We start from the raw sequence: 57,448 nt of genomic DNA, 5'->3' as shown, positions 1-57,448 counted from the left end.
CTCGACACCGTAGGCCGTGTTGACGGAGACCTCGGTGGCGACCTCGTGCTCGGTGCCCTTGCGGATGGTGCCGCCGTTGCCCGTGTACGGACCCTCGGTGCCCTCGCGGACGACGACGAAGTCGATCTCCGGCTGGCCGGCGAGCGGCGTGGCGACACCGGGCAGGAGCTTCGACGGACGCAGGTTCACGTGGTGGTCGAAGGCGAAGCGGAGCTTGAGCAGGAAGCCGCGCTCCAGCACTCCGGAGGGCACCGACGGGTCGCCGATCGCACCGAGCAGGATGGCGTCGTGCGCCTTGAGGGCGTCGAGGTCGGCGTCGGTGAGGGTCTCCCCGGTGGCGTGGTAGCGCCGGGCGCCGAAGTCGAACTCCCTGGTCTCCAGCTTCACATCCTGCGGAAGGACGGCGGAGAGGACCTTGAGACCTTCGGCCACGACCTCCTGGCCGATGCCGTCACCCGGGATCACTGCGAGATTGAGGCTGCGAGACATGACCGCACCCTACCCCTCGTCCCACGGGATGACATGCGGCGTCCGGCATGCGGACACCGCATGCGCGGATCCGGGCCCGGCCCCTGCTCAGTGGCCGGTGGAGCCGCCGTTGTCCCGGCGGTCGAGGGAGCGCTGGAGGGCGGCGGCCGCGTTCTTGCGGTCGGAGTCGCTCGTACGGGAGGCGTGGCGGACTCGGCGGCGGACGGTCGTCTCGGCCATGGGGGATCGACTCCTTCGACACAGATGGCACGGATGCACGGATGCGGAGTGCGGAAAGGGACTTCGAGACGCCGGAAGGGGCGGGGAGCCGTGGGCCGCAGGGGTTGCCTGCACGGGGCCCGGCTCACGACCGCCATTCGCTTGATCGAGCGAGACGTTCGGCTCCTACAAAACTAGGGGAGCCGGGAGCGTCTGTCTGCACAATTACTCGGACTTCCTACTATCTGAGACGGCGAATCGAGACGCACGGCGCCGACCTGGGGTTTCACCGGCCCGCACGCCGGTCGGACAGGTGTGCGCCGACGGCCGGTCCGCCGTGTCGACCACACGGCTGATCCTTGGGCGCGGCGTGTGGCGCCGGGCGTCGGACGGGGAACGGGTGCGGGCATGACCGACACGGCCAAGGCACTTCTCGAGGGCGGCCCGCAGGACCTGCCCGAGCGGATCGTCCCCGTCCCGCCCACCGGCGACGACGTGAAGATCGAGCTGCGCAACGGCTACGAGCACTTCCGGCGCGCCGACCGCGACGCGGACACCCCGGAGGGCCGGCTGCCGGTGTACGAGTGGTGGGAGCGGACGGAGATGCCCGGCTAGCCCGGCCCGTCCACCGGCGCCGGACAGCCCGACGGGCCAGGTCGGAGGACCTGGCCCGTCGGGCGTTCGCGTGCGGGTGTCAGCCCATGTGCGGGTAGGTGTAGTCGGTCGGCGCGACCAGCGTCTCCTTGATGGCGCGGGTCAGGGTCCAGCGCATCAGGTTCTGCGGGGCACCGGCCTTGTCGTTGGTGCCCGAGGCACGGCCGCCGCCGAAGGGCTGCTGGCCGACGACGGCACCGGTCGACTTGTCGTTGATGTAGAAGTTGCCGGCCGCGTAGCGCAGCTTCTCCATCGTGTACGCCGCCGCCGCGCGGTCGTTGGAGATGACCGATCCGGTGAGGGCGTAGTCGGAGACGGACTCCATCTGGGTCAGCATCTCGTCGTACTTGTCGTCCTCGTAGACGTGCACGGCGAGGATCGGGCCGAAGTACTCGGTGCGGAAGACCTCGTTCTCCGGGTCGGAGCACTCGATGACGGTCGGGCGGACGAAGTAGCCGACCGAGTCGTCGTAGGAGCCGCCGGCGACGATGGTGCAGGCGTCGTCCGCCTTGGCGCGGTCGATGGCGGCCTTGTTCTTGGCGAAGGACCGCTCGTCGATGACGGCGCCGATGAAGTTCGACAGGTCGGTGACGTCACCCATGGTCAGGTAGTCGACCTCGGCGGCGAACTCCTCCTTGAACCCGTCGTTCCAGATGGACGCCGGGATGTAGGCGCGGGAGGTGGCGCTGCACTTCTGGCCCTGGTACTCGAAGGCGCCGCGGGTCAGGGCGGTCTTGAGCACCGCGCGGTCGGCCGACGGGTGGGCGACCAGGAAGTCCTTGCCGCCGGTCTCGCCGACCAGGCGCGGGTAGGTGCGGTACTTCTCGATGTTGTTGCCGACCGTCTTCCACAGGTGCTGGAAGGTCTTGGTCGAGCCGGTGAAGTGGATGCCGGCGAGGTCCCGGTGGTTCAGGGCGACCTCGGAGACCTCCAGGCCGTCGCCGGTGACCAGGTTGATGACGCCCTTGGGCAGACCGGCCTCCTCCAGCAGCTCCATGAGCAGCACGGCGGCGTGGGTCTGCGTCGGGGACGGCTTCCAGACCACCACGTTGCCCATCAGGGCCGGGGCGGTGGGCAGGTTGGCCGCGATGGCGCTGAAGTTGAAGGGCGTGATCGCGTAGACGAAGCCCTCCAGCGGGCGGTGGTCCATGCGGTTCCACACGCCCGGCGAGTTGGCCGGGGGCTGCTCGGCCAGGATGTTCCGCGCGTAGTGGACGTTGAAGCGCCAGAAGTCGACAAGCTCGCAGGGGCTGTCGATCTCGGCCTGCTGGGCGGTCTTGGACTGGCCGAGCATGGTGGAGGCGGCGATGGTCTCGCGCCACGGGCCGGACAGCAGCTCGGCGGCGCGCAGGATGATCGCCGCGCGGTCGTCGAAGGACATGGCGCGCCATGCCGGGGCGGCGGCCAGGGCGGCGTCGACCGCGTCCTGGGCGTCCTGCCGGGTGGCGTTCGCGTACGTGCCCAGGCGGGCCTTGTGGTTGTGCGGCTGCACGACGTCGAAGCGGTCGCCGCCGCCCATCCGCTTGACCCCGCCGATGGTGCAGGGCAGGTCGATCGGGTTGTCGGCCAGCTCCCTGAGCTTGGCCTCCAGCCGGGCGCGCTCGGGCGAGCCGGGGGCGTAGCCGTGCACCGGCTCGTTGACGGGGGTGGGGACCTGGGTCACAGCGTCCATGGGTTCCGGGACTCCTTGACTTGAGCGGTTTCGAGCTGTGGCGCGGGCTCGGCCTGTGGTACTCAGCCCTTGCTGACCATCGAGCGGACGAAGAAGCGCAGGTTCGCCGGCTTCTCCGCCAGACGGCGCATGAAGTAGCCGTACCAGTCGGTGCCGTACGCGGTGTAGACACGCATGCGGTGGCCCTCGGCGGCCAGTCGCAGGTGCTCGTCGCTCCGGATGCCGTACAGCATCTGGAACTCGTACTCGTCGAGCTTGCGGCCGGCGGAGCGGGCCAGCTCCTGGGCGATGGAGATCAGGCGGGGGTCGTGGGACCCGATCATCGGGTAGCCCTCGCCCTCCATCAGGGTGCGCAGGATGCGGACGTACGCCTTGTCGATCTCGTGCTTCTGCTGGTAGGCGACTTCGGCGGGCTCCTTGTAGGCGCCCTTCACCAACCGTACGCGACTGCCGCTGTCGGCGAGGCGGCGCGCGTCGGCCTCGGTGCGGAAGAGGTAGGCCTGGATGACGCAGCCGGTCTGCGGGACGTCCTTGCGGAGCTCCTCGTGGATGGCGAACATCGAGTCGAGGGTGGTGTGGTCCTCGGCGTCCAGGGTGACCGTGGTGCCGATCTCGGCGGCGGCCTCGACGACCGGGCGGACGTTCTTCAGGGCCAGCTCGTGGCCGCCGTCCAGCGCCTGGCCGAACATCGACAGCTTCACCGACATCTCGGCGCGGGTGCCGAGGTCCAGCGGCTTGAGCCGGTCGATCAGCTCCAGGTAGGCGTCCCGGGCGGCCTCGGCCTGCGCGGGGTTGGTGATGTCCTCGCCGACGACGTCCATCGTCAGCTCCAGGCCGTTGCCGGTGAGGTCCTGGATGATCGGCACGATCTCGTCGACCGTCTCACCGGGGATGAACCGGTCGACGACCGGCTTGGTCACCGGCGCGGCCGAGACCAGACGTCGCATCCTGTCGCTGCGCGACGCGGCGAGAATCACGGGACCCAGCACGGGGCACCTCCACTTACCAAGCAACACAAGGCCGTTACCCGACGATTCGGGAACGGCACGGAGAACCACCGTGAAATCTAAGGACCTCCCCGATCGTCGGCCATCGACAGCTGTCACGCATCCGTGCCACGGATCTCAGACAGATGTATGAAGGACGCGCGCAAATGCGGCAGAATGCCCAGCGTGACGTCGGATTCCAGAGGTCCCGCGGCTTCCCGGGGCGACTACCAGGAGCTGGTCGACGAGGTCTCCGAGCTGCTGGGCGCGCCGGCGACCCTGGAGAACCGCGACTTCGAGCTGATCGCCTTCGGCGCCTACGACAGCGAGGGGGAACTGGACCCCTCCGCCCTGGACCCGGTGCGCACCCGCTCGATCCTCACCCGCCGTTCGACGGCGGCCGTGCGGGCGTGGTTCGAGGGCTTCGGCATCACGCGGGCCACCGGCCCGGTCCGTATTCCGCCGACCCCGGAGGCGGGGGTGTACCGGGGGCGGACCTGCCTGCCCGTGCGGCACCGGGGCGTCGTCCTCGGGTACGTCTGGCTCCTGGACACCGATCCGGGTCCGACGGAGCGGCAGCTCGCGGCGGCCATGGAGGTGACGGCCCGGATCGGCGCGCTGCTCGCGGACGAGGCGCAGCACGGCGCCGACCTCAGCCGGGAGCTGCGGGCGGTCCTGACCGCCGAGCGCGACTGGCAGCGGGACATGGCCGTGACGGAACTGCGCACCGCCCTCGGCGCCCGCGCCGACACCCCGCACACGGTGGTGTGCGTGGCCCCCTGGCCGTCCGCCGACCCCGACGACGCGCCCTCGGTGCGCACGGTGCCGGGGGCGACGGCCCTGTGCACGGTGCCGTGGGCCGGCGCCACCGGGACGGCCCGGTCGCTGGCGCTGCTGGTCCGGCTGCGCTCGACGGACGTGCTGACCCCGGCGACGTCGGCGGCGGGGCGGCTGCTGGAGCGGGCGCGCGGCATGGCGGGGACCGGACCGGCCGCGGGGGTCGCGGCGGGGGTCGCCGCCCCGCGCGCCGGGCTGGGCGAGCTGGCGCAGGCCTGGTGGGAGGCGTCGGCGGCGGCCCGTGCGGCGCTGGCCGAGACCCGGTTCGGGCCGGTCGCCGAGTGGGCGTCCATCGGCCCGTTCCGGCTGCTCGCCGCGCTGCCCCCGCGGTCCGCGCACGACCCCGCCGTCCGGGCCCTGCTCTCCCCCGCCCACCGCGAGCTGGCCCGCACCGCCGAGGTGTACCTCGACCGCGCGGGCCAGGCCGGCCGTACCGCCGCCGAGCTGGGCATCCACCGGCAGACGCTGTACTACCGGCTCTCCCGCGTCGAGCAGCTCACGGGACTGGACCTGGACGACGGGGAGGACCGGCTGCTGCTGCACATGGCGCTCAAGGCCGGCCGGCTGTAGCGGCCTCGATCACCCGACGGAGGCCCTCGGTGAGGCGCCCGGCCTCCGGCGCGCCCTTCGGATCGAAGGTCCACTGCGCGATGAGACCGGTCATCAGGGTCACGTAGAACGTGCCGAGGGTGTCCGCCGTCTCGTCCGACACGTCCTCCTCACGGCCGCCCATGAGCAGGGGGACGAGACCGCGCCCGGCCTCCCGCTGGGCGCGCGCCAGGTGCTCGCGCACCTCGGGCATCCGGTCGCCCATGACCAGGACCTCCATGCTGAGGCGCCAGAGGGAACCGGGCTCCCGCATGGTTCCGATGATGTTGGACCACACCTCCTGGAACCGCTCGACCGAGCCGGGTTCGGTGCCGCTCAGGGCCGTCCCGTCGCCCACGAAGGCGTCCCCCACCCCCTCGACCAGGGCGACGTAGGCCTGCGCGAGCAGTGCGTCCTTCGAGCCGTAGTGGTAGCCGATGGACGCCAGGTTGGTCCCCGACTCCTTGACGATGTCCCGCGCGGTCGTGCGCGCGAACCCCTTCTCGAGCAGGCAGCGCTTGGCGCCCTCGAGCAGATCCTCACGGTGTCCCATGGCGCCACCCTACCCGCCTGTCCATACGTACGTCTTAAACGGATGTTCTAGACATGCGTTTAATACATGCGTACAGTCGCCTCCATGACAACGAACCCGCCCCGCGCCGGCCGCCGCGAGTGGACCGCGCTCACCGTGCTGATGCTTCCGCTGCTGCTGGTCTCGATGGACGTCTCCGTCCTCTACTTCGCGATCCCGGAGATCAGCGCGGACCTGGAGCCGAGCGGCACCCAGCAGCTCTGGATCTTCGACATCTACGGCTTCGTGCTGGCCGGCCTGCTGATGACGATGGGCTCGCTGGGCGACCGCATCGGCCGCCGCAGGCTGCTCCTCCTCGGCGCCGTGGCCTTCGGCGCCGCCTCCCTGCTCGCGGCCTACGCGCACACCGCCGAGACGCTGATCGCGGCCCGCGCGGTGCTCGGCATCGGCGGCGCCACCCTGATGCCGTCGACGATGGCCCTGGTCCGCACGATGTTCACCGACCCCGCCCAGCGGGCGAAGGCGATCGGGCTGTGGTCCGGTGTGATGACGGCCGGGATCGCGCTCGGCTCGGTGATGAGCGGCGTCCTCGTCGAGCACTTCTGGTGGGGCTCGGTCTTCCTGGTCAACCTGCCCGCCATGGCACTGCTGCTGGTCCTCGGCCCGGTGCTGCTGCCCGAGTCGAAGAACCCCTCCCCCGGCCGCTTCGACCTGCTGAGCGTGCCGCTGTCGATGGCGGCGGTCCTGCCCGTGATCTACGGCCTGAAGGAACTGCCCTCCGAGGGCTGGAACGTCCGCTACGTCGTCTCGATCACGGTCGGCCTGCTGTTCGCGGCGCTGTTCGTGCGGCGCCAGCGCACCGCGGCCTCGCCGATGGTCTCGCCCGCCCTCTTCCGCGGACACGGTTTCACCCCGGCGCTCGTCCTCAACACGGTGTCGGCCTTCGGGATGATGGGCTCGGCGTACTTCACCACCCAGTACCTCCAGTCGGTCCTGGACAAGAGCGCGCTGGAGGCCGCCCTGTGGAGCCTGCTGCCGTCGGTGCTCATCGGCGCCGCCGCACCGGTCGCCGCCCAGCTGGTCCAGCGTGGTGTCGAACGCGCCTACGTCGTGACGGCCGGCTTCGGCATCGCCGCCGGCGGCTACGGACTGCTGGCCCTGGCCGGCACGGACTCGCTGTGGCTGGTGCTGGGCGCGTGCGGCGTCCTCGCCGCCGGCATCGTCGTCGTGATGTCCCAGCTCACCGACCTGGCCCTCGGCTCGGCCCCGGTCGAGAAGGCGGGGGCGGCCTCCTCGCTGCTGGAGACCGGCACCGAGTTCGGTGGCGCCCTCGGCATGGCCGTCCTCGGCTCGATCGGCACGGCCCTCTACCGCGGCGGCATCCCGGCCGACGCCCCCGCCCCGGCCCGGGAGACCCTGGGCGGCGCGCTGGCGGTCGCCGCCGAACTGCCGGGGCGCGCGGGAGACGCCCTGGCGACGGCGGCGCGCGAGGCGTTCACCGACGGCATGCGGGGCGCCGCGGTGGCGGCGGCGCTGCTGCTCCTCGGGGCGGCGGGACTGGCCGCCAGGGGGCTGCGGGGCATCAGGGTGCGGCCGGAAGCGGCCACGGAAAACGCCGGACAGACCGACACACTCAGTCCGTCCGGCGTTTGAGAAAAGCGGGGGTCCCGGGGGCGGCGGCCCCCGGGACGGTCACCTCAGACGAGGTTGACGGACCTGGCCGACGCGGCCCCGATCTCGGCGGAGACCTCCGCCAGGACCCCGGTGGGCACCGTGTCGTCGACGGTCAGCACCGCGAGGGCCTCGCCGCCGACGGTCGCGCGGGCGACCTGCATGCCGGCGATGTTGAGGCCCGCCTCGCCGATGATCCGGCCGACGGTGCCGACGACGCCCGGACGGTCCTCGTAGCGCAGCACCACCATGTGGTCGGCGAGGGCGAGGTCGACGTCGTACTCGCCGATGGCGACGATCTTCTGCACGTGCTTCGGGCCGGCCAGCGTGCCGGAGACCGAGACCTCCTGGCCGTCGGCGAGGGTGCCGCGCACGGTGACGACGTTGCGGTGGTCGGCCGACTCGGAGCTGGTGGTCAGGCGGACCTCGACACCGCGCTCCTGGGCGAACAGCGGGGCGTTGACGTAGGACACGGTCTCGTCGACGACGTCCTCGAAGACACCCTTGAGGGCGGAGAGCTCCAGCACCTTCACGTCGTGCTGGGTGATCTCGCCGTAGACCTCGACGTCGAGGCGGACGGCGACCTCGCCGGCCAGCGCGGTGAAGATGCGGCCGAGGCGCTCGGCGAGCGGCAGACCCGGCTTGACGTCCTCGGCGATGACACCGCCCTGGACGTTCACCGCGTCGGGGACCAGCTCACCGGCGAGGGCGAGGCGGACGGACTTGGCGACGGCGATGCCGGCCTTCTCCTGGGCCTCGTCGGTGGAGGCGCCGAGGTGCGGGGTGCAGACCACCTGGTCGAACTCGAACAGCGGCGAGTCGGTGCACGGCTCCTTGGCGTACACGTCCAGGCCGGCGCCGGCGACGCGGCCCTCCTTCAGCGCCGAGTACAGCGCCTCCTCGTCGACGATGCCGCCGCGCGCGGCGTTGACGATGCGGACGCTCGGCTTGACCTTGCGCAGGGCCTCGTCGCCGATCAGGCCGAGGGTCTCGGGGGTCTTGGGCAGGTGGACGGTGATGAAGTCGGAGACCTCGAGCAGCTCGTCCAGCGACAGCACCTTGACGCCCATCTGCGCGGCCCGCGCGGGCTGCACGTAGGGGTCGTAGGCGACGACCTTCATGCCGAAGGCCGACATGCGCTGCGCGACGAGGGCGCCGATGCGGCCGAGGCCGACGACGCCGAGGGTCTTCTCGGCGAGTTCGACACCGGTGTACTTGCTGCGCTTCCACTCGCCGTTCTTCAGCGCGGCGTTGGCCTGCGGGATGTTGCGGGCCGTGGCGACGAGCAGACCGCAGGCCAGCTCGGCGGCGGTCACGATGTTGGAGGTCGGGGCGTTCACGACCATCACGCCGGCCTTGGTGGCGGCGGAGACGTCCACGTTGTCCAGGCCGACGCCGGCGCGGGCGACGACCTTCAGCTTCTTGGCGGCGGCGATGGCCTCGGCGTCGACCTTGGTCGCGGAGCGGACCAGGATCGCGTCCACGTCGGCGATGGCGGGGAGCAGTTCGGCCCGGTCCGCACCGTTGCAGTGGCGGATCTCGAAGTCGGGGCCAAGCGCGTCCACGGTCGCGGGCGACAGCTCTTCAGCGATGAGTACGACAGGTTTCGAGCTCACGTGAGTCCTCACAAGTCCAATGCGGACGGCCGTCCCGACGGCCGCAGGCGGTGGAGGGTTGAGTGGCCGCGTGGAAGACGCACGACGCTGTGAGCCTGACGCGTATGTAGGCAGCAGTCTAGTGGCGTGGCGGGGGTCGTCCTGCGCCTCTGCGGAAGGATCACCCGTCCGTGGCTGGACGGGATGGACAACGCCGAGCCTACGACGTCGCCCCGGGCTCGCCGAGGGGCCGGAGCGGTGTGCTCCGGCCCCCGGCCGTGAGGCTTACGCCTCCTCGTCGACCCAGCTCATGAGCTTGCGCAGCTCCTTGCCGGTGGTCTCCAGCAGGTGCTCGGAGTCCTGCTGCTTGTACTCGTTGTACTTCTTCAGACCGCCGTGGTACTCGTCCATCCAGTTCTTGGCGAAGGTGCCGTCCTGGATCTCGGCGAGGACCTTCTTCATCTCGGCCTTGGTGGCGTCGGTGATGATCCGCGGGCCGGTGACGTAGTCGCCCCACTCGGCGGTCTCGGAGATCGACCAGCGCATCTTCTCCAGGCCGCCCTCGTACATGAGGTCCACGATCAGCTTCAGCTCGTGCAGGCACTCGAAGTAGGCGATCTCCGGCTGGTAGCCGGCCTCGGTCAGCGTCTCGAAGCCCGCCTTGACCAGGGCCGCGGTGCCACCGCAGAGGACGGCCTGCTCACCGAACAGGTCGGTCTCGGTCTCCTCGGTGAAGGTCGTCTTGATGACGCCGGCGCGGGTGCCGCCGATGCCCTTCGCGTACGACAGGGCCAGCGCGAAGGCGTTGCCGGTCGCGTCCTGCTCGACGGCCGCGATGCAGGGGACGCCGCGGCCCTCCTCGTACTGACGGCGCACCAGGTGGCCCGGGCCCTTCGGGGCGACCATGCAGACGTCCACGCCGGCCGGGGGCTTGATGAAGCCGTAGCGGATGTTGAGGCCGTGACCGAAGAACAGCGCGTCGCCGTCCTTCAGGTTGTCCTTGATGTGCTCCTCGTAGACCTGGGCCTGGATGGGGTCCGGGACGAGGATCATGATGACGTCGGCCTCGGCGGCGGCCTCGGACGGGCTCACCACGCGCAGGCCCTGCTCCTCGGCCTTGGCCTTGGACTTGGAGCCCTCGTGCAGACCGACGCGCACGTCGACGCCGGAGTCGCGCAGCGACAGGGCGTGGGCGTGGCCCTGGCTGCCGTAACCGATGACCGCGACCTTGCGGCCCTGGATGATGGACAGGTCGGCGTCGGCGTCGTAGAACAGCTCGGCCACTGGGTTCTCTCCTTGTGTGCAGGTGTTGCGTCCCACCGTATGCCGGTGAGGGGAAGGGAAGTCTCGGGGTCTCGGAATGCGGGCGGCCGGGCCTGGCGCCGGCCGCCCGCTTCCGTCGTTATGCGGACCGGTCGAGTGCGCGCAGCGAGCGGTCCGTGATCGAACGGGCGCCGCGGCCGATCGCGATCGTGCCGGACTGGACGAGTTCCTTGATGCCGTACGGTTCCAGCATCTTGAGCATGGCGGACAGCTTGTCGCTGCTGCCGGTGGCCTCGATGGTGACGGCCTCCGGGGAGACGTCGACCGTCTTGGCGCGGAAGAGCTGGACGATCTCGACGATCTGGGAGCGCGTCTCGTTGTCGGAGCGCACCTTCACCAGAACGAGTTCGCGCTGCACGGCCTGGGTGGGCTCCAGCTCGACGATCTTGAGGACGTTGACCAGCTTGTTGAGCTGCTTGGTGACCTGCTCCAGCGGGAACTCCTCGACGCTCACCACGATGGTGATGCGGGAGATGTCGGGGTGTTCGGTGACACCGACGGCGAGCGAGTCGATGTTGAAGCCGCGGCGGGAGAAGAGGGCGGCGATCCGGGCGAGGATGCCGGGCGTGTTCTCCACCAGGACGGAGAGCGTGTGCTTGGACATGATCTGCTTCCTTTACGGCTCTCAGTCGTCTTCGTTGTCGCCGAAGTCGGGGCGGACGTCGCGGGCGGCCATGATCTCGTCGTTGGAGGTGCCGGCGGCGACCATCGGCCAGACCATCGCGTCCTCGTGGACGATGAAGTCGACGACGACGGGACGGTCGTTGACGGAGTTCGCCTCCTCGATGACCTTGTCGAGGTCGGCGGGGTCCTCGCAGCGGATGGCGTAGCAGCCCATGGCCTCCGACAGCTTGACGAAGTCGGGGACGCGGGTGCCGCGGGCGTCGGGGTTGACGTCCTCGGGGCCGGAGTGCAGCACCGTGTTGGAGTACCGCTGGTTGTAGAACAGGGTCTGCCACTGGCGGACCATCCCGAGGGCGCCGTTGTTGATGACGGCGACCTTGATCGGGATGTTGTTCAGGGCGCAGGTGGTCAGTTCCTGGTTGGTCATCTGGAAGCAGCCGTCGCCGTCGATCGCCCAGACGACGCGGTCGGGCCGGCCGGCCTTGGCGCCCATGGCGGCCGGGACGGCGTAGCCCATGGTCCCGGCGCCGCCCGAGTTCAGCCAGGTGGCGGGCTGCTCGTACTGGACGAAGTGCGCGGCCCACATCTGGTGCTGGCCGACGCCGGCCGCGAAGATCGTGCCCTCGGGCGCGAGCTGACCGATGCGCTCGATGACCGCCTGCGGGGAGAGCGAGCCGTCCCCGGGCTGGTCGTAGCCGAGGGGGTAGGTGTCGCGCCAGCGGCTGAGGTCCTTCCACCAGGCGGTGTAGTCGCCCCGGTTGCCCTCGCTGTGCTCCTTCTGGACGGCCTGGACCAGGTCGGCGATGACCTCGCGGGCGTCGCCGACGATCGGCACGTCGGCCTCGCGGTTCTTGCCGATCTCGGCGGGGTCGATGTCGGCGTGGACGATCTTGGCGTGCGGGGCGAAGCTGTCCAGCTTGCCGGTGACGCGGTCGTCGAAGCGGGCTCCGAGGGCGACGATCAGGTCGGCCTTCTGCAGCGCGGTGACGGCGGTGACCGCACCGTGCATGCCCGGCATTCCCACGTGCAGCGGGTGACTGTCGGGGAACGCGCCGAGCGCCATCAGGGTGGTGGTGACGGGCGCTCCGGTGAGTTCGGCGAGGACCTTCAGCTCCGCGGTGGCCTGTGCCTTGAGGACACCGCCGCCGACGTAGAGCACGGGGCGCTTCGCGGCGCTGATCAGCTTGGCCGCCTCGCGGATCTGCTTGGCGTGCGGCTTGGTGACCGGGCGGTAGCCGGGCAGGTCCAGGGCCGGCGGCCAGGAGAAGGTCGTCTGCGACTGCAGCACGTCCTTCGGGATGTCGACGAGGACCGGGCCGGGGCGGCCGGTCGAGGCGATGTGGAACGCCTCCGCGATCGTCTTCGGGATGTCCTCGGCCCTGGTGACCAGGAAGCTGTGCTTGGTGATCGGCATCGTGATGCCGACGATGTCCGCCTCCTGGAAGGCGTCCGTGCCGATCGCCTTGGTGACGACCTGGCCGGTGATCGCGACCAGCGGCACCGAGTCCATGTTCGCGTCGGCGATCGGTGTCACCAGGTTGGTGGCGCCGGGACCCGAGGTCGCCATGCAGACACCGACCTTCCCGGTGGCCTGCGCGTACCCCGTGGCCGCGTGGCCCGCACCCTGCTCGTGACGGACGAGCACGTGGCGCACCCGGCTGGAGTCCATCATCGGGTCGTACGCCGGGAGGATCGTGCCCCCGGGAATGCCGAACACGGTGTCGACCCCGACCTCCTCAAGCGAGCGAATGAGGGACTTCGCACCCGTGACGTGCTCGGGGGCGGACTGTCCTCCGGATCGGGGCCGCGGCTGCGGGTGATGGGCCCCGGTGGCCTGCTCGGTCATCGGCATTCTCTTCTCGATGCTGAGGGTTTTTGCGAGGATTGGGCGATCTGCGGCTGCTGCTCGGCAGGTGCCTGTGCAACAAAAAACCCCTCGTGCCATAAGGCAAGCGAGGGGAGCGCGCCGGGTGTGGGTCGCGGGGAGTCCGGGTCGGTCCGGACGTCACCTGCTTCAGCCGACGCGCTTTCCAAGTACGAGAATTCGGGTGCGCATGGCACTGACCCTCTCCCCGGCACGCACCCACTGTCAAGTGGGTGGGACGGGCGTCTCAGCATGTGAGCGGAGGGCCGTACCACCTCCCAGGGCGACCGGCAGTGCGGAGCCGACGGCGCCGGTGAACACCCCCGCGCCGCCGCCCGCGTACACCGGTTCGGCCGGACCGTGCGGCACCGCGTAGTGGCCGGTTCCCAGCGCTCTACGCAACCGGTGCTCGTCCAGCGGCCCGGAGAAGGCCATGCCCTGACCGTGCGTGCAGCCCATCGCCCGCAGGGCGACGATCTGCTCGGGCACGTCCACCCCGTCGGCCACGGAGGTGAGTCCGAGGTCGCCGGCGATGCGCAGCAGCCCACTGGTGATCTTGTGCAGCCGGGCGGACTCGACGACGCCCTCGACCAGGCTGCGGTCCAGCTTGAGGACGTCGACGGGGAGCCGCCGCAGGGCGGTGATCGCCGCGTGGCCGCTGCCGAAACCGTCGAGGGTGATCCGGACGCCGACCCGCCGCAGGGCGTTCAGCCTGCGCTCCAGCTCGTCCAGGCCGACCCGCGGGTCGGTGTCGGACAGCTCGATCATCAGGGAGCCCGGCGGCAGCCCGTGCCGGGTCAGCAGGGCCTCGACGGAGCCCAGCGGCATGGAGCGGTCGAGCAGCCGGCGGGCGCCTATGCGCACGGTCACCGGCACGGACAGGCCGGCCGCCGCCCGCTCCGCGGCCTGCTCGACGGCCCTCTGGAGCACCCAGCGGTCCAGCTCGGCCGTCCTGTCGCCGTCCTCGGTCACCCGCTGGAACTCGGCGGGGGTGAACAGCACGCCCTGGGACGAGCGCCAGCGCGCCTGGGCGCAGACGGACGCGATCCGGCCGTCCGTCAGCGACACCACCGGCTGGTGCAGCAGCGCGAACTCGCCGTCGTGCAGCGCGGCCCGCAGCCGTCCGGCCAGCTCGGCCTTGCGTACCACGTCCTGCTGCATCTGCGGTCTGTACAGCTCGACGCGTCCCTTGCCGCCGGCCTTGGCGCGGTACATGGCGAGGTCGGCGTTGCGCAGCAGTTCACCGGCGCCCAGGCCCGGCTCGGCGAAGGCGACGCCGATGGAGGCGTTGACGCGGACATCGTTGCCGTCGATGAGGTAGGGCTGCGAGAGGGTGACTCTGAGGCGGTCGGCGAGCTCCAGGATGTGGCCCTCGCGCGCGGTGCGGTCGCGGGTGCCGTCCCCGGCGATCAGGGCGGCGAACTCGTCGCCGCCCAGCCGGGACGCGGTGTCCCCCTTGCGGACGGCCTCCTGGAGTCTGCGCGCGGCTTGGACGAGGAGTTCGTCGCCGGCCTGGTGCCCGATGGTGTCGTTGACCGCCTTGAAGCCGTCGAGGTCGATGAAGAGCACCGCCGTACCGCGCAGGGCGGCGCCCCGGTCGGAGACGCGGCGGCCGGACAGGGCCTGCTGGACGCGCCGGGTGAACAGGGCGCGGTTGGGCAGGTCGGTGAGCGGGTCGTGCTCGGCGTTGTGCTGGAGCTGCGCCTGGAGACGCACTCTCTCGGTGACGTCCCGGCTGTTGAAGATGAGGCCGCCGTGGTGCCGGTTGACGGTCGACTCGACGTTGAGCCAGCCGCCGTCCCCGGACCGGAAGCGGCACTCGATGCGCGTGGTCGGCTCACCGACCGGGTCGGCGGCGAGGAAGCGGCGCACCTCGTGCACCACGCAGCCGAGGTCCTCCGGGTGGATGAGCCCCGCCAGTTCGCTGCCGACGAGGTCCTCCGCCGGACGGCCGTAGACCCCGGCGGCGGCCGGGGAGACGTAGCGGAGGATGCCGTTGGGCGCGGCGATCATGATGACGTCGCTGGAGCCCTGCACCAGGGAACGGAAGTGATTCTCCTTCTGGGCCAGTTCCTGGGTGAGGGTGATGTTGTCCAGCAGCATGATGCCCTGGCGCACGACCAGCGCGAGCACCACCGTGCCGCAGGTCAGGAGCACCACCCGGTCGACGCTGCGGCCGTTGAGGACGTTGTAGAGGATGCCGAGGGTGCAGACCGCGGCGGCGAGGTAGGGCGTGAGCGCGGCCAGCGACCCGGCGATGGGCCGGGCGGCCGGATAGCGGCTGTGCTCCTCGCCCGGTGCCGGCGGGGGCTGGGGGCCGGGCACCGGACGCGGGCCCGGGGTGCGCCGGCCGGGCACGTGCTCGCGGACCACGCGGGTGGGTCCGCCGGACCCGTCCTCGTCCTGGGCCCGTCCCCGCCACGTCGCGGCCCAGGGGGCGTACGCGAGGAGCAGCGAGCCCGCGAACCAGCCGGCGTCGAGCAACTGGCCGGAGCGGTAGCTGTTGTGCAGCAGCGGCGAGGTGAACAGCGCGTCGCACATCACCGTCAGGGCCAGCGCGCCGATGGCGGTGTTGACCGTGGACCGTCCCACGGGCAGTCGCCGGAAGTGCAGCGCGAGCACCATGCTGATCAGGGCGATGTCGAGCAGGGGATACGCCACCGAGAGCGCGGCGTGCGCCACGCTGGAACCGCCCTCCGCCTTGGCCGCCTGGGCGAGGGCCAGGCTCCAGGCCAGGGTCAGCAGCGAACCGCCGATCAGCCAGGCGTCCAGGCCGAGGCAGATCCAGCCCGCCTTGGTCACCGGCCGCTTGGCCAGCACCAGCAGCCCCACGATGGCGGGCGGCGCGAAGCACAGGAAGAACAGGTCGGCGTAGCTGGGGCTGGGCACCGGCTGCCGCAGGACGACCTCGTACCACCCCCAGACCAGGTTCCCCAGGGCCGCCATCGCCGAGGAGAGGGCGAACAGGAGCCAGGCGGGCCGGAATCGGACCCGCCGCCGTCGGGCGTAGAGGAGGCAGGAGACGGCGGCGGCGCCAGCGGCGGCGCTCAGCCCGAAGTCGCCCATGACCGTCGCGACGTACTCGGAGCCCCAGCCGAAGGCGGAGCCCACGGCGTACCCCGCGCAGACCAGGGCCAGGGTGAGCTGGCGGACGAGGGCGGGCCCGCCGACGGCCGGCGTCGGCGCGGGCGTCGGGGGTTCGGACGCGGGCGGCGTCCGCGTCGCTCCGTCCAGCGTGGGTACGGTCGTGGGCGGACTCACCGGGGCCTCCCGGTCCGCGCCGCCGCGTCCCGCGCGGCGGGGCGTGCCTGGGGCGCCGCTCCCCGGCGGCCGCTGTGCCGGTGCTGGTGATGACCGCGCCGACCGTGACGGCCACCGTGGTGGCCGGGCCGGCCGCGCCTGGGCGTGGCCGTGCGCCAGGGTCGCCGGCGGCGGCTCCGCCGCGTCGGGTCGTTCGTCCATAGGCCGTGCATCGCCCGTCGCCCCCCTCACAGTCCGAGTTGTCCGTCCCCGGCGCCGAACGGTCCGCGGCGCATCCCCTGTCGGACGATACACCAGTCTCGTCACTCAGGGACATAGCTTCTCTACGCTCCGTGACGACCAGGGACTATGCGGGTACCCACCGCGCCCGGAAGGTCGCGGAGGGTGCCTGAAACGGATTACCCGCCCGTCGTCAGGATCACGTTGCGCAGCGGCTCGTGGTTCACGAATCGGGTCAACTGGTCCGCCAGCAACCGCTCGGCGCGCGGCAGGAAGGCGGACGTCGGCCCGCCGGCGTGCGGGCTGACGAGCACTCCCGGAGCCTGCCACAGGGGGTGGCCCGGCGGCAGCGGTTCGGGGTCGGTGACGTCGAGGGCGGCGGTGAGGCGTCCGCTCTCCAGTTCGGCGAGCAGCGCCTTGGTGTCGACGACGGGGCCGCGCGCCACGTTGACGAGCAGGGCGCCGTCCTTCATCCGGGCCAGGAAGTCCGCGTTCACGAGGCCGCGGGTCTCCTCGGTGAGCGGCGTGGAGAGGATGACGACGTCCGCTTCCGGGAGCAGGGCGGGCAGTTCGGTGAGCGGGTGCACCGGACCGCGCTCCGTGGTGCGGGCGGAGCGCGCGACGCGCGCCACCCGCGCGACCTCGAACGGCACGAGCCGGTCCTCGATCGCGGCACCGATCGATCCGTATCCGACGACGAGCACGTTCCGGTCGGCGAGCGCCGGCCGGAAGCCGCCGAGCCACTCGCCCCGGTCCTGCGCCCGTACGAAGTCGGGGACGCCGCGCAGCGACGCCAGGATCAGGGCCAGGGTCAGCTCCGCGGTGCTGGCCTCGTGCACACCGCGCGCGTTGCACAGGCGCACGCCCGCGGGAAGACGGGCGAGTCCCGGCTCCACGTGGTCGATGCCGGCGGAGAGCGTCTGGACGACCTGGACGGACCGCATGTGCGGCAGCGGACGCGTCCCTGTTCCGCTGGGCTTCATGTAGGGGACGACGTAGAACGCGCAGTCGGCCGGGTCGGCGGGGAAGTCCTCCTCGCCGTTCCAGTAACGGTAGGCGGGGCCCTCGGGAAGACCCTCGATCTCGTCCGGCGGGATGGGCAGCCACACGTCAGCAGTCATGTCAGGAGGCTATGTCAGGGCCGTGGAACGGCAGAGGTTAGGTTGGGTGGCCTGACGAGGGAGGGTCACGACCAGGTGGAGCGCAGGACGATCGGCGCGACGGCACTCGCGGTGGGGGCCGTCGGACTGGGGTGCATGCCGATGAACTGGGCGTACAGCGCGTCGCGGCAGCGGGGCGACGAGTCGGTCAGGGCGGTGCACCGGGCCCTCGACCTGGGCGTCTCCCTGCTGGACACGGCGGACATGTACGGCCCGTTCACCAACGAGCTGCTGCTGGGGCGGGTGTTGAAGGAGCGGCGCTCGGACGCGTTCGTGTCGACGAAGGTCGGACTGCTCGTCGGTGATCAGCACATCGTGGCCAACGGCCGCCCCGGCTATGTGAAGCGCGCCTGCGACGCCTCCCTGCGCCGGCTGCAGACGGACGTCATCGACCTCTACCAGCTGCACCGCCCCGATCCGGAGGTGCCCGTCGAGGAGACCTGGGGCGCCATGGCGGAGCTGGTGAGGGCCGGGAAGGTACGGGCGTTGGGGCTCTGCGCGGTCGGTGCCCGGTCGGCCCGGCGGCCGGGTGCGCGGCTGCACGACGCGACGGTGCGGCAACTGGAGCGGGTGCAGCAGGTCTTCCCGGTGAGCGCCGTGCAGGCCGAGCTGTCGGTGTGGTCGCCGGAGGCGCTGCGGACGCTGCTGCCGTGGTGCGGGAGCCGGGGCGTCGGCCTCCTCGCCGCGATGCCGCTCGGCAACGGCTTCCTGACCGGCACGCTGACGCCCGGGCAGGGCTTCGAACCGGAGGACCTGCGCGCCCGGCACCCCCGTTTCACCGCCGAGATGATGGCCGCGAACCAGGCGATCGTGGCCGGCCTGCGCCGGATCGCGGCCCGGCACGGCGACGAGGTCACGCCGGCGCAGGTGGCCCTGGCCTGGGTGCTGGCTCAGGGGCAGCACGTGGTGCCGGTGCCGGGGACCAAGCGGGAGTGCTGGGTGACGCAGAACGCGGGGGCGGCCTCGCTGCGGCTGACCGAGCGGGATCTGGCGGAGATCCGCGGGCTGCCGCCGGCGCAGGGCTCGTGGGACTGAGACGGTTCCCCGGGTACGGGATTCGGTGACCGGGGACCTGGAGGGGCCCGGCGGTGTATGACAGGGGAGAACCCGCCGCGTCGAAGGGACTCAGATCGTGCGACGTCGATCCGTGACGGCCGTGCTGGCCGCCGCCCTGCTGCTGACGGCCGGCTGCTCCTCCGACGGGGAGCCGTCGGGCGCCGAGGGCAGCGCCTCCGCGAGCCGCCCGGCGGCGGGGTCCTCGCCTCCGGGCCGGGCCGCCGAGGAGACCCCGCCCGCGAAGGGCTCGGTGAAGGTGGTCCGCACGGTCGCCACGGGCCTGAAGAGCCCGTGGGGCCTGGCGCCGCTGCCCGGCGGCGGCCTGCTGGTCTCCTCGCGCGACGAGGCCGTGATCACGCACGTCGACGAGAAGACGGGCCGCACGACGGAGCTCGGCGAGGTGCCCGGGGTGTCGCCGGCCGGGGAGGGTGGCCTGCTGGGCATCGCCCTGTCCCCCGACTACGCGTCGGACCACCTGGTCTACGGGTACTTGACCTCGGCCTCGGACAACCGCATCGTGCGCATGCTGTACGACGCGAAGAAGCCGGCGGGCCGGCAGCTGGGTGCCCCGGACACGGTGTTCAAGGGCATCCCCAAGGGTGTCATCCACAACGGCGGCCGGATCGCCTTCGGGCCGGACGGAATGCTGTACGCGGGCACGGGCGAGAGCGGCGAGAGGGGCCTGGCGCAGGACAGGAAGTCCCTCGGCGGCAAGATCCTGCGCCTGACGCCGGAGGGCGAGGCGGCGCCCGGCAACCCGTTCCCGGACTCGCCGGTGTACTCGTACGGCCACCGCAACGTGCAGGGGCTGGCCTGGGACTCCCGGCAGCGGCTGTTCGCCTCGGAGTTCGGGCAGGAGACCTGGGACGAGCTGAACGCGATCGCTCCCGGGGGCAACTACGGCTGGCCGGAGGCGGAGGGCAGGTCCGGCGACTCCGCCTTCCGCGACCCGGTCGCCCAGTGGCACACCGACGAGGCCTCGCCCAGCGGCATCGCCTACGCCGAGGGCTGCGTCTGGATGGCGGGCCTGCGCGGTGAGCGGCTGTGGCGCGTTCCGCTGCAGGGCACGCGGGCCTCGGCCGACCCGCAGGCCTTCCTGGAGGGCGAGTACGGGCGGCTGCGCACGGTGGCAGCGGCGGGCGGCGACAAGCTGTGGCTCGTGACCAGCAACACGGACGGCCGGGGCGACGCGAAGGACGGGGACGACCGGATCCTGGAGCTGGAGGTGTCGTGACCGGCGCCCGTCAGCCGTTCGGCCGGTCCTCGTCCGGCGGGTCCCCGGCGGTCTCCTCCGGTCCGGACTCCGGCTTCCCGGAAGGCGCCGGGTGGACGACGACCCTGCCCGACGCGAGGTCTATCGGGCCCCGGCCCGGATCGCCGTCGCCGACGTCCTCCCGGGTCAGTTCGAGCCGGTTCTGCTCGTCGCGGGTGTGCTTGCGGCCGGGGGCGAACAACTCGTCGAAAGCGTTGAACACGCGGCCTCCCTCGATCGGCGTCCTTCCAGCGTAAGCCTCAGCCCGCCGGATCCGGCGTGGGCGTCCCGGCCGGGAACAGCGCCAGCCGGTGCGCCAGGGCGGCCGCCTCGCCGCGGCCCGAGACGCCGAGCTTGGCCAGGATGTTGGACACGTGGACGCTGGCGGTCTTGGGCGAGATGAAGAGCTCCTCGGCGATCTGGCGGTTGGTGCGGCCGTCGGCGACCAGGCGCAGGACGTCGCGTTCCCGGCTGGTGAGACCGAGGGCGCCGGCCGGGTCGGCGGGCGCGGGGGCCGGATCGGCGGCGCGGCCGAGGACGAGCCCGGCGCGCTGGGCGAGCACGGTCACGGCGTCGCCGAGCGGGCGGGCGCCGAGGTGGCGGGCGACGGTGCGGGCGAGGCGGAGCAGTTCCGTGGCGCGGGCCCGCTCGTCGTCGCCGCCGGCGGTCAGCAGGGCGGCGGCCAGCCGGTGGCGGACGCGGGCGAGTTCGTAGGGCCGCTCCAGGGACTCGAACGCGGTGACCGTCTCCGACCAGTTCCGCGCGGTGTCCCGGCCGCGGGCGCGGTCGAGTTCGGCGCGCACCCACCGCTCGTGGGCGAACCAGACCGGGGCGCCCGTGGTGAGCGACTTGGCGGCCCGGGCGAGGCGGTCGAGCACCTCGGCGCGGCCCTCGGCGGCGGCCGGCGAGTCCTGTGCGTCGGCCTCGGCCTCGGCGGCGGCCAGCAGCAGGGGCCAGCCGTAGCGCTGGGTGCCGGGCGGGAAGCCGGCCGCCAGGGCCCGGTCGAGTTCGGTCCGGGCGTCGAGGACCCGTCCCTCGGCGGCGGCGAGGCCGATGGCGAGTGCGGCCAGCGGCAGGTGGTTCTGCGGCGTGGGGTTGTGCGTGCCGTAGGCGGCGCGGGCCTCGGCGAGCAGCCGGGCGGCCTCGGCCGTCTCGCCGCGGGCGAGCGCGACGACGGCCCGCTTGAGGCAGGCGCCGCCGCGCGGTGCCGGTCCCCGGCCCGGGGCCCCGGCGGTGAGCGCGGCCTCGATCGCCTCGTCCCAGCGGCCGAGGGAGATGAGGGACTCGGCGAGGTTGCCCCACACCCAGGCCTCGGACTCCAGCAGGCCGGTCCGGCGGGTGAGGTCGATGCCCTCGCGCAGGATGCCGACCGCCTCCTCGGAGCGGCCGACGCCCTCCAGGACGGAGGGCAGGTTGACATGGCTGCGGGCCACCACGATCGACTGCCCCTGCGCCACGACCCGGTCCCTGACCTGGTACATCTCGGCGAGACCCGCGTCGATGTGGCCGGCGTCGACCATCAGCCCGCCGAGGGTGAGCCGGGCGTTGAGCTCGATGTCGGCGGCGCCCACCATCCGCGCGTACTCCACGGCGCGTTCCGCGGCGGTCACGGCGTCCGGACCGGGGTGGTGGAGCATCGACCAGTTCGCGGCCATGGCCAGCACCTCGGCGTGCACCTTGGACGGCGGCAGGCCGCGGACCAGTTCCTGGGCGATGCCGAGTTCCCGCCGGCCGTCGCCACGGCCCTGGGCCTGCACCAGCAGGGAGCGCTGCGTCCAGAACCAGGCGGCGCGCTGCGGGTCCCGTCCGCTCGGCCGGCCGTCGGGGCCGGCGTCCTGCTCCTCCTCCAGCAGGCGCAGCGCCCGCTTGGTGATCTTCAGGGCCCGCTCGCGCTCGCCGCACAGCCGTCCGGCGACGGCTGCCTCGGCCATCAGGTCCAGGTAGCGCAGGGGCGCGGTCTCCGGGTGGCACCCGCAGGGCGGGTAGACCTCGGTGTGGTCGGCGGGACGCAGGGTGGCGCGTACGTCGTCGGGTACGGAGTCCCAGAGCTCCATGGCCCGTTCGAGCAGCCGGAGCTGCTCGGAGTAGGCGTGCCGGTGGCGGGCTTCCACGGAGGCGTCCAGTACGGCGGGCAGGGCCCGGGCCGGGTCGTGGGCGTGGTACCAGTAGCTGGCCAGGCGCATCACGCGCTCGGCGGCGGGCACCAGCGTCGGATCGGCGTCCAGGGCCTCGGCGTAGCGGCGGTTGAGGCGCGAGCGCTCGCCTGGGAGCAGGTCGTCGGCGACGGCCTCGCGGACCAGGGAGTGCCGGAAGCGGTAGCCGTCGCCGTCGGGCGCGGGGAGCAGGAGGTTGGCGTTCACGGCGGTGCGCAGTGCCTCGATGAGGTCGTCCTCGGCGAGGCCGGCGACGGCGGCGAGCAGCCGGTACTCGACGGTGGAGCCGCCCTCGGCGACGATCCGGGCGACCCGCTGCGCGCTCTCGGACAGGGCTTCGACGCGGACCAGGAGCAGGTCGCGCAGGGAGTCGGTGAGGCCGGTGCAGCAGCCCTCGTGGGCGGCGACGGCGAGCTCCTCGACGAAGAAGGCGTTGCCGTCGGAGCGTTCGAAGATCTCGTCGACCTGGAGCGGGTCGGGTTCCTGGGCGAGGATGCCGGCGACCTGGCGGCCGACCTCGTCGCGGGTGAAGCGGCCGAGCTCGATGCGGCGGACGGTGCGCAGGCGGTCGAGTTCGGCGAGGAGGGGGCGCAGCGGGTGGCGGCGGTGGATGTCGTCGGAGCGGTACGTGGCCAGGACGACGAGGCGGCCGGTGCGCAGGGTGCGGAAGAGGTAGGCGATGAGGTGGCGGGTGGAGGCGTCGGCCCAGTGCAGGTCCTCGAGGACGAGGACGACGGTCCGCCGGGCGGCGACGCGCTCCAGCAGGCGGGCGGTGAGCTCGAAGAGGCGGGCCATGCTCTCCTCGTCGTGCCGTCCGCCGCCGGCGCCCGGGGCGGTCTCGCCCAGCTCCGGCAGCAGCCGGGCCAGTTCCTCCTCCTGGCCCGCCGCGGCGTCGGCCAGCTCCCCGGGCAGTTCGCGGCGCAGGGCGCGCAGGGCGGTGGAGAAGGGGGCGAAGGGCAGGCCGTCGGCGCCGATCTCGACGCAGCCGCCGACCGCGACGACGGCGCCCTGCCGGCGGGCGCCGGTGGCGAACTCCTCGACGAGCCGGGTCTTGCCGACGCCCGCCTCGCCGCCGAGCAGCAGTGCCTGGGGCTCTCCCCCGCCGCCGGACGCCCGGGCGGTGTTCCCGCCCCCGGCGCGGACGAGTGAGTCGTGCAACGTCTCCAGTTCGCTCGCGCGGCCGACGAACACGGGACTGACGGACCTGGTCTCCACGCGCCCGAGCATCGCACGCGGGTCCGGCGCCGGGGCACGGGTTTTCGCCAGGTGGACGGTGACCGGCACGACGACGGGGAGGGAGGCCGTGCGGCCTCCCTCCCCGGTGCCCCTGTTCACGCGATGCCGGCGAACCGGTGCCGGCGCGGCCGGGACCTATGGCTCTCCGCCGGGGCGGCGTCCTGGCGGGCATCCCGGCGGGCGGCGCGGCGGGCGCGGACGGCCTCGCGGGCCAGCCTCGCCTGGTCGGCCCGGCGGACCAGTTCGGCGGCGCGGAGCTGCTGGACCTCGTACTCGTACATGCGGTGTCCCTTGGTGAGAGGTGGTGGCGTCGCTTCCTGCGATGCCTCAACCTTCGTCTCCCAGGGGGGTCTGCCACATCGGGCAGGTTCCGCATCTTCGGCGCCCGGGCGGGGCCTTAGACGCGGATGAGGGGCCTTAGGGCGCGCGCCGGGGGCGCGTGGTTGCCCTAAGACCCCTCACGGGCCGCGGGGATGTCAGCCCACGGACGGCACGGCCAACAACACGTCGGTGTATTTGAGCACGGCGAGGATCAGGCCGATCACGCCCAGCGCGACGCCGGCCCAGGAGACCGACTTGATCCACGCGGCCTGCGGCTTGCCGGGCGCGCCGAACGCGGGCCGGACCAGCACCACGACGCCGACGATCAGCGCGACCAGGGCGAACAGGCCGCCCCACAGCGCCGTGGCCTGCCAGGCGTCGCCGTAGCCCTTCTCGAGCATGGTCTGGACGTCGGAGGACTGGGTCGTCTCCAGCTGCCCGAAGACCGACTCGCGAGCGGAGGCCACGGTGCCGACCCAGCTCCCGGTGAGCGACACGACGCCCAGCCCGGCGGAGACGACGGCACCGGCGCCCTGGCCGACGCCCGTCGGGCCGTCCTTCTCGGCAACACCAGCGTCGGCGTCGGTTCTGTCCACCGCGGGGTCGTCGACCGCGGTGGCGTCACCGTCCGCGGCCGGGTTCTCGGTGGCGTCGGTCGCGGCCACCTCGTCCACCTTGTCCAGGTCGGTCCTGCCGGCGGTCTCGTCCACTGTGTTCGTTCCCATGCCTCGCACCGTACGGACGCTCTCTGAGAGGTCCCTTAATGATCGTTGTGAGCGTCCCGCGCGCGTGCCGCACGCCACTCGGGTGCGAGCACCGCCCACACCTCCGTGTCCTGGCGGACGCCCCGGTAGGGGAAGGTCTCGCGCAGCACGCCCTCACGCGTCATGCCGAGCCGCCGGGCCGCGTTGACACTGGGGGTGTTCGCGGACGACGCGTGCCATTCCACGCGGTGCATGCCGCGCTCGTCGAAGGCCCAGTCGATCAGGACGCGGGCGCCGCGGGCGACCAGGCCCCGGCCGGTCGCGGCGGGTTCCAGCCAGCAGCCGATCTCGCAGACGCCGGTGGCGGCGTCGAAGACCCGGTAGAGCAGCCCGCCGACGAGCGTGCCGTCGAGCCACAGCCCGTGGAGGAAGCCGCTGTCGGCGGCGTGCCGGTCGGCGTAGGCCTGGAGCACCTCGCGCGCGGAGTCGACGTCGGTGGCCTTCGCCCCGAAGGGGATGTGCTCGGTGATGAAGTCCCGGCCGCGGTCCAGGTGGGCCAGGAACTCCTCGGCGTGCCAGGTCTCCAGGGGGCGCAGTTCGGCTCCGTCGTCACCCAGTGATATCGCGTACATCCCGCTGCCGTTCCTCCTCCGCGAGGACGTCCGCCACCTCGGCGTCCGTCACCGCGGCCAGCCTCTCATGGGCGGCCCGGCACTCGGGCGGCTCGATGCTGATGCGCGGCAGGACGGCGTCCAGGCGGCGCGGCAGCCACCAGTTGGCGCGGCCGAGCAGGTGCATCAGGGCCGGCACCAGGAGGGTGCGCAGGACGAAGGCGTCCAGGGCGACGGCGGCGGCGAGCGCGATGCCGAACATGGCGATCACCCGGTCGCCGCTGAGGACGAAGGCGAGGAAGACCGAGATCATGATGACGGCGGCGGAGTTGATCACGCGGCCGGTCTCGGCGAGGCCGACCCGGACGGCGCGGCGGTTGTCGCCGGTCTCCAGCCACTCCTCGTAGATCCGGCTGACCAGGAAGACCTGGTAGTCCATGGAGAGCCCGAAGAGCACCGACACCATGATCACGGGCAGGAAGGGCTCGATCGGCCCCGCGCTGCCGAGGCGGAGCAGCTCGCTCCCCCAGCCCCACTGGAAGATCGCCACGACGACGCCGAAGGCGGCGGCCACGGCGGCGACGTTCATGGCCGCGGCCTTGAGGGGGATGGCGACGGAGCGGAAGGCCAGCAGGAGCAGCAGGCAGCCGAGACCGACGACGACGCCGACGAAGAGGGGCAGCTTGCCGACGATGACGTCGGCGAAGTCGTCGTAGCCGGCCGTCACGCCGCCCACGTGGACGTCGAGCGCGGTGCCGGACTCGGTGCGCGGCAGCACCTCGGAGCGCAGCCGCTCGACCAGGTCGCTGGTCTGCCGGGACTGCGGCGCCGACTCGGGTACGACGGTGAGGTACGCGGCGTCGCCGCCGGAGTTGTACGTCACCGGTGTGACCGAGGAGACGCCCTCGGTGGTGCGCAGGGTGGCGTCGAGGTTGTCCAGCGCGAGGCGGTCCTCGGCGCCGCGGACCTCGGTGACCAGGGTGAGCGGGCCGTTGACGCCGGGCCCGAAGCCGTCGGCGAGCAGGTCGTAGGCCTGGCGGGTGGTCGTGCCCCGGGGGTCGTTGCCCTGGTCGGAGGTGCCCAGGCGCAGGCCGAGGGTGGGCAGGGCGAGGACGGTGACGACGACGAGGGCGAGGGCGCCGAGCAGCTTGGGCCGGCGCTCGACGAAGGCCGACCAGCGGGCGGCGAAGCCGGTGGGCACCTCGGGCTCGGGTCCGTGCTCGGCGAGCCGGCGCCGCTCGCGCCGGCTCAGGGCGCGCGGACCTATGTACGACAGCAGGGCCGGCAGCAGGGTCACGGAGGCCGCGACGGTGAGGATCACGGTCAGCGAGGCGGCGAGGGCGACCCCGTTGAGGAAGCCGAGCCGGAGGATCAGCATGCCCAGGAGGGCGATGCAGACGGTGGCACCCGCGAAGACGACGGCTCGTCCGGTGGTCGCGACGGCGTCGGCGGCGGCCTCGGTGACGGACAGGCCCCGCTTCAGTCCGCGCCGGTGCCGGGTGACGATGAACAGCGCGTAGTCGATGCCCACGCCGAGGCCGATGAGTGTGCCCAGCATGGGCGCGAAGTCGGCGACGGTCATGGCGTGGCCGAGGAGGGTGATCCCGGCGTAGGCGGTGCCGACGGAGACCAGCGCGGTGGCGATGGGCAGCAGGGCCGCGGCGACGGAGCCGAAGGCGAGGAAGAGGACGACCGCGGCCACGGCCACGCCGACGGCCTCGGCGAGGTGCCCGTCGCCGGTCTCGGTGAGCGCTATGGCGCTGCCGCCCAGTTCGACCCGGAGCCCGTCGGTCTCGGCCGCCTCGGCGGTGTCGACCACGGCCCGCGCCTGGCCGGCGTCGATGTCCTGGGAGGCGTCCTCGAAGGTGACGGTGGCGTACGCGGTGCGGGCGTCCTCGCTGATCCGGGGCGAGTCGGGGTCCTGGTACGGGTTGGTCACCCCGGCCACCCCGGGCAGGTCCGCCACGCGGTCCAGGGTGCGGGTCATGGCCTGTTCGACGTCGGCGGCGCGGACGCTGCCGCCCGTGGTGTGCCAGACGATGGTGTCGCTGTCGCCGCCGAGGCCGGGGAAGCCGGATTCGAGCAGCCGGTAGGCGCGGTCGGAGCCGGTGCCGGGGATGCCGTAGTCGTTGGAGTACGCGGAGCCGGCGACCGTGGCGGCCGTGGCCACGCCACCGAGGGCGAGCAGCCAGAGCAGGACGGCGGTGAGGCGACGTCGAACACACCAGCGTGCGAGGGCTGCCACGAACGTGCTCCCAGGTGTCTGATTGTGGATCTTTGTCCGGGAACCGACGTTCATGGTGTGAACAGCCCGCAAAGAACGCATGAGCGATGCGAGGACACTCTTTCAGCCGAACGTGATCGTTTGCGGAGTTCGTGTCCTTATTCACAGAACCGGGAGACGGTCCGCCCGGCGGGCGGACCGGTGTGGTCGTGCCGGCGGGACTGGCCGCGGTGGAGCGAGGTGTGTGCGACGGAGAGCCCGAGCGAGTCCATGACGCCGTGCCGTACGCCGAGGGGGACGCACCGTGACCGGTGCGTCCCCCGAGGCGGTGAGGAGCGGCGTCAGCCCTCGACGCCCAGCTTCTCCAGGATCAGCTCCTTGACGCGGGCCGCGTCGGCCTGGCCCCGGGTCGCCTTCATGACGGCGCCGACCAGGGCGCCGGCCGCGGCCACCTTGCCGCCGCGGATCTTGTCGGCGACGCCCGGGTTGCCGGCGATGGCCTCGTCGACGGCGGCGGTCAGCGCGCCCTCGTCGGAGACGACCTTGAGGCCGCGCTTGTCGACGACCTCGTCCGGCGTGCCCTCGCCGGCGAGGACGCCCTCGATGACCTGGCGGGCCAGCTTGTCGTTCAGGTCGCCCTTGGTGACCAGCTCGGTGACCCGGGCGACCTGCTGCGGCGTGATCGCCAGCTCGTCCAGCGCCTTCTGGGACTCGTTGGCGCTGCGGGCCAGCTCGCCCATCCACCACTTGCGGGCGGAGGCCGCGTCGGCACCGGCGTCGATCGTGGCGACGATCAGGTCCAGCGCGCCGGCGTTGAGGATCGCCTGCATGTCGGTGCCGGAGACGCCCCACTCCTCGCGGAGCCGGTTGCGGCGCACCAGCGGCAGTTCGGGCAGGGCGGACCGGATCTCCTCGACCCACTCGCGGGACGGGGCGACCGGCACCAGGTCGGGCTCCGGGAAGTACCGGTAGTCCTCGGCCTCCTCCTTCACGCGGCCCGAGGTCGTGGACCCGGTGTCCTCGTGGAAGTGGCGGGTCTCCTGGACGATGGTGCCGCCCGAGGAGAGGACCGCCGCGTGCCGCTGGATCTCGAAGCGGGCCGCGCGCTCCACGGACCGCAGCGAGTTGACGTTCTTGGTCTCCGAGCGGGTGCCGAACTTCTCGGTCCCGTTCGGGCGCAGCGACAGGTTGACGTCGCAGCGCATCTGGCCCATCTCCATGCGGGCCTCGGACACGCCGAGGGCGCGGATGACCTCGCGCAGCTCGCGGACGTACGCCCGCGCGACCTCGGGCGCACGCTCCCCCGCGCCCTCGATCGGCTTGGTGACGATCTCGATGAGCGGGATGCCGGCGCGGTTGTAGTCCAGCAGGGAGTGGGACGCGCCGTGGATACGGCCGGTGGCGCCGCCGACGTGCGTCGACTTGCCGGTGTCCTCCTCCATGTGGGCGCGCTCGATCTGGACGCGGAAGGTCTCCCCGTCCTCCAGCTGCACGTCGAGGTAGCCGTCGAAGGCGATCGGCTCGTCGTACTGGGAGGTCTGGAAGTTCTTCGGCATGTCCGGATAGAAGTAGTTCTTCCGGGCGAAGCGGCACCACTCGGCGATCGAGCAGTTCAGCGCGAGGCCGATCCTGATCGCCGACTCGACGCCGGTCGCGTTGACGACCGGGAGCGCGCCGGGCATGCCGAGGCAGACGGGGCAGGTCTGGGTGTTGGGGTCGGCGCCCAGCGCGGTCGAACAGCCGCAGAACATCTTGGTCCGGGTGCCGAGTTCGACATGGACCTCGAGGCCCATGACGGGGTCGTACGACGCCAGCGCGTCCTCGTACGACACCAGGTCGGTCGTGGTGGTCACGGTGAAACTTCCCTCTCAGCCCAGCAGGACGTCGTCGTCGCCCAGCCGCTTCAGCTCGCGGTAGAGGATGGCGAGGCCGGTGACGATGGCGGCGGCGGACACGGCGGCGTCGACCAGACGGAGCGTGTCGCTCTCGGTGCGGGCCAGCTTCGCCTGCTTGGCGACGCTGACCGCGCCGAACGCGGTGGTGGCCATGGACAGGTACAGGCCCGACTTGGACTTCTTGAAGCCCTTGGCCTTCGACAGTGCCTTGCTCACAGCGACGGAGCCTCCTCGATCAGCGGGTGGCCCCACTTTTCCACGAAGGCGGCCTCGACGGCGGCGCCGACCTTGTACAGCCGGTCGTCCTTCATGGCGGGGGCGATGATCTGCAGACCCACCGGCAGGTTGTCCTCGGGAGCGAGGCCGCAGGGCAGCGACATGGCCGCGTTGCCCGCCAGGTTGGTGGGGATGGTGCACAGGTCGGCCAGGTACATCGCCATCGGGTCGTCGGCGCGCTCGCCGATCGCGAAGGCGGTGGTCGGGGTCGTCGGGGAGACGATCACGTCGACCTGCTCGAACGCCTTCTCGAAGTCCCGCGTGATGAGGGTGCGGACCTTCTGGGCGCTGCCGTAGTACGCGTCGTAGTAGCCGGAGCTCAGGGCGTACGTGCCGAGCATGATGCGCCGCTTGACCTCGGGGCCGAAGCCGGCCTCGCGGGTCAGGGAGGTGACCTCCTCGGCGGAGTGCGTGCCGTCGTCGCCGGTCCGCAGGCCGTAGCGCAGGCCGTCGAAGCGGGCGAGGTTGGAGGAGCACTCGGAGGGGGCGATCAGGTAGTACGCCGACAGGGCGAGGTCGAAGGACGGGCAGTCCAGCTCGACGATCTCGGCGCCCAGCTCCTTGAGCAGTTCGACGGACTCGTCGAAACGCTGGATGACGCCGGCCTGGTAGCCCTCGCCGCGGAACTGCTTGACGACGCCGACGCGCATGCCGGCGACGCTCCCGTTGCGGGCGGCCTCGACGACCGCGGGGACCGGGGCGTCGATGGAGGTGGAGTCCATCGGGTCGTGCCCGGCGATCACCTCGTGCAGCAGGGCCGCGTCCAGGACCGTGCGGGCACAGGGGCCACCCTGGTCGAGGGAGGAGGAGAAGGCCACCATGCCGTAGCGGGAGACGCCGCCGTACGTCGGCTTGACGCCGACCGTGCCGGTGACGGCCGCGGGCTGGCGGATGGAGCCGCCGGTGTCGGTGCCGATGGCGAGCGGGGCCTGGAAGGCGGCGAGGGCCGCGGAGGAACCGCCGCCGGAGCCACCGGGGATCCTGGTGAGGTCCCAGGGGTTGCCGGTCGGTCCGTAGGCGCTGTTCTCGGTGGAGGACCCCATGGCGAACTCGTCCATGTTGGTCTTGCCGAGGATGACGACGTCGGCGGCCTTCAGGCGCTTGGTGACGGTCGCGTCGTACGGCGGGATCCAGCCCTCGAGGATCTTCGAACCGACGGTCGTGGGCACGCCCTCGGTGGTGAAGATGTCCTTGAGCGCCAGCGGGACGCCGGCCAGCGGGCCGAGCTTCTCGCCGCGCGCCCGCTTCTCGTCCACGGCACGGGCCTGGGCGAGCGCGCCCTCGCGGTCGACGTGCAGGAAGGCGTGCACCTTCTCGTCGACGGCGTCGATGCGTGCCAGGTGGGCCTCGGTGACCTCGACCGCGGTCAGCTCGCCGGAGGCGATCTTCGCGGCGATCTCGGCCGCGGTGAGCTTGATGATGTCGCTCATGGCGGTTACTCCTCCCCCAGGATCTGCGGCACCTTGAAACGCTGCTGCTCCTGGGCCGGGGCGCCGGAGAGCGCCTGCTCGGGCGTGAGCGACGGACGGACCTCGTCCGCGCGCATGACGTTCGTCAGCGGCAGCGGGTGAGAGGTCGGCGGTACGTCTTGGTCGGCGACCTCACTGACGCGGGCGACCGCGCCGATGATGTCGTCCAGCTGTCCCGCGAAGTGCTCGAGCTCTTCGGGCTTCAGCTCCAGACGCGCCAGCCGGGCGAGGTGGGCGACCTCCTCGCGCGTGATGCCAGGCATGCAGCGTTCCTCTGGGGTGAGTGTGGGTGTTTTCGGGCCGATCGGTTCGGGCCCAATCCTATGGGGCCGGGCCGGGTGGCCGTTAAACGGTTTCCCCCGGTGCGGCTCCCCGGCGCCGGGTGTCCCAGATATCGCTGCTCAGGAAGTGGTTGTCGTAGAGGTCCTGGACGTCGAGGATGCTCTCCGGCGGGACCTGGCCGAGACGGATGCGCTGCAGGTGGCGGAAGTACTCGAAGCGCTCCACGCCGGGCGTGAGGACGATGAGCAGGTCGGCGTCGGCACCGGGCACGGCGGCGAAGGCGTGCGGCTTGCCGGGCGGGACGACGACGAGGTCGCCGGGGCCGGCGGTGACGACCTCGTCGCCCGAGAGGATGTCGGCGGCGCCGTCGAGCAGGAAGAACATCTCGGCGGAGTGGTCGTGCCAGTGCGGCTTCGCGCCGTCGGCGCCCGCCGTGAGGGTGACGCGCTGGGTGGACAGGGCGCCACCGGTCGCGCTGCTGTCGGCCAGCAGGCGGACGGTGGTGGGCGCGCGGCCGACGACCTCCGCCTCGGCCTCGCGGACGATCACGGACTCGTGGGACTTCGGAACGAACAGCGACATCGTCGGACCTCTCGGCGACGGTACGGGTGTGTCCGGACGGCTCGGGGCAGCCCGCCCCGATCAAATCACCGCCGACGCGCCGGCCCGCGCGCCGCACGCACGGGTACCCCCGGATGCGGCACCCGGTCGCCGGCGGGCGGGTGTGTCACTCGTCGGTCGCCGCCGCGGGGAGCGCCGCGGCGGGGCGGACCCAGCCGCGTGAGCCCCGGGCGCGCAGCCACGCCGTGGTCTCCTCGGGCGGCATCGCCGCCGCGACCAGCCAGCCCTGTACGGCGTCGCAGCCGAGGTCGCGCAGGCGTTCCCAGGTCTCGTCGTCCTCGACGCCCTCGGCGACGACCAGCAGGCCGAGCGAGTGCGCGAGGTCGACGGTGCAGCGCACGATCTCGGCGTCCTCGGTGTCGACGGCCAGCCGGGCCACGAACGAGCGGTCGATCTTGAGTTCGCTGACCGGGAGCCGGCGCAGGTGCACGAGGGAGGAGTAGCCGGTGCCGAAGTCGTCCAGGGACATCTTCACGCCGTGCGCGGTCAGTCCCGCGAGGGTGTCGGCGGCGCGCTGCGGGTCCTCCAGCAGGACGTGCTCGGTGATCTCCAGCTGGAGTGCCCCGGCCGGGACACCGTGCCGGGCCAGCCGCGCGGCGACCGAGCCGGCGAAGCCGGGGGTGTGGACGTCGCGCGGGGAGACGTTGACCGCGACCGGCACGAACAGGCCCTGGGCCCGCCACCGGGCGACCTGGCCGAGCGCCGTCTCCAGCACGTACTCCGTCAGGTGCGGCATCAGCCCGGAGGACTCCGCGATCGCTATGAACTCGTCGGGCGGCACGCTGCCGCGCTCGGGGTGCACCCAGCGGACCAGCGCCTCCAGGCCGGCCACCTGCCCGTCGAAGCGGACCTTGGGCTGGTAGTGCAGCCGGACCTCGTGGGCGTCCAGGGCCCGGCGCAGATCGCCCAGCAGCCCGAGCCGGTCCGGGGTATTGGAGTCGCGCTTGGACTCGTAGACCTCGACCGCCGTGCGGTCCCGCTTCGCCTGGTACATCGCCACGTCCGCCCGGCGCAGCAGCCCCTCGGCGTCCAGCGCGTGGTCGGGGAAGACGGCGACTCCCGCGCTGGCCTCCAGGACGAGGGTGAGCCCGTCCAGGTCGAGCGGGGAGCTGAGCGCGGCGACGAGGCCCCGGGCGACCCGGGTCGCCGAGGTGGTGGAGTCGGCGACCGGCAGCAGGACGGCGAACTCGTCACCGCCCAGCCGCGCGGCCTCCGCCCCGCGCGGCAGTGCCAGCCGCAGCCGGTCGGCGGTCTGCAACAGCAGCCGGTCACCGGCGAGATGTCCGAGGGTGTCGTTGACCGACCGGAAGCGGTCGAGGTCGATGAGCATCAGGACGGCGCGGGCGCCGGCCCGTTCGGCGTCGTCCAGCGCGGCCCAGGTCCGCTCCAGCAGCCACTGCCGGTTGGGCAGGCCGGTCAGCGGGTCGCGCAGTTGCTCCTCCGCCCGCGCGCGGGCGATCCACAGCGTGGAGTCGAGGGCGATCAGCGGGATGGAGAACAGCGGCAGCAGCAGCGGCTTGGCGACGGCGACCACGCAGACCAGCGGCGCTATGCCGAGCAGCGCGACGGCCACCAGGCCGTGTCTGACCAGGGCGGTGCGGGCGACGGTGGGCAGTCCGGCGCGCGGCGTGTGCAGGTACCAGAGCAGGGCGCGGGTGACGGCGAGGTAGGCGACGGCGACGAGCACCACCTTGGGCGCCGCGTACACGCCCCAGGTGTCCGGGTCCCAGGGGTGCTCCACGGACGGTACGGAGCCGCAGACGCCCAGCAGCAGGGCACCCGCCGCGACGCCGAGGATGTCCACCGCGCCGTGCAGGACGCCCTGGCGCCAGCGGCCCCGGCGGGCGACGCCGACCAGGACGACGACGGTGAGGCTGACCATGCCGGCCGGAACCCAGCCGTAGAGCAGCAGCACGGCGAGGGTGAGGGCGGCGCCCGAGCCGGTGCCGCCCCACCAGCGGGAGCGGCCGAGCATGACCAGGTGGCCGACGACGATGCCGGTCAGCACGGCGAGGGACCAGCCGGCGGTGCCGGACGGGAAGAGGGCGTGGCCCTCGGCGAAGGCGCCGTAGAAGCCGGCGGCGAGGACGAGCCCCGCGGCGGCCACGACCGCGGCGGGCAACGCGGGCCAGTAGGGGCGCCGTTCGGCGTCGGTACCGGCCGGCGCGGACGGGCCTGCGGCCGGCGGGGCGGTGCCCGGGGCGTCCGCCGCGGGGTGCCGTGCGCCGCCACCTCGCTGCCCGAGCCACCGGCTCAACGGCCACGCCCCCGCCAGGTGCCGCGGACGCGGCCGTGAGCCCGCGGCGGCGCTCTCGGTCGGTTCCATTCCCGTCCCTCTCACAGCCGGCGGTGCCCACGCCACGCGGCCCTGCGCCCGACAACCCTCAACGGCTCCGCGCTGGAAAACCCTTCCCCCTGTTCCTTGGGGCAGGGGGATGCCCCCGGCCGCGGCTGGGCACGGCAGGCGCACCCCTCAACAGTAGGCCGCGGAAGGCTTCCTGGGGCACCGGTCGCCGACGGTTGCCCGAATGCGACCCGGCCACCCGTATGCATCTGGTATGCGCCGATCGGGTGGCCTTCAACCGCTATTACTCGGCCGAAAGCGCGGCATCGGCAGCCGCCTCGGGTCCCTGTTCGAGCAGGACGGTGAAACCGCTCTCGTCCAGGACCGGCACCTTCAGCTGCACGGCCTTGTCGTACTTCGACCCCGGGCTGTCGCCGACCACGACGAACGAGGTCTTCTTGGACACCGAACCGGTCACCTTCGCACCCCTGCTCTGGAGGGCCTCCTTGGCTCCGTCCCGGGTGAACTCCTCCAGGGTGCCGGTGACGACGACGGTCAGCCCCTCCAGCGGGCGCGGGCCCTCGTCCTCCCCCGTCGACCGGTCCTCGAGCGGAACTCCGGCCGCCTTCCACTTGCGGACGATCTCGCGGTGCCAGTCCTCGGCGAACCACTCCTTGACGGCGGCGGCGATGGTGCCGCCGACCCCGTCCGTGCCCGCCAGCTCCTCCTCGGTGGCCTGCTCGATGCGGTCGATGGAGCGGAACTCCCGGGCGAGGGCCTGGGCGGCGACCGGCCCCACGTACCGGATGGAGAGGCCGTTGAGGAAGCGGGCCAGCGGCCGGGTCTTCGCCTCCTCGATGTGCTTCAGCAGCGCGAGGGTGTTCTTCTTGGGCTCACCCTCCTTGTTGGCGAAGACCGTGGCGATCTTCTCCTCGCCCGTCTTCGGGTCGCGCTTGGGCAGCCCGCTGTCCGGGTCGAGGACGTACGCCCTGATGGGCAGCAGCTTCTCGACGGTGAGGTCAAACACGTCCCCCTCGTCCACCAGCGGGGGGTCGGCCGGCTCCAGCGGCGCGGTCAGCGCGGCGGCCACGACGTCGCCGAAGTGCTCGATGTCCAGGCACTCCCGGCCGGCGAGGTAGGAGAGGCGGCCGCGCAACTGGGCCGGGCACCTGCGGGCGTTGGGGCAGCGGAGGTCGATGTCGCCCTCCTTCATGGCCCGCAGCGGCGTACCGCACTCGGGGCACTCGGCCGGCATCACGAACTCGCGCTCGCTGCCGTCGCGCAGGTCGGCGACCGGGCCGAGGATCTCCGGGATGACGTCACCGGCCTTGCGCAGCACCACGGTGTCGCCGATGAGCACGCCCTTGGCCTTGACGACCTCCTGGTTGTGCAGGGTGGCGAACTCCACCTCGCTGCCGGCCACGGTGACCGGCTCGACCTGCGCGTACGGGGTGACGCGGCCGGTGCGGCCGACGCCCACCTTGATGTCGACGAGCTTGGTGTTGACCTCCTCCGGCGCGTACTTGTAGGCGATGGCCCAGCGGGGGGCGCGGGCCGTGGAGCCGAGCCGGCCCTGGAGGCGGATCTCGTCGAGCTTGACGACGACGCCGTCGATCTCGTGGGCCACCGAGTGCCGGTTCTCGCCGTAGTGGGCGATGAACTCGCGTACGCCGTCGAGGCCGTCGACCACCCTGTTGTGCGGGGAGGTGGGCAGGCCCCAGGTCTTGAGCAGGTCGTAGGCCTGGGAGAGCCGGGTCATGCCCGAGTAGCCCTCCAGGACGCCGATGCCGTGGACCACCATGTGCAGGGGGCGGGTGGCGGTGACCCGCGGGTCCTTCTGGCGGAGCGAACCGGCCGCCGCGTTGCGCGGGTTGGCGAAGGGCTTGTCCCCCGCCTCGTTCAACCGGGCGTTGAGCTCCTGGAACTTCTCCATCGGGAAGTAGACCTCGCCGCGGATCTCCACGAGGTCGGGAAGCCGGTCGCCCTGCAGCCGCTCCGGGATCTCGGCGATGGTGCGGACGTTGGGGGTGATGTCCTCACCGGTGCGGCCGTCGCCGCGGGTGGCGGCACGGACGAGGCGGCCGCGCTCGTAGGTGAGGTTGACGGCGAGTCCGTCGACCTTCAGCTCGCACAGGAAGTGGTACTCCTGCTCCCCGAGTTCCCTGGCGATGCGCTCGGTCCAGGCGGCGAGTTCCTCGTCGTTGAAGGTGTTGTCCAGGGAGAGCATGCGGGAACGGTGCTCGACGGCCGTGAACTCCGTCTCGTAGGACCCGGCGACCTTCTGGGTCGGGGAGTCCGGGGTGCGCAGCTCCGGGTACTCCTCCTCCAGCTCCTCCAGGGAGCGCAGCAGCCGGTCGAAGTCCGCGTCGGTGATGACGGGGGCGTCGTTCACGTAGTACCGGAAGCGGTGCTCCTCGATCTGCTCAGCGAGCTGCACGTGCTTCTCGCGCGCCTCGGCGGGCACGTTCGTGGTCTCCGCTTGCTTGTCGCCGGCCACCGTGTGGTCCTCCCGTTACTCTGGGTTGTCCGCGAGGGATCTCGCCGCCCGGACGCAGTGGGCGAGGGCCCGGCGGGCGTACTCGGGGGACGCGCCCGCGAGTCCGCACGACGGAGTGACCGTCACCGCCTCCGCGAGAAGCCCCGGATGCAGCCCCAGCCTGCGCCACAGCGTCCTGACACCCATGACGCTACCGGCAGGGTCCGACAATGCCGTGTCCGTGCCCGGGACGACACCGGCGAACAGCCGCGTACCGCCCTCGACCGCCTCGCCGATCGCCTCGTCGTCACGCTCGGTGAGGAGGGAGAAGTCGAAGGAGATGCCCGCGACGCCGGCCCGGCGCAGCAGGGCGAACGGGACGTCGGGGGCGCAGGAGTGGACCACGACGGGCCCGGTGCCGTGGACCCCGACGGTGTCCCGGAGGGTCGCCTCCACGACCTGCCGGTCCACGGCCCGGTGTGTGCGGTAGCCGCTGGCGGTGCGCACCTGCCCGCGCAGCACGGCCGTGAGGGACGGCTCGTCGAGCTGGAGCACGGGCGTCGCGCCGGGCACGCGGCGCCGGACCTCGGCGAGGTGCAGGCGCAGGCCCTCGGCGAGGGAGGCGGCGAGGTCGCGGGTGGCGCCGGCGTCGGACAGGACGGCCTCGCCGTTGCGCAGCTCCAAGGCGGCCGCCAGCGTCCAGGGGCCGACGGCCTGGACCTTCAGCGGTCCCTCGTACCCCTGGGTGAACTCCTCCAGCGCGTCGAGGTCCTCCCCCAACCAGGCCCGGGCCCGCCTGGTGTCCCGGCCCGGCCGGTCGCCGAGGCGCCAGCCGCTGGGCTCCACGCGCGCGTACAGCTCGACGAGCAGGCCGGCGCTGCGGCCGATCATGTCGGCGCCGGGGCCGCGGGCGGGGAGCTCGGGCAGGAAGGGGAAGTCCTCGAAGGTGCCGGTGGCGGTCTTGGCGGCCTCGCGCGCGTCGCCCCCGGGGAGGGAACCGACACCGGTGGCGGGGCCGAAACGGGGGCTGGTCTGGCTGTTGTCGCTCACCCGGCCAGCCTAAGCCGCCGTCACCGCCCCGGGCGCACCGTCAGATCGTTGACCTCGGCGTCCCGGGGGAGGTCCAGGGCCATGACGATCGTCGTGGCGACCGACTCGGGGTCGATCCACCGCTCGGGGTCGTACTCCTTGCCCTCCTGCCGGTGGACCTTGGCCTGCATGGGGCTGGCGGTGCGGCCGGGGTAGACGGAGGTGACGCGGACGCCATTGGCGTGCTCCTCCTGGCGCAGGGAGTCGGCCAGGGCCTTCAGACCGTGCTTGGAGGCGGCGTACGCGGCCCAGCCGGCGTGGGCGTTGAGCCCGGAACCGGAGTTGACGAAGAGGACGTGGCCCTGGGCGACGCGGAGCTGGGGCAGGAAGAGGCGGGTCAGCTCGGCGGGGGCGACCAGGTTGACGCCGAGCTGGTGCCGCCAGGTCCTGGGGGTGAGGTCGCCGACCGGGCCGAGGTCGACCACGCCCGCGATGTGCAGCAGGGAGTCGACGCGGTCGGGCAGCGTCTGGTGGGAGAACGCCCAGGAGAGCTTCTCGGGGTCCGCCAGGTCGCCGACCAGCGTCTTCGCGCCGGGGAACGCGGCCGCCAGTTCCTTCGCGCGGCCCGCGTCGCGCGCGTGCAGCACGACCTCGTCGCCGCGCTCGTGCAGGCGGCGGGTCACGGCCGCGCCGATGCCGGAGCCCGCTCCGGTGATCACATGTGTAGCCATGCCCGCCATGCTCGCATCATCGCGGGCTCACGCCACGCCCTGGCTCTCCTCCAGGTAGGCCAGCGCGCCGACCGGCTCCTCGGCGAAGAGGACCAGCTCGGTGAGGGGGCGCGGCAGGAAGCCCTCGTCCTCCATGCGGCGGAACTGCTCCTTGAGGCCGTCGTAGAAGCCCTCCGTGTTGAGCAGGACGACCGGCTTGTCGGTGTGCCCGTGCTTCTTCAGCTCCAGGATCTCCGTCGCCTCGTCCAGGGTGCCGGTGCCGCCCACCATGATCACGACGGCGTCGGCCCTCTCCAGCAGCAGCCGCTTGCGCTCGGCGAGGTCCTTGGCGATCACCATCTCGTCGGCGCCCTCGCGCGCCTTGGCCGCCAGGAAGTCCACGGACACGCCGAGCAGCCTGCCGCCGGCCTCGTGCACGCCGTCGGCGACGACCTTCATCAGCCCGGTGTCCGAACCGCCCCACACGAGCGTGTGCCCGCCCTTGCCGAGGAGGGTGCCGAACTCCTTCGCGGGGCGCGTGTAGCGCTCGTCGAGGTCGGCGGCGGAGAGGAAGACGCAGATGTTCATGCGCCCACGGTACGGCGGTGGTGCCGCCCGGGAAGAACCCGGCTCCGACGCACGCTGTAAGGACAGACGTGGCCGACCGAGGAGGAGCGAGCATCGTGACGAAGGGTCATCGCATCACCATCGAGCGGAGCGACCGGCACGTGCGCGTGGTGCACGGCGGGCAGGTCCTGGCGGAGAGCGACGGGGCACTGGTCCTGCGCGAGACGGGCTGTCCCGACCGGTACTACCTCCCGGCCGAGGACGTACGCCTGGACCTGCTGACGCCGTCCGGCACCCGCACGCACTGCCCGTTCAAGGGCGACGCGTCCTACTGGTCGCTGCCGGACAAGGCGGACCTCGTCTGGGCCTACCCGGACCCGAAGCCGGACGTGGCGGAGATCAAGGACCACCTGTGTTTCTACGACGTCGAGGTGTCCTGAGGGATGAAACGCGTGCCGTAGGGCAGTGTGCACAAACATGGACAAGAAGACCCTTTCGCTTGACGGCACACGCATCGCGTACGAGCGCGCCGGGCAGGGGCCGGCCGTCATCCTGGTCAGCGGCGCGATGTCCACGGGTGCGACGGTGGCGCCCCTGGCCGCGGAGCTGTCGGACCGTTTCGACGTCACCGTGTACGACCGCCGGGGCCGCGGCGGGAGCGGTGACACGGCGCCCTACGCCGTGGAGCGCGAGGTCGAGGACCTGGCGGCCCTGATCGGGGTGGTCGGCGGCGAGGCGTCGCTGTACGGCATCTCGTCGGGCGGCGCGCTGGTGCTGCGGGCGGCGGCGAGCGGCCTGCCGGTGCGCCGGGCCGCCGTGTACGAGGTGCCGTACGCCATGGACGACGACGCCGCACGGGCCCGCGCGGAGTACACCGAGCGGCTGGGCGAGGCGCTCGGGCGGGGCCGGCGCGGGGACGCGGTGGAGCTGTTCCTGCGGCTCACCGGCCTGGGCGAGGAGATGATCCGGGGCGCCCGCCAGTCGCCGATGTGGGCCGGCCTGGAGTCGGTCGCACCGAGCCTCGCGTACGACGACGCGGTGATGGGCGACGCCCGGGTGCCGCGGTCCCGGCTGGCGGAGATCACCGTGCCCGTGCTGGCCCTGGCGGGCGACGCGGGTGCCGCGTGGATGCGCGAGGCGGCGCGGGCCGTCGCCGACGCCGTGCCCGACGGCACGTACCGGACGCTCGGGGGCCAGAGCCACATGGTGGAGCCGGGCGTGCTGGCGCCGGTGCTGGCGGAGTTCTTCGTGGGCTGAGGAGCCACATGATTTCGCGGAGGCGGGGCCCTAGGTCATCTCACGGCGCCTCGCCACAGCTCCGGTTCCCGCTCAGCGAAACGGTGCTCGCGCTCGTCCGCGTCTGGCAGCGTGCGCCGGACCAGCGCGCGGAACGCGGTACCGTGCCCGGGCGTCCGCAGGTGGCACAGTTCGTGGACGAGGACGAGGTCGACCAGTGCGGCGGGCAACTGCAGGACGGCCCAGTGGACGGTGATGGTGCCGTCGGGGGCGCAAGCGCCCCACCGGGAACCCAGGTCGCGTACTTCCAGTGCTTTCGGTGACACCCCGATCGTTCCGGCGTACGAGGGCGCGCGTACGGCGAGCCACCGGCCTCCGCACGCCCTGTACCACTCGGCGATGGCCTTCCCGCCTGCCCGCCGGTGGGCGGGCCGGGGCAGTTCGAGCCAGCCCTGGTTCAGGCGCACCCGCCGCCCCTCGCCCGCCGGGACGATCCGCAACCGATGCCGGCGGCCGAGGTAGGCGAAGCCCGTCCCGTCCACCAGCTCCTTGACCTGTTCGGCGGGGCGCTCGCGCCGGCGCCGTACCTCGTCCGCGAGCCGGGGCAGCCGGGACCGCACGGCGTCGGCCACCTCGCGGGGATCGGCGTCCGGCGGCACGGCGAAGCGCACACCGCCGTCCGGGGCGACGTCGATGCCCAGGGTCCGGCGCCGGGGACGGACGACGAGCTCCCACTCCCACTCGTCGGGGAGCGGCAGCGCGGCGATCGCCTGCTGGGCGGGATGGACGGGGCCGGTCACCCGCCATTCCTACCACCGGGCGGAACGGCTCGGGCGAGGGTGGTCCGTGGCGGTCAGTCGGTGCGGCGCCGGTAGCGCAGGAAGTCGGCGTGCCGGTCGCGGGCGAGTTCCACCAGGTCCCCGGCGAGCGGACCGCCCCGCTCCCAGTCCACGTGCAGGTTCTCCTCCAGGTGGACGCGCAGTTCCCGGCGCACCCGGATCTGGGTGTCCGCGAGGACGACGAAGTCCTGGGAGCCGACGAGCCGCGCGATCTCTGCGGTGAGGTCGAGGGCCCCTTGGAAGAGGTCTACCCCCTCCGGCCTTCCGGTCTCCTCGAATGCGTCCTTCAGCAGCCTGTGGACCGGTTGTTCGGTCCATCGGTCGAGATCGCGCACCCGGTCGTCCCCGGGGTCCACGTAACCCCCGTCCTCGGCCGCGAGGACATCGGTGCGCAGGGCCGCGAGCGCGGCCGCGGCCTGTTCGAAGTTGTCGCCCATCTGGCGGACGATCTCCTCCAACCGGGCGCTGAACCGCTGGTGGAGCGTGCGGTCGGAGCCGAGGCGGGCGTCGATGTGGAGCCGGATCCTGCTCCTCATGTAGTCGGTTCTGGTCCGCGGGTCCGGGTTGGCGTCCACCCGCTCCATGAAGTCCGCCGCCGACAGCTCGACCGACGGTATACGTTCCTCGATGCCCGAGACCCGCAGGTGGCGGGAGATGAGCCGGCGCACCTTGGCGCCGTAGCGGCGCGGGCTGAAGTCGTCGCGTCCGTCCAGGTAGCGCTGCCGGGCAAGGTACTGGGTCTCGCCCAGCAGGCGCGCGTCGGTCTCGTACTTCAGGGCGGCGGGCCTCGGCAGCACGGCGTTGAGCGCGGTCAGGAAGTCGCGTACGAGTTCGTCGAACTCGCCCAGCAGCAGGGGGTCGGCGAGCGCGGCGAGCAGGTCGTCGCGCTGCCGCTGGTCGGCCAGCGAGGTGACGCCCCGGTCCACGAGGAGTTCGGTGAGCTGTTTGCGCAGGTCGGCCAGGCGGTCGTCGGCGGCGGCCTCGGTCTCCAGCCACATCCTGTCGCGAACCGGCTGGTCACCCTCGTAGTCCGGCTTCAGGTGGTCGAGGGACAGGTCCTCGTAGCCGTACACGGCGCGCAGGTGGGCCTCGTCGTACTCGGTCAGGGAACGGGCGAGTTCGGGCCCGACACCGATGTAGTCGACGACCTGGCCCCATGCCTTGTGCGGGTACAGGCGGTTGGTGCGGGCCACCGCCTGGAGCAGTCCGACGCCGGAGAGCGGACAATCGAGGTAGAGAACCTGCTCGACGGGGGCGTCGAAGCCGGTGAGCAGCATGGACTGGACGACCAGGAAGGCCATCGGGCCGTCCGCGTCCCCGTCCTCGGCCTGTGCTGTACCGTCCCGGTCGCCAGGCCGGTCGGCGTGCCACGGGTCGCCCGACGTGCCGGTCCCTCCGGGATACGCGGCGTGCTCGGGTCTGCCGTGTGTCGTCGCCTCCCAGGAGGGATCGTCCGCGGCGGCACGCGGGTCGCCGAGTCCGCGCTTGAAGCGCGCGATGTACGCGTCCTGCCGGGACTTGGCCGTCCAGGTCTTCCAGTCCTCCGGGTCGGGGGTCGGCCCCGAGGACGCCTGGGAGATGACCACCGCGGCGTCGATGGAGCGGAGCAGGGTCTTGTGGGGCAGCAGGTCCAGCAGTTCCCGTTCCTCGGGGGAGGCCGTGTCGTAGCCGCTCGGGTCGTACGCCAGGTCGCGGTCGAGCGCGTCGAGCTCCGCCACGAGGCGGGCCCGGGCGGCGAGCAGTGCCTCGCGGTAGCGGAAGGCCGCCTTCCGGGACACCGTCACGACCTGCGCGCCGAACCGGTCCGGCAGTGCGGTGCGCGCCCAGTGGCGCAGCATGTGCTCGGCCTTGTCCGCGATCACCGACGGCGTTTCGAGGACTTCCTTCTTGCGGGCGAACTTCCGCAGAACCCGTTCCCGCTGCTTCGGGTCGGCGGGGACCTCCACGTCGAAGGACGCGTCCAGGACGGCCTTCTCGATGACTTCGAGGCGCACGTGGTGGGCCTCGTAGCGCACGGGGACGACGGCCCGGTCGGTCTCGGCGTCACGCAGGGTGTAGGTGTCGGTGAAGTCGCCGAAGATGTCTTCGGTGGTCTTGCGCGCCTTGCTGAGGATGGGGGTGCCGGTGAAGCCGACCAGGACGGCGTTCGGCAGCATGGCGCGCAGCCGGGCGTGCTGCCAGGCGAGGTGTCCCCGGTGCGCCTCGTCGACCAGGACGACGATGTCGTGCCCGGGATTGGCGACATGATTCTGGACCACGTCCTGCTCGTCCGGCGTCTCGGCGAGCTTCTCCTCGCGGCCGTCCCAGGCGGTGTCGTCCCGGCGCGCCTTCTGGAGCATCACCAGGGTGACGTCGGGGACGTCGACGGCGAGGTACTGGCGGGCCTGTTCGACCGTGCGTGAGCGGTAGATCTTCTCCTCGGCGGCGGCGAGGCTGCGCCGGATCTGCTTCTCCAGGTCGATGCGGTCGGTGACCACGACGACCTTGTGTCCGCGCAGGTCCTTGGTGCTCCTGAGGTGACGGACGAGGAAGGCCATGGTGAGGCTCTTGCCGGAGCCCTGGGTGTGCCAGACGACCCCGCCGCGCTGGTGGACGTCCTCCCCCGCGTCGAGGGCCCGGCGGCGCTCGCGGAGCGTCGCGGCGATCGCGTGGACCGCCCGGAACTGCTGGAAGCGACCGACGGCCTTCACGGTGCGTGAGCCGTGCCGGGTCTCGGTCGTGAAGTCCCTGATGAGGGTGAGGAGGTGGGTCGGCCGCAGGACGCCGGCGACCAGCGTCTGCTGCGCCGAGAGCTCCCGGTCCTCCGGGACCCCGCTCTCGGCCTTGACCTCCGCCTCCCGGGCGGGTGCCACGGTCCGCCAGGGCGCGAAGTGCTCGGCCTCGGCGGTGACGGTGCCGAGTTCGGCGTGCGTCCAGTCGGTGCCGACGAGCAGCTGCGCGAAGCGGGTGAAGTCGGCCACGGGGTCGGGAGCGTCCGTGCCCGCGTAGGCGATGACCTCCATGACCGCCTGGTCGAGGGCGAAGCGCGCGTCCTTGCGGCTGCTGGTCACGGGCGCCTTGCACTCGACGACCACCCAGGGCAGGCCGTTCACGAACAGCACCAGGTCGGGGGTGGCGGCCGGGGCGCCGGGACGTTCCACCCGGAACTGGGAGACGGCCAGGAAGTCGTTGCCGTCCTCGAACCGCCCGTCCCAGTCGACGAGTCGGACATGCTCGGGGTCGCCCTTGGTCCAGCCGGGGATCGTCCGGGCGGGAATGCCCTCCCTCAGCAGCCGGGTGACTTCTAAGTTCGCGGTGACGCCCCGCCCGGCCGCGCCCTGACCGGGGGCAGTGCCTCGCACGCGGGCGAGGACGTAATCGAGCTGCTGGGCGGTGAGCCAGGAGGTACCGTCCTCCGGGCGGACGTTGATCCGGGCCACGGCGTTGCGGAACCGGTCCGCGTAGACGATGTCGGTGAACGACCTGCGCCCGGAGTCCTCGGGTCGGGTGGCGGGCTGTCCCGGGGGCGCGCCCCGCAGGTGTTCCCACCCCAGGGCCTCCAGCTGCTCGATCAGCGGCCGTTCGACCTTCACGTACTCCGGCTGTTCCGCCACCGGCTCCCCTTGCCCCGCCCGTCGCCGTACGCACCGCTCACATCATCGTGAACAGAGGTGCGGATCAGCCTACCTGCGGGAGTGGTTGACGTCAGGAGGAGTGTGAGTGGGATGGCACATCCGGCCAACCGGTTGGTGGGGCATGGGATGGGCCGTCACGAAACCGTGAACACTTGCCCGGCAAGTGTTCACGGTTTCGGAGGGTGGGCCGGGGTGGCCGTTCAGGCCGCGAGCACCGGCAGCACGGGCGGTCTCGGCGTGATGCCGTCGCCGGTACCGCCGCCGGGCGGCGGATCACCTCCGCCGAGCACCAGCTCGAACCAGATGGTCTTGCCGCCCACTCCGAACAGCGACTCCCCGAGGCTGCATCCGCCCCACGCGTCGGCCAGCAGGTCGAGGATCAGCAACCCCCGCCCGCGCTCGGCGTCCGGCCCGTCCTGCACCAGCGGCAGGGGGAACACGGGACAGGTGTCCATCACGCTGACCCGCAGGACCGGGTTCGTCCAGCACAGCCGCACGGTGGCGGGCCCGAGGGAGTAGCGGACTGCGTTGGTGGTCAGTTCGGAGGTGAGCAGTTCCGCCCGGTCGGTGAACTCCCCCAGCCCGTGCGCCCCGAGCACGGCCTTGAGCGTCGTACGGGCGACGGCCGGCCCGCGCGGGTCGCGGGGGAAGTGCAGCTCGTACTCCCAGGGTTCGGTGAACGGGATGAGGGGTGGGCTGGGAATGACGTGGTCGTCCTGGTGTGGCGGTTCGGGGGTCTGCTCGTGTTCCGGTTCCGCGTTCTTCACGCGTCACCTCCTTGTACGTGTGCAGGTTCGCGGCGCGACGGTCACGGTGTCGGGTCGTTGGGGTTGGTGGGCGGGGTGTCCCGTACGGCGCCCCCACGGCATGGGCCGAGTCCATGGCATCCGGCGGTGGCCTGCCACCAGCCCCATGTCCCGTCGGGCCCGGGACGGGAGTGGGGCGGGCGGTGCGCTTCCGCCGGAAGGGGATGCAGTGGTGGCGCGGATCACACGCTAGCGCGCTGACTAAAACGCGTGCTACTAGCTTTACTAAAACGGGTTTTATCTTGGATTTCGATGGACGCCGCGGCCAGACGATCGGCAAACTGTGCGCGCGAGCGAGGAGTTGTTCATGGCACCACGGCAACAGCCGAGCATCCGTCAGCGCCGGTTCGGGGCTGAACTGCGACGGCTGCGCGAAGCCGCCGGCATGGCTGCACCGGCGGCTGCGGCACGGCTCGGCGCGGACCGCACGATGATTTCGAACATCGAGTCGGGCCGGTTCGGCATCAGCGAGGAGCGACTACGGCGACTCGCAAGCATCTACGAGTGCAACGACCCTGGCTTGATCGACGCCTTGGCCGCGATGACGGGCGGGCGCCCCAAAGGATGGTGGGACGAGTACCGGGGAAAGATTCCGCCGGACTTCCTTGACGTAGCGGAGTTGGAGTACCACGCCACCAGTCTCAGAACCCTCCAGACCGCCCACATCCCGGGCATCTTCCAGACAGAGGACCATGCCCGAGCACTCTTCGATCTGTTCGTGCCAGCACTCCCCCGCGTGGAAGTGGAGCTGAGGGTGGCTCAGCGACTGGGTCGGTACAGCGTGGTGGCGAACAGCCCCGGTGTGCCGTACGTGGGCTACGTCCACGAAGCGGCCCTACGCATGCGGATCGGAGGACGGCACGTCGCCAAGGCACAGCTGAACCGACTGCTTGAGGAGAGCGAACGCGACAACGTCCGGTTGCTCGTCATTCCCTTCACGGCAGAGGGGTTCCCCATGGCCGGAGACACCGTGATGTACGCGTCAGCACCGAACCCGCACTTGGACACTGTGCAGGTGGACTCCCCCATCGGCGCGGTCTTCTTCGACTCCCCCACCCATCTGGCCAACTTCCGAACACGGCTGGACTTGGTCGAACAAGTGGCGTTGAATCCGAAGAAATCGAGGGACCTCATCCTCGAAATCATCGGAGATCTGTAAGAGGTGTCAGCTTTGTCCGAGTTGAAGTGGTTCAAGTCCTCGTTCTCGGAGGCATCCGGCAACGCCTGTGTCGAAGTTGCGGTCCGCGAGGACGCACTGGTGGCTATACGACACAGCGTCTACCCTGCCCGAGGGTTCTCCGTCGACCGGACGGCGTTTTCTTCCTTCGTTAGCGCGGTACGGTCCGGGAGTCTCAGCATCAGCACACGTTAACCAGTAGCCGACACAAGAAACTCTGCTGGAGGCAGGGAGACTCTTCCGCTAAGCAAGTCCTCCATGAGACCAAGCCGAGTAGTGCGCAGTTTGGCAATCTGCCTCTGCACCGAATTGGCTCGTCGCCTGCCTACCGCCAGTGCGGCCTGGACTCGCCTCTGCTCCTCAAGCGGGACATCCGGCACCAACAGCCGTTCAATCGATCCCTGGCTGATGTTCTTCATGCTCCCACTCGTGCCAGTCGCGGCAGACTTAATTTGCGCCCGGACGACAGGGTTGGACAATACTGCTGCAACAAACCCTACATCGGCCATCGAATCATCAACCACAAGCCTGAGCGTCTTGTCACTCAGCATGAGCCTGGGCGGTGGATTCTCCACGACACACGCGAGTCCCACAAGATCCTCCGTGTTCGCCCGCGTCATGAGCAAGTCGCCGGGTCGAACCTCGAACTGCGGGTTGATAAATTCAGCATCACGAACGACTTTGTTTTCGCGACCCAAAAACCCGTCAGCCTGCACGGCACTAACTTTAAGCACTCCCCATTCACCATCCCCTGCGGGAGTGTCTTGAGCCAAGGGACTTTTCCCTGCTTCAATACGATGAAGCCAGGAACTGAGCGGCACCCTTTCCGAAGTCTCCGTGAGCTTCCCTGAAACGAGAGCGGTCTCAGCGGTCTTCAACTTGGCCCGTACACGCTCAAGCGCCGCAATCCGCCGCTCCGTCACCGCGTGAGCGGCGACGATCCTACGCTGCTCCGACATCGGCGGCACGCCGATCTCCAGCTCCTGAAGTCGCTCCGTATCCAAACGTCCTGTGCCATGGCTGGTTTCCTCCACCATGGCCAAAATTTCCGGCGTGCGCGCCTGCACAGCGTGGGCGAGGAAATGCGGGTCAATTCCGCCGGCTGCGACGATCGCCTTGCAGTCCTGACCGAAAGCAACCTCACGCTCGGTGACACCGATCCGGAACTCCGACTTCAGGCTCATCCCACGAACAACGAAGAGGACCGTGCCTTTGTCAACCAGGCGCGAGCCGTTGTCCGCACCGAGCCGCGTCACGCGTCGATCCGAGCGATCGATGCGGAATGCCTTCAAGCTGGCCGCACTGATCCAAGGGATGTCTCCATCCCAGTAAGCGCTGTTCCCCGTACTGGGTGTGCCGCCGGACAACCACTTACCGGCCTCCGCGAGCGGCACTCGCCTCCAGCCGTCAGGCCATTCACCGCGCATAGCCCAACTCCTTCAGCCACGCCCCGAACTCCTCCGCCGCGCCCTCGCTGTCCGCCTCCAGCTCCGCCAGCGACACCGCGTACTTCTCGGCCCACCGGCGGAAGACCGTGACCAGTTCGCGGCGGCCCGCAGCCGACATCGCGTCCAGGCGGGTGGAGAGGCCCTCGCCGAGGACTTCGAGGACAACGCGCTGACCGCCGTCCTCGGCCTTGGCCATCTCGGCCGCCGCCTTCAGTTCCGGCAGGAACTTCGTGTCCAGGGCCGACCTGCGCTTCGAGGCCGCCGTGCGCTCCTTGCGGCGTTGGGTGACCGCCTTCTCCAGGGCGGCGATCTCCTCAGGGTCGACCGCCTCGGGTTCCGGCACCTTCCCCTCGGAGGCCTCTTCCTCGTCGCCGTCCGCGTCCGAGGTCGCAGGCCCCTGCACCTCCGCCAGCCGGGCCACCGCTTCCTTGTACGCCGCCTCCGCCTCCGCCAGCGCCGCGTCCGCACGGGCGACCTCCGCCAGGAACTCGGGGATGAGGGACCGTACGACCGACTCGTCCAGCGCGCGGCGCTTGTCCGCCGTGGTGACCGTAGACTTGGACCGACCGCGGCGGGGCCGTCCGCCCTCGCTCTCGTCCTCGTCGGGGACGACGGGGTTGACCATGGTCTCCACGGTCTCCACCCAGCCGTCGAGCACCCGCTCGTAGCCTCCGGCCGCCAGCGCCTTCACGTCGTACCGCGCGGACGCCCACCAGTCGGCGACGATCCCGTCCGTCTCGTACCGGTCCAGGATGCCGACCGGCTCGATCGCCGCCCGGAAGCCGGCGACCAGCCGCTCCCGCAACCGCATCGGCTGCCCGTTCACGCTCAGCTTCGAGAAGTGCTCGGCCTGCTCGGCCCACCACTTCCCGTACGCCTCACCCAGCTCGCGCTCCTTCACCGCCGCGAGGCCCGGAATGCGCTCGGCCGTGGCTTCCGGTCCCTCCGGCAGGAAGTCGACGTAGTCCTCGTCGTCCGCCCGCGTTGCGAAAAGTGACGGCAGGTCCACGTCGTAGGCCTTGAAGGCCTCCTTCTTCGCGTCGATCTCCGCCTTCGGCACCCCGCCGTACAGGTGCGCGCGCACGTCCTGCGGCTCCGCGGCCGACGAGTTGTCGACCCAGCGGCGGATGTTGAGATTGCAGTCGGCTGCCAGCAGATCGTCCCTGCTGACGACGCGCGCGTAGCCGTCGATCGGGGTCCAGTCGCGGTAGACTGTGACGATCTTCTCGACGTGCTCAGGGCCGAGGACGTTCTGGTTCTTGCCCGGCCGGTACTCGCGGTCGGCGTTGATGAAGAGGACGTTGCCCTGCCGGTCGCCGTGCTTGCGGTGCGGCTTGCGCAGGATCAGGACGCAGGCCGGGATGCCGGTGCCGTAGAAGAGGTTCGGGCCGAGGCCGATCACCGCCTCGACGCAGTCGTCCTTCAGCAGTTCCCTGCGGATGTCGCGTTCCTTGCCGCCCCGGAACAGCACGCCGTGCGGCATGACGGTGGCGGCGACGCCGTCGTGCTCCAGCACGGAGATCATGTGCTGGACGAACATCAGGTCGGCCTTCTTGCCCGTCTCCGGCGCCCAGCCCCACTTCATCCGGGTGCCGTGCGCCTCCTCGGCCTTCTCGACCTCGTCCTTGTCGTAGGGGAGAGAGAAGGGCGGGTTCGACAGCACCTTGGTGAAGGTGCGCAGCTGCTTGCTGCCGTCCGGCCGCCAGTGCAGCGGCTCGGTGAGGGTGTCGCCGAGCTGGAGATCGAACTCGCGGATGCCGTGCAGCACCATGTTCATGCTGGCCATGGACCAGGAGGGGCCGTTCTTGTCCTGTCCGTTGACGGACAGCAGCTGCGGTTCCCCGCCGTGCTCCTCGACGTGTTCCCGCGCGGCGATCAGCATGCCGCCAGAGCCCGCGCAGGGGTCGTAGACCGATTCCCGCTCCTTGGGGTCCACGAGGCGGACCATCATCCGCACGACCTCGCGCGGGGTGTAGAACTCGCCGCCGCGCTGCCCCGCCGAGTCGGCGAAGCGGGCGAGCAGGTACTCGTACGCGGCGCCGAGCATGTCCGGGAACTCGAAGTCCTCGTTGCGCAGCCGGTAGAGGCTGAAGTGCCGGATCAAGGCGCGCAGTTCGACCGTCGTGAAACGGGACTTGGTGCCGACCGTGTCGTTGAAGGAGATGTGGGAGGTGACGCCCGCCAGCCGTTCGTTGGAGCCGGTGAGTGCCGCCAGCGCCTGGTCGAGCCCTTCGCCCACCTGCTCGGTGAGGCCGGAGATGCCCGGCTCCGGTTCCGGGACCGGGCCGCCCGTCTCCAGGGGCTCGTGGTACTTGTGGGGGCCCTTCCACCAGCGTGCCTTCTGGGGCACGTAGAAGACGCGGGGGTAGCTCTCGGGGTCGTTGGCGCGGGCGAGGGCGTCCTTCTCGTCCCTGCCCGGTTTCTCGAGTTCCGCGTGGTAGATCCGCTCCCACTCCGGCTGGAACTCGTCCGAGGAACGCTTCAGGAAGAGCATCCCGAAGATGTAGTCCCGGTACTCGGAGGCGTCCATGCGGCCGCGTAGGATGTCGGCGGCCGAGAACAGATGCCGTTCGAGCTGGGGCAGGGTCAGTCTGGCCACGGACCGGTCCTTCGTGCGCCGTCGGGATTCTGGAGAACCCCGGCAGCCTAGTCCGGTCGGCCGGCCCGTAAGAAATCGCCCGTCGGACCGCGGACGATTCCCGGCCTCACCGGGCCGACGTCTCATCCTCGACGATCCCCAGGTGGACGAGGAGCCGCCAGACGTCGGTGGACGGGTCGCGCTTGAGCGGGTCGCAGTTCTCCGCGTGGCCGCTGCGACGGGTCCATTCCTCGTAGCTCTCGGTACGCGGTCCGGGAATCGGAGCGTGCACAAGGTTCCGGGCCGAGCACGAACCGTGCGAGCACAGGCTCACGAGCTTGCGGGCATTGCGTACGGCGTCCTTCTCCCGTCCCAGGAGCGACTGGCCTCGCTGGTCGTCGAGGCCCTTTCCGCGATCACCGGAGGCCTTGTCGTACTCCGCGAAGCCCTTGGCGTCCCGGTGCTCGCGCAGCCGGCGCAGGACGGTGTCGCTCACGCCTCCCTCCTGGCTGGTGAACTGCTGGAAGTGCAGGAGCAGCCACAGTTCGAAGGAGGGGTGGGAGAGCGCCACCTGGACGCCCTGGGCGGCAGCTTCGCGCATCGCGTCCGGGATGTCCTGGTCGCGGTTGTCCTGCGCGTCACGGTCGAAGAGCGCCCACTTCTCGTCCGCCGGGTCGGAGGCGGACTCGATCACCTTCTGCACGACCTCGGTGGGGCGCAGCCCGTTCCTGGCCCCGTGGAACTTGAGTAAGAACTTCTCCCGTTCGCCGTAGGTCTTGTTCAGCAGCGCGATGTAATCCCGTTCGGTCTTCTCGCCCTCGGCGGCGATGTAGACCACCCGGCGGGACTCGTCCTCGTAGGACTGGGGCGGCCGGCGCAGCGGCCTGACGTCGTCGGCGTCACGGCGGCGTCGGCGGCTTCGCGGCTGGTTCCGGTTCTGGCGGTCCTGTGGTCCCCTGTTCACGCTGTTGCCCGCAGCCCCTCTTCGATGAGTGCGATCTGCCGTGCGATCTCGCCGCTGGTCAGTCGGGGGACGCCGCCGTAGTGGCCGTGCAGGTAGCGGCGTTCCAGGTTGTCGTCACGGCGGGCCTTGCGGGCCGCCGTGATGGGGTAGAGCTGGGATTCGCCAGTGGCGTTCTTGAGGGCGATCCACACCTGGTCGCGGTCGAGTGGTCGCTCCACCACGGACGGGCCCAGCAGGGTCGCGTCGTGCGTGGTGAAGATCAGCTGCGCGGTGCGCGGGTTGGCCTCCTCGTCCTGGAAGAGGCGGATGACCTCCGCCGCGAGGATCGGGTGGAGGCTGGAGTCGAGTTCGTCGGCGAGGAGCACCCCGCCCTGGTCCAGGACGTGGAAGAGGGGCCCCAGGAAGGCGAACCAGGCGTGGGTACCCAAGGACTCCTGGTCCCAGAAGTCCAGGGGTCGGGGAGTGCCGTCGGCGCTGCGGTGCAAGAGCTGTACCTCGCCGCTCTCGGGGTCCAGGGTCAGCCCGGTGATCCCCAGATCCGCTGCGGCCAGCATCACACCGATGCGTTTACGCAGCTCGGCACCGTTCTTACGGTCAGTGAGCCGCGTGCGGGTCCACTCTGTCCGATGCGGGACATCCGCTCCCGATGTCACCAGCCAGAGGTTGTCGACGAACCAGCGGTGCACCGCCGAGAGCGCTGGGTGATTGAACGTGGCTCCGGCTGTTAGGAACAGAGCGTCGGGGCGAGTGGAGGAGACGATCACGTCCTTGTGCCCCTTCAGCCCGTTGCCAGGAAAGCGGAACTCGCCGCCTTCGTCGTCCGGGCGGTCCGCCTCACGGTCGAACCACACTTGGCGGCGCCCGGACGGGTAGGCGTGCAGCCACTCGGCCTCCACCCGGTCGTCGGACAGCTCGAAGCCGTAGGTGTAGCGGACGGGTCGCTTCCCGAGAAGTAGATCGACCTCGAAGAGGCTGGTCTCGTCCTGCGCCTCCGAGGCGAGTTCGAACGGCTCCCGTGGCACTCCGGGCCTCTTGCCCCAGTCCGCGAAGGACTCCAGCACCGCCTTCCGCATGAACCGCAGGGCGTCCAGGACGTTGCTCTTGCCGGAAGCGTTGGCCCCGAAGATGCCGACCGTCGGCAGCACGGACACCGGCTTGCCCTCGGAGCGGGCGCCGGTCTGCCGGGCGGTGCTCTCGTTGAGCTCCGTGGCCACGAGGGAGAGCTCGGTCTCCTCCCGGATGGACCTGTGGTTGGCCACCCGAAAACTGAGCAGCACGGCCGACCTCCAGACGAGGCGGGTACCTGTTTCGCCGCCTTAGGCTCCTACGTACGGGTAATCCGCACGGTCGAGCCTAAAGCGACTCGCCAGGATGCGCCAGAGCTCGTCATCGAACGTTGACCGCGCCCTTCCCGCGCCGGGCCCGCGGGAGCGCCGTCAGGCCACGCCGGCCGTCGCGCGCACGGTGGAGGCGATGGTCGCCGAGCCGACCACGCGCGTGCCGTCGTACAGCACGATCGCCTGGCCGGGGGCGACGCCGCGGACGGGCTCGGTGAACGAGACCTCCAGGGTGCCGTCGACGAGTTCCGCCGTCACCTCGGTCTCGCCGCCGTGGGCGCGGAGCTGGGCCGTGTAGGTGCCGGGGCCCGTCGGGGCGGCGCCGCACCAGCGGGGCTTGATGGCGGACAGGGCGGTGACGTCGAGAGCGGCCGCGGGGCCGACCGTGACGGTGTTGTTCACCGGGGAGATGTCGAGGACGTAGCGGGGCTTGCCGTCGGGAGCGGGGGTGCCGATCCGCAGACCCTTGCGCTGGCCGATGGTGAAGCCGTAGGCGCCCTCGTGGGTGCCGAGCCGGTTGCCGGCCTCGTCGACGATGTCGCCCTCCGCCCGGCCGAGCCGGTCGGCGAGGAAGCCCTGGGTGTCGCCGTCGGCGATGAAGCAGATGTCGTGCGAGTCGGGCTTCTTGGCGACGGCCAGGCCCCGGCGCTCGGCCTCCGCGCGGATCTCGTCCTTCGTGGTGAGCGTGTCGCCGAGCGGGAACATGGCGTGCGCGAGCTGCCGGTCGTCCAGCACGCCGAGGACGTAGCTCTGGTCCTTGGCCATGTCGGAGGCGCGGTGCAGTTCGCGGGTGCCGTCCTCGCGCAGGATCACCTTGGCGTAGTGACCGGTGCAGACCGCGTCGAAGCCGAGCGCGAGGGCCTTGTCCAGCAGCGCGGCGAACTTGATCTTCTCGTTGCAGCGCAGGCACGGGTTCGGGGTGCGCCCGGCCTCGTACTCGGCGACGAAGTCCTCGACCACGTCCTCGCGGAAGCGGTCGGCGAGGTCCCACACGTAGAACGGGATGCCGATGACGTCCGCGGCGCGGCGGGCGTCGCGGGAGTCCTCGATGGTGCAGCAGCCCCGTGCGCCCGTGCGGAAGGACTGCGGGTTGGCGGAGAGCGCCAGGTGGACGCCGGTCACGTCGTGCCCCGCCTCGGCCGCGCGGGCGGCGGCGACGGCGGAGTCGACTCCGCCCGACATGGCGGCGAGGACGCGGAGGGGACGGGTGCGCTGCGGGTTGTCAGTCATAACCCTTCCAGAGTAAGGGGGCGCGGGAACCGGAGCGCGCGAGTATGCGTTGAAGATCGCATGGGGGCGAAGAGCGGGTCCACGGGCGGACCCAGGGACGCGGACCGGCACCTCGGGCGCCGGACGCTGATCGTCGGCGGCGCGGCGGCGGCCCTGGGCACGGCGGTGCTGGCGCGTGACGAGCTGGCGCGGCTGTGGTGGCGTACGCCGGGCGTGGAGAAGCCGCGCGAGGAGGGCGCCGTCGACTACGCGGGCGCCCGGTGGGTGGCGGCGTCGGACGCGAACTGGCGGCGTGCGGACCGGCCCGACGACTTCGGCATCGACATGGTGGTCGTCCATGTCACGCAGGGCAGCTTCGCGAGCGCGGTGAAGGCGTTCCAGGACCCGGGTCACAAGGCGGCCACGCACTACATCGTCGGCCAGGACGGGCACGTCACCCAGATGATCCGCGAGCTGGACGTGGCCTACCACGCGGGCAACCGGGACTACAACGAACGCAGTGTCGGCATCGAGCACGAGGGTTTCGTGGACCGGCCGGAGGATTTCACGGAGGCGATGTACGCCGCCTCGGCCCGGCTGACCGCCGGCATCTGCGCGCGGTACGACATACCCGTCGACCGCGAGCACGTCATCGGGCACGTGGAGGTGCCGGGCACCGACCACACCGATCCGGGCCCGCACTGGGACTGGGACCGCTACCTGAAGCTGGTCCGGCGGGCCGCGACGAGCGGGCCGTCGCCCGGTCCCACCGCCGGGCGGGCCGGCAGCACCGGCGTCTGACCCGCCCCGTCGCGTACGGCGGTGCCGCGGGCGACCCCGGCAAGATCCGAACGACACCCCCTAGGACAGCCCCGCCGCCCGCGCGCGTTCCACCGCCGGGCCGATCGCCTTGGCGAGCGCCTCCACGTCGTCCTCCGTGGAGGTGTGGCCGAGCGAGAAGCGCAGGGTGCCGCGGGCGAGGTCCGGATCGGTGCCGGTGGCCAGCAGGACGTGGCTGGGCTGGGCGACGCCGGCGGTGCAGGCGGAGCCGGTGGAGCACTCGATGCCCTGGGCGTCGAGCAGCAGGAGCAGGGAGTCGCCCTCGCAGCCGGGGAAGGTGAAGTGGGCGTTGGCCGGCAGCCGGTCCACCGGGTCGCCGCCGAGGACGGCGTCCGGGACCGCCGAACGGACCGCGTCGACCAGGGCGTCGCGCAGGGCGCCGATCTCGCGGGCGAACCACTCGCGCTGCTCGGTGGCCAGGCGGCCGGCGACCGCGAAGGAGGCGACGGCGGGCACGTCGAGGGTGCCGGAGCGGACGTGGCGTTCCTGGCCGCCGCCGTGCAGGACGGGCACGGGGCTGTACTCGCGGCCCAGCAGCAGCGCGCCGATGCCGTAGGGGCCGCCTATCTTGTGGCCGGAAACCGTCATCGCGGCGAGCCCGGAGGCGGCGAAGTCGACCGGGAGCTGCCCGACGGCCTGGACCGCGTCGGCGTGCAGCGGGACGCCGAACTCGGCTGCCACGTCGGCGAGTTCACGGACCGGCATGACCGTTCCGATCTCGTTGTTGGCCCACATGACGGTGGCGAGGGCGACGTCCGCGGGATCGCGGGCGATGGCCTCGCGCAGCGCCTCGGGGTGGACGCGGCCGTACGCGTCGACCGGCAGGTACTCGACGGTCGCGCCCTCGTGCTCACCGAGCCAGTGGACGGCGTCCAGGACGGCGTGGTGCTCGACGGGACTGGCCAGGACGCGGGTGCGGGCCGGGTCGGCGTCGCGGCGGGCCCAGTACAGGCCCTTGACGGCGAGGTTGTCGGCCTCGGTGCCGCCGGAGGTGTACACGACCTCGCTGGGGCGGGCGCCGAGGGCGGCGGCGAGGGTCTCGCGGGCCTCCTCGACGGTGCGCCGTGCGCGGCGGCCGGACGCGTGGAGGGAGGAGGCGTTGCCGGTGGCGCCCACGTGCGCGGTGAGTGCCTCGACCGCCTCGGGGAGCATCGGGGTGGTCGCGGCGTGGTCGAGGTAAGCCATGGTGGGGCCGATTCTACGGGGCCGCCCGGCCCGGCCACGGATCAAGGCCGGTCTCTTCGGCGGACCGGGACCGGTCCGGGTGTCGGGTGGCTCACAGACTCCACGACATGGTGTTGTCCGCGGACATGAAGGCCACCAGGACCAGCAGGTCGGCGACGCCCAGGCCGAGACCGAGGAGCGCCCGGCCGCGGCGGGCGGTGCCCCGCCACAGGGCGACGCCGGCGAGCGCGATGGCGACGGGGCCCAGGAAGACGTTGAGGACGAGCAGGCCGAGGAGGCCGAGGACGAAGGACGCGACGGCCATGCCGTCGGTGTCATGGATACCGGTCCGGCGGGTGGCCGGTGCGGTGAGCTGCACGGTGTTCTCCTTACGGTGCGTCGGTGGACCGGACGGGGCCTCGATGGGCCGGCGGCGGTCAGTGGGCGGAGGTGCTCCGGTGGCGGCCGTGCCGCTCGCGGACCGCGAAGACGCCCAGCCAGACGGCGATGACCAGGCCGACGGCGACGGAGAAGGTGAGCGGCGCGTGGGCGACGGTGCCCAGGACGGCGCCGAGGAGCAGAAGCGCGACGACGAGAAACAGCATGGAGCGGATCCCCCAACCTTCGGTGAACGGTTGTAGTTACAGTTGTTCACTGACTTTCCAGTCTAGCGCGCCCCATGGCTTTCCAATTCCAGAGAACAGTTGTTAACTGCATGGTATGAGTCACACTCTCGGCGTCCGGCAGGCCCAGAAGCAGAAGACCCGTCAGGCGCTCCTGGACGCGGCCCTCGCGCTGCTGGAGGAGCAGAGCCTGAGCAGCCTGGGCCTGCGCGAGGTCACCCGTGCGGTCGGCGTCGCGCCGACCGCCTTCTACCGGCACTTCCGTTCCACCGCCGACCTCGGCGTGGCACTGGTGGAGGAGGCGCTGGGCAGCCTGCATCCGATGATCCGGACGACGGTGTCGCCCGTGGAGGACAGTGACGAACGCATCGCCCGTGCCGTGGAGTTGATCGCCGGCCATGTGGCCGCGCACCCCGCCCACGTCCGGTTCATCGCCCGGGAGCGCCACGGCGGGGTGCAGCCGGTCCGCGAGGCCATACGCGACCAGCTGGCCCGGTTCGCCGAGGAGGTGCAGGCCGAGCTGGCCAAGGACCCGCAGTCGGCGGGCTGGAACGACGACGACCTGCTGATGCTCGCGGGCCTCTACGTCGACCAGATGCTGATCACGGCCTCGCTGTTCCTGGAGACGCTGGAGGCTTCGGAGGAGGAGCGCCGGCACGTCGCCGCCGTCGCGACCCGCCGCATGCGGCTGATCAGCATCGGCCGCCGGCACTGGCTCGACTGACCGGGCGGGGAACGCCGGCACACGCACGGGGCGCCGGGACCCTTCGGTCC

At 71.6% G+C, this 57,448-nt stretch carries 49 protein-coding genes (1 of these 49 only partly in view); 11 read left to right on the top strand and 38 right to left on the bottom strand.

All coding sequences use genetic code 11. From position 1 onward, the window contains the following. Window positions 1–489: the start of a 3-isopropylmalate dehydrogenase gene (locus ACFWJB_RS21325; RefSeq protein WP_386924034.1), read on the bottom strand. It extends 555 nt beyond the left edge of the window; 489 of the gene's 1,044 nt are visible here — the first part of the coding sequence; the start codon lies at window positions 487–489; its stop codon lies beyond the left edge, outside the window. 87 nt (window positions 490–576) lie between these two features. Then, window positions 577–708, bottom strand: coding sequence for a hypothetical protein (locus ACFWJB_RS21320; protein ID WP_385472484.1), 132 nt, complete (start codon window positions 706–708; stop codon window positions 577–579). A 387-nt stretch (window positions 709–1,095) separates the two neighbouring features. Between ACFWJB_RS21320 and ACFWJB_RS21315 the strand changes: the two genes are divergently transcribed. Next, window positions 1,096–1,302 carry a DUF5988 family protein gene (locus tag ACFWJB_RS21315; RefSeq protein WP_385472481.1) on the top strand — a complete coding sequence of 69 codons (207 nt, stop codon included), beginning with the start codon at window positions 1,096–1,098 and terminating at the stop codon, window positions 1,300–1,302. A gap of 79 nt (window positions 1,303–1,381) precedes the next feature. Here ACFWJB_RS21315 and pruA read toward each other — a convergent pair whose 3' ends face one another. Beyond that, entirely contained in the window at window positions 1,382–3,013 is a 1,632-nt protein-coding gene (pruA, locus tag ACFWJB_RS21310; RefSeq protein ID WP_385472479.1) for an L-glutamate gamma-semialdehyde dehydrogenase, read from the bottom strand. Between the two features lie 62 nt (window positions 3,014–3,075). Beyond that, a complete protein-coding gene (locus ACFWJB_RS21305) occupies window positions 3,076–4,002 on the bottom strand; it encodes a proline dehydrogenase family protein (RefSeq protein WP_385472476.1) in 927 nt (308 codons plus the stop codon). 174 nt (window positions 4,003–4,176) lie between these two features. On the opposite strand from ACFWJB_RS21305, the gene ACFWJB_RS21300 reads away from it, so the two are divergent. Next, window positions 4,177–5,406, top strand: coding sequence for a PucR family transcriptional regulator (locus ACFWJB_RS21300; RefSeq protein WP_386924031.1), 1,230 nt, complete (start codon window positions 4,177–4,179; stop codon window positions 5,404–5,406). Here the strand turns inward: ACFWJB_RS21300 and ACFWJB_RS21295 are convergent. Beyond that, window positions 5,387–5,977, bottom strand: a complete 591-nt coding sequence (locus tag ACFWJB_RS21295; RefSeq protein ID WP_385472470.1) for a TetR/AcrR family transcriptional regulator — start codon at window positions 5,975–5,977, stop codon at window positions 5,387–5,389. The genes ACFWJB_RS21300 and ACFWJB_RS21295 overlap by 20 nt on opposite strands. A gap of 84 nt (window positions 5,978–6,061) precedes the next feature. Between ACFWJB_RS21295 and ACFWJB_RS21290 the strand changes: the two genes are divergently transcribed. Beyond that, window positions 6,062–7,609: an MFS transporter gene (locus ACFWJB_RS21290; protein ID WP_386924029.1), complete on the top strand. Its 1,548-nt coding sequence runs from the start codon at window positions 6,062–6,064 to the stop codon at window positions 7,607–7,609. A 44-nt stretch (window positions 7,610–7,653) separates the two neighbouring features. Here the strand turns inward: ACFWJB_RS21290 and serA are convergent, their stop codons facing one another. The 6 genes from serA to ACFWJB_RS21260 form a co-directional block, all read right to left on the bottom strand. Beyond that, on the bottom strand, window positions 7,654–9,243 hold the full coding sequence (gene serA, locus ACFWJB_RS21285) for a phosphoglycerate dehydrogenase (protein WP_385462625.1): 1,590 nt from the start codon (window positions 9,241–9,243) through the stop codon (window positions 7,654–7,656). Between the two features lie 264 nt (window positions 9,244–9,507). Further along, entirely contained in the window at window positions 9,508–10,506 is a 999-nt protein-coding gene (gene ilvC, locus ACFWJB_RS21280; protein ID WP_189234139.1) for a ketol-acid reductoisomerase, read from the bottom strand. A 118-nt stretch (window positions 10,507–10,624) separates the two neighbouring features. Further along, complete coding sequence (ilvN, locus tag ACFWJB_RS21275; RefSeq protein ID WP_055421816.1) at window positions 10,625–11,149, bottom strand: acetolactate synthase small subunit; 525 nt, start codon at window positions 11,147–11,149, stop codon at window positions 10,625–10,627. A gap of 21 nt (window positions 11,150–11,170) precedes the next feature. After that, the gene (locus tag ACFWJB_RS21270) at window positions 11,171–13,015 is read right to left on the bottom strand and encodes an acetolactate synthase large subunit (RefSeq protein ID WP_385462629.1); all 1,845 of its coding nucleotides are present in this window, start codon (window positions 13,013–13,015) and stop codon (window positions 11,171–11,173) included. A 243-nt stretch (window positions 13,016–13,258) separates the two neighbouring features. After that, on the bottom strand, window positions 13,259–16,294 hold the full coding sequence (locus ACFWJB_RS21265; protein ID WP_386924025.1) for a putative bifunctional diguanylate cyclase/phosphodiesterase: 3,036 nt from the start codon (window positions 16,292–16,294) through the stop codon (window positions 13,259–13,261). 398 nt (window positions 16,295–16,692) lie between these two features. Next, complete coding sequence (locus ACFWJB_RS21260) at window positions 16,693–17,634, bottom strand: 2-hydroxyacid dehydrogenase (RefSeq protein WP_386924023.1); 942 nt, start codon at window positions 17,632–17,634, stop codon at window positions 16,693–16,695. 75 nt (window positions 17,635–17,709) lie between these two features. Between ACFWJB_RS21260 and ACFWJB_RS21255 the strand changes: the two genes are divergently transcribed. Next, the gene (locus ACFWJB_RS21255; protein ID WP_386924021.1) at window positions 17,710–18,708 is read left to right on the top strand and encodes an aldo/keto reductase; all 999 of its coding nucleotides are present in this window, start codon (window positions 17,710–17,712) and stop codon (window positions 18,706–18,708) included. A 97-nt stretch (window positions 18,709–18,805) separates the two neighbouring features. Then, window positions 18,806–19,963, top strand: a complete 1,158-nt coding sequence (locus tag ACFWJB_RS21250) for a PQQ-dependent sugar dehydrogenase (protein WP_386924019.1) — start codon at window positions 18,806–18,808, stop codon at window positions 19,961–19,963. 10 nt (window positions 19,964–19,973) lie between these two features. On the opposite strand, the gene ACFWJB_RS21245 is transcribed toward ACFWJB_RS21250, so the two are convergent. The 16 genes from ACFWJB_RS21245 to ACFWJB_RS21170 form a co-directional block, all read right to left on the bottom strand. Continuing rightward, the gene (locus ACFWJB_RS21245; protein WP_385462644.1) at window positions 19,974–20,204 is read right to left on the bottom strand and encodes a DUF6191 domain-containing protein; all 231 of its coding nucleotides are present in this window, start codon (window positions 20,202–20,204) and stop codon (window positions 19,974–19,976) included. A 37-nt stretch (window positions 20,205–20,241) separates the two neighbouring features. Next, the gene (locus ACFWJB_RS21240) at window positions 20,242–23,361 is read right to left on the bottom strand and encodes an AAA family ATPase (protein ID WP_386924038.1); all 3,120 of its coding nucleotides are present in this window, start codon (window positions 23,359–23,361) and stop codon (window positions 20,242–20,244) included. 104 nt (window positions 23,362–23,465) lie between these two features. Further along, window positions 23,466–23,651: a hypothetical protein gene (locus ACFWJB_RS21235; protein WP_385462650.1), complete on the bottom strand. Its 186-nt coding sequence runs from the start codon at window positions 23,649–23,651 to the stop codon at window positions 23,466–23,468. Window positions 23,652–23,846: 195 nt separating this feature from the next. Beyond that, a complete protein-coding gene (locus tag ACFWJB_RS21230; protein WP_385462653.1) occupies window positions 23,847–24,416 on the bottom strand; it encodes a hypothetical protein in 570 nt (189 codons plus the stop codon). Between the two features lie 35 nt (window positions 24,417–24,451). Next, entirely contained in the window at window positions 24,452–25,027 is a 576-nt protein-coding gene (locus ACFWJB_RS21225; protein WP_386924016.1) for a GNAT family N-acetyltransferase, read from the bottom strand. Further along, window positions 25,005–27,251, bottom strand: a complete 2,247-nt coding sequence (locus ACFWJB_RS21220; RefSeq protein WP_386924014.1) for an MMPL family transporter — start codon at window positions 27,249–27,251, stop codon at window positions 25,005–25,007. Before ACFWJB_RS21220 ends, ACFWJB_RS21225 begins: the two co-directional genes overlap by 23 nt. Window positions 27,252–27,571: 320 nt before the next feature. Continuing rightward, window positions 27,572–29,083 (bottom strand): Asp-tRNA(Asn)/Glu-tRNA(Gln) amidotransferase subunit GatB, encoded by a 1,512-nt coding sequence (gatB, locus tag ACFWJB_RS21215; protein ID WP_385462662.1) that lies wholly within the window; start codon window positions 29,081–29,083, stop codon window positions 27,572–27,574. A 15-nt stretch (window positions 29,084–29,098) separates the two neighbouring features. After that, window positions 29,099–29,341 (bottom strand): hypothetical protein, encoded by a 243-nt coding sequence (locus ACFWJB_RS21210; RefSeq protein ID WP_161164393.1) that lies wholly within the window; start codon window positions 29,339–29,341, stop codon window positions 29,099–29,101. After that, a complete protein-coding gene (gene gatA / locus ACFWJB_RS21205) occupies window positions 29,338–30,831 on the bottom strand; it encodes an Asp-tRNA(Asn)/Glu-tRNA(Gln) amidotransferase subunit GatA (RefSeq protein WP_385462666.1) in 1,494 nt (497 codons plus the stop codon). The genes ACFWJB_RS21210 and gatA overlap by 4 nt, the downstream gene beginning before the upstream one ends. 5 nt (window positions 30,832–30,836) lie before the next feature. Beyond that, the gene (gene gatC, locus ACFWJB_RS21200) at window positions 30,837–31,133 is read right to left on the bottom strand and encodes an Asp-tRNA(Asn)/Glu-tRNA(Gln) amidotransferase subunit GatC (RefSeq protein WP_070023066.1); all 297 of its coding nucleotides are present in this window, start codon (window positions 31,131–31,133) and stop codon (window positions 30,837–30,839) included. An 82-nt stretch (window positions 31,134–31,215) separates the two neighbouring features. After that, window positions 31,216–31,734, bottom strand: a complete 519-nt coding sequence (locus ACFWJB_RS21195) for a cupin domain-containing protein (protein ID WP_385462670.1) — start codon at window positions 31,732–31,734, stop codon at window positions 31,216–31,218. A 145-nt stretch (window positions 31,735–31,879) separates the two neighbouring features. Next, window positions 31,880–34,099: a putative bifunctional diguanylate cyclase/phosphodiesterase gene (locus tag ACFWJB_RS21190; RefSeq protein WP_386924010.1), complete on the bottom strand. Its 2,220-nt coding sequence runs from the start codon at window positions 34,097–34,099 to the stop codon at window positions 31,880–31,882. A 262-nt stretch (window positions 34,100–34,361) separates the two neighbouring features. Further along, complete coding sequence (ligA, locus tag ACFWJB_RS21185; protein ID WP_386924008.1) at window positions 34,362–36,554, bottom strand: NAD-dependent DNA ligase LigA; 2,193 nt, start codon at window positions 36,552–36,554, stop codon at window positions 34,362–34,364. A 15-nt stretch (window positions 36,555–36,569) separates the two neighbouring features. Continuing rightward, on the bottom strand, window positions 36,570–37,583 hold the full coding sequence (locus tag ACFWJB_RS21180) for a methionine synthase (protein ID WP_386924006.1): 1,014 nt from the start codon (window positions 37,581–37,583) through the stop codon (window positions 36,570–36,572). A 20-nt stretch (window positions 37,584–37,603) separates the two neighbouring features. Continuing rightward, window positions 37,604–38,293 (bottom strand): SDR family oxidoreductase, encoded by a 690-nt coding sequence (locus tag ACFWJB_RS21175; protein WP_386924004.1) that lies wholly within the window; start codon window positions 38,291–38,293, stop codon window positions 37,604–37,606. A gap of 27 nt (window positions 38,294–38,320) precedes the next feature. Further along, window positions 38,321–38,860, bottom strand: coding sequence for a TIGR00730 family Rossman fold protein (locus ACFWJB_RS21170; protein WP_386924002.1), 540 nt, complete (start codon window positions 38,858–38,860; stop codon window positions 38,321–38,323). A 95-nt stretch (window positions 38,861–38,955) separates the two neighbouring features. Here ACFWJB_RS21170 and ACFWJB_RS21165 point away from each other — a divergent pair, with 95 nt between their 5' ends. Together ACFWJB_RS21165 and ACFWJB_RS21160 are read left to right on the top strand one after the other, a co-directional pair. Beyond that, the gene (locus ACFWJB_RS21165) at window positions 38,956–39,279 is read left to right on the top strand and encodes a DUF427 domain-containing protein (protein ID WP_385462689.1); all 324 of its coding nucleotides are present in this window, start codon (window positions 38,956–38,958) and stop codon (window positions 39,277–39,279) included. 37 nt (window positions 39,280–39,316) lie between these two features. Further along, on the top strand, window positions 39,317–40,096 hold the full coding sequence (locus tag ACFWJB_RS21160) for an alpha/beta fold hydrolase (RefSeq protein ID WP_386924000.1): 780 nt from the start codon (window positions 39,317–39,319) through the stop codon (window positions 40,094–40,096). Between the two features lie 35 nt (window positions 40,097–40,131). On the opposite strand, the gene ACFWJB_RS21155 is transcribed toward ACFWJB_RS21160, so the two are convergent. From ACFWJB_RS21155 to ACFWJB_RS21145, 3 genes are all read right to left on the bottom strand, one after another. Beyond that, on the bottom strand, window positions 40,132–40,875 hold the full coding sequence (locus ACFWJB_RS21155) for a M48 family metallopeptidase (protein ID WP_386923998.1): 744 nt from the start codon (window positions 40,873–40,875) through the stop codon (window positions 40,132–40,134). 53 nt (window positions 40,876–40,928) lie between these two features. After that, a complete protein-coding gene (locus tag ACFWJB_RS21150; RefSeq protein WP_386923996.1) occupies window positions 40,929–44,507 on the bottom strand; it encodes a type I restriction endonuclease subunit R in 3,579 nt (1,192 codons plus the stop codon). Window positions 44,508–44,728: 221 nt separating this feature from the next. Beyond that, on the bottom strand, window positions 44,729–45,295 hold the full coding sequence (locus ACFWJB_RS21145; RefSeq protein WP_386923994.1) for an ATP-binding protein: 567 nt from the start codon (window positions 45,293–45,295) through the stop codon (window positions 44,729–44,731). Between the two features lie 346 nt (window positions 45,296–45,641). On the opposite strand from ACFWJB_RS21145, the gene ACFWJB_RS21140 reads away from it, so the two are divergent. Both ACFWJB_RS21140 and ACFWJB_RS21135 read left to right on the top strand, forming a co-directional pair. Next, complete coding sequence (locus ACFWJB_RS21140; RefSeq protein WP_386923992.1) at window positions 45,642–46,493, top strand: DUF5753 domain-containing protein; 852 nt, start codon at window positions 45,642–45,644, stop codon at window positions 46,491–46,493. Between the two features lie 3 nt (window positions 46,494–46,496). After that, window positions 46,497–46,706: a DUF397 domain-containing protein gene (locus tag ACFWJB_RS21135; protein ID WP_386923990.1), complete on the top strand. Its 210-nt coding sequence runs from the start codon at window positions 46,497–46,499 to the stop codon at window positions 46,704–46,706. Here ACFWJB_RS21135 and ACFWJB_RS21130 read toward each other — a convergent pair. From ACFWJB_RS21130 to mnmA, 5 genes are all read right to left on the bottom strand, one after another. Then, window positions 46,703–47,938 carry a restriction endonuclease subunit S gene (locus tag ACFWJB_RS21130; protein ID WP_386923988.1) on the bottom strand — a complete coding sequence of 412 codons (1,236 nt, stop codon included), beginning with the start codon at window positions 47,936–47,938 and terminating at the stop codon, window positions 46,703–46,705. The two genes, ACFWJB_RS21135 and ACFWJB_RS21130, sit on opposite strands and share 4 nt — an antisense overlap. Then, a complete protein-coding gene (locus tag ACFWJB_RS21125) occupies window positions 47,928–50,558 on the bottom strand; it encodes an N-6 DNA methylase (RefSeq protein WP_386923986.1) in 2,631 nt (876 codons plus the stop codon). Before ACFWJB_RS21125 ends, ACFWJB_RS21130 begins: the two co-directional genes overlap by 11 nt. Before the next feature lie 106 nt (window positions 50,559–50,664). After that, window positions 50,665–51,501 carry an RloB family protein gene (locus tag ACFWJB_RS21120; protein WP_386923984.1) on the bottom strand — a complete coding sequence of 279 codons (837 nt, stop codon included), beginning with the start codon at window positions 51,499–51,501 and terminating at the stop codon, window positions 50,665–50,667. Further along, on the bottom strand, window positions 51,498–52,778 hold the full coding sequence (locus ACFWJB_RS21115) for an ATP/GTP-binding protein (RefSeq protein WP_386923982.1): 1,281 nt from the start codon (window positions 52,776–52,778) through the stop codon (window positions 51,498–51,500). Before ACFWJB_RS21115 ends, ACFWJB_RS21120 begins: the two co-directional genes overlap by 4 nt. A gap of 159 nt (window positions 52,779–52,937) precedes the next feature. Next, window positions 52,938–54,068 carry a tRNA 2-thiouridine(34) synthase MnmA gene (mnmA, locus tag ACFWJB_RS21110; protein WP_386923980.1) on the bottom strand — a complete coding sequence of 377 codons (1,131 nt, stop codon included), beginning with the start codon at window positions 54,066–54,068 and terminating at the stop codon, window positions 52,938–52,940. Between the two features lie 60 nt (window positions 54,069–54,128). Between mnmA and ACFWJB_RS21105 the strand changes: the two genes are divergently transcribed. Next, window positions 54,129–54,848 (top strand): N-acetylmuramoyl-L-alanine amidase, encoded by a 720-nt coding sequence (locus tag ACFWJB_RS21105; protein WP_385462723.1) that lies wholly within the window; start codon window positions 54,129–54,131, stop codon window positions 54,846–54,848. Between the two features lie 60 nt (window positions 54,849–54,908). Here ACFWJB_RS21105 and ACFWJB_RS21100 read toward each other — a convergent pair whose 3' ends face one another. From ACFWJB_RS21100 to ACFWJB_RS21090, 3 genes are all read right to left on the bottom strand, one after another. Further along, on the bottom strand, window positions 54,909–56,072 hold the full coding sequence (locus tag ACFWJB_RS21100) for a cysteine desulfurase family protein (protein ID WP_386923977.1): 1,164 nt from the start codon (window positions 56,070–56,072) through the stop codon (window positions 54,909–54,911). Between the two features lie 91 nt (window positions 56,073–56,163). After that, on the bottom strand, window positions 56,164–56,430 hold the full coding sequence (locus tag ACFWJB_RS21095; protein ID WP_385462729.1) for a DUF4190 domain-containing protein: 267 nt from the start codon (window positions 56,428–56,430) through the stop codon (window positions 56,164–56,166). 58 nt (window positions 56,431–56,488) lie between these two features. Continuing rightward, window positions 56,489–56,656: a hypothetical protein gene (locus tag ACFWJB_RS21090; RefSeq protein ID WP_385462732.1), complete on the bottom strand. Its 168-nt coding sequence runs from the start codon at window positions 56,654–56,656 to the stop codon at window positions 56,489–56,491. Window positions 56,657–56,771: 115 nt separating this feature from the next. Here ACFWJB_RS21090 and ACFWJB_RS21085 point away from each other — a divergent pair, with 115 nt between their 5' ends. Further along, entirely contained in the window at window positions 56,772–57,398 is a 627-nt protein-coding gene (locus tag ACFWJB_RS21085; protein ID WP_385462735.1) for a TetR family transcriptional regulator, read from the top strand. Window positions 57,399–57,448: the final 50 nt, after the last annotated feature.

The organism is Streptomyces sp. NPDC127100, from assembly GCF_042724095.1.
GTDB lineage: Bacteria > Actinomycetota > Actinomycetes > Streptomycetales > Streptomycetaceae > Streptomyces.
The sequence above is the reverse complement of the archived record's forward strand: the minus strand, read 5'-3'. Positions and strand labels throughout refer to the sequence as shown.

What these genes read in the sequence shown, in the direction of transcription:
- ACFWJB_RS21320 (WP_385472484.1), bottom strand. Translation starts at nt 708, where the DNA reads ATGGCCGAGACGACCGTCCGCCGCCGAGTCCGCCACGCCTCCCGTACG.
- ACFWJB_RS21315 (WP_385472481.1), top strand. Translation starts at nt 1,096, where the DNA reads ATGACCGACACGGCCAAGGCACTTCTCGAGGGCGGCCCGCAGGACCTG.
- pruA (WP_385472479.1), bottom strand. Translation starts at nt 3,013, where the DNA reads ATGGACGCTGTGACCCAGGTCCCCACCCCCGTCAACGAGCCGGTGCAC.
- ACFWJB_RS21300 (WP_386924031.1), top strand. Translation starts at nt 4,177, where the DNA reads ATGCCCAGCGTGACGTCGGATTCCAGAGGTCCCGCGGCTTCCCGGGGC.
- ACFWJB_RS21295 (WP_385472470.1), bottom strand. Translation starts at nt 5,977, where the DNA reads ATGGGACACCGTGAGGATCTGCTCGAGGGCGCCAAGCGCTGCCTGCTC.
- ACFWJB_RS21290 (WP_386924029.1), top strand. Translation starts at nt 6,062, where the DNA reads ATGACAACGAACCCGCCCCGCGCCGGCCGCCGCGAGTGGACCGCGCTC.
- ilvN (WP_055421816.1), bottom strand. Translation starts at nt 11,149, where the DNA reads ATGTCCAAGCACACGCTCTCCGTCCTGGTGGAGAACACGCCCGGCATC.
- ACFWJB_RS21270 (WP_385462629.1), bottom strand. Translation starts at nt 13,015, where the DNA reads ATGACCGAGCAGGCCACCGGGGCCCATCACCCGCAGCCGCGGCCCCGA.
- ACFWJB_RS21260 (WP_386924023.1), bottom strand. Translation starts at nt 17,634, where the DNA reads ATGACTGCTGACGTGTGGCTGCCCATCCCGCCGGACGAGATCGAGGGT.
- ACFWJB_RS21240 (WP_386924038.1), bottom strand. Translation starts at nt 23,361, where the DNA reads ATGCTCGGGCGCGTGGAGACCAGGTCCGTCAGTCCCGTGTTCGTCGGC.
- ACFWJB_RS21235 (WP_385462650.1), bottom strand. Translation starts at nt 23,651, where the DNA reads ATGTACGAGTACGAGGTCCAGCAGCTCCGCGCCGCCGAACTGGTCCGC.
- ACFWJB_RS21230 (WP_385462653.1), bottom strand. Translation starts at nt 24,416, where the DNA reads ATGGGAACGAACACAGTGGACGAGACCGCCGGCAGGACCGACCTGGAC.
- ACFWJB_RS21225 (WP_386924016.1), bottom strand. Translation starts at nt 25,027, where the DNA reads ATGTACGCGATATCACTGGGTGACGACGGAGCCGAACTGCGCCCCCTG.
- gatA (WP_385462666.1), bottom strand. Translation starts at nt 30,831, where the DNA reads ATGAGCGACATCATCAAGCTCACCGCGGCCGAGATCGCCGCGAAGATC.
- gatC (WP_070023066.1), bottom strand. Translation starts at nt 31,133, where the DNA reads ATGCCTGGCATCACGCGCGAGGAGGTCGCCCACCTCGCCCGGCTGGCG.
- ACFWJB_RS21195 (WP_385462670.1), bottom strand. Translation starts at nt 31,734, where the DNA reads ATGTCGCTGTTCGTTCCGAAGTCCCACGAGTCCGTGATCGTCCGCGAG.
- ACFWJB_RS21190 (WP_386924010.1), bottom strand. Translation starts at nt 34,099, where the DNA reads ATGGAACCGACCGAGAGCGCCGCCGCGGGCTCACGGCCGCGTCCGCGG.
- ACFWJB_RS21175 (WP_386924004.1), bottom strand. Translation starts at nt 38,293, where the DNA reads ATGGCTACACATGTGATCACCGGAGCGGGCTCCGGCATCGGCGCGGCC.
- ACFWJB_RS21170 (WP_386924002.1), bottom strand. Translation starts at nt 38,860, where the DNA reads ATGAACATCTGCGTCTTCCTCTCCGCCGCCGACCTCGACGAGCGCTAC.
- ACFWJB_RS21160 (WP_386924000.1), top strand. Translation starts at nt 39,317, where the DNA reads ATGGACAAGAAGACCCTTTCGCTTGACGGCACACGCATCGCGTACGAG.
- ACFWJB_RS21140 (WP_386923992.1), top strand. Translation starts at nt 45,642, where the DNA reads ATGGCACCACGGCAACAGCCGAGCATCCGTCAGCGCCGGTTCGGGGCT.
- ACFWJB_RS21130 (WP_386923988.1), bottom strand. Translation starts at nt 47,938, where the DNA reads ATGCGCGGTGAATGGCCTGACGGCTGGAGGCGAGTGCCGCTCGCGGAG.
- mnmA (WP_386923980.1), bottom strand. Translation starts at nt 54,068, where the DNA reads ATGACTGACAACCCGCAGCGCACCCGTCCCCTCCGCGTCCTCGCCGCC.
- ACFWJB_RS21105 (WP_385462723.1), top strand. Translation starts at nt 54,129, where the DNA reads ATGGGGGCGAAGAGCGGGTCCACGGGCGGACCCAGGGACGCGGACCGG.
- ACFWJB_RS21100 (WP_386923977.1), bottom strand. Translation starts at nt 56,072, where the DNA reads ATGGCTTACCTCGACCACGCCGCGACCACCCCGATGCTCCCCGAGGCG.
- ACFWJB_RS21090 (WP_385462732.1), bottom strand. Translation starts at nt 56,656, where the DNA reads ATGCTGTTTCTCGTCGTCGCGCTTCTGCTCCTCGGCGCCGTCCTGGGC.
- ACFWJB_RS21085 (WP_385462735.1), top strand. Translation starts at nt 56,772, where the DNA reads ATGAGTCACACTCTCGGCGTCCGGCAGGCCCAGAAGCAGAAGACCCGT.